The organism is Piscinibacter gummiphilus (assembly GCF_032681285.1).
In the GTDB taxonomy this organism is placed as follows: Bacteria; Pseudomonadota; Gammaproteobacteria; order Burkholderiales; family Burkholderiaceae_C; genus Rhizobacter; species Rhizobacter gummiphilus_A.
The window spans coordinates 5246928-5301919 of record NZ_CP136336.1; the positions used below are offsets into that span (position 1 = coordinate 5246928).

The 54992-nt window shown below is 69.3% G+C and carries 55 protein-coding genes and 1 tRNA gene (2 of these 56 cut by a window edge); 27 read left to right on the forward strand and 29 right to left on the reverse strand.

Features of this window, described 5'->3' with window-relative positions; translation table 11 throughout:
* Positions 1–510 carry the beginning of an IPT/TIG domain-containing protein gene (locus tag RXV79_RS24870; RefSeq protein WP_316700803.1) on the reverse strand. The gene continues 1515 nt to the left of window position 1, outside the view, so the window shows 510 of its 2025 coding nt (coding positions 1–510); it begins with the start codon at positions 508–510; the stop codon falls past the left edge of the window.
* Positions 511–697: 187 nt separating this feature from the next.
* On the opposite strand from RXV79_RS24870, the gene RXV79_RS24875 reads away from it, so the two are divergent.
* Positions 698–1690 (forward strand): hypothetical protein, encoded by a 993-nt coding sequence (locus tag RXV79_RS24875; protein WP_316700805.1) that lies wholly within the window; start codon positions 698–700, stop codon positions 1688–1690.
* The gene (locus RXV79_RS24880) at positions 1687–2352 is read left to right on the forward strand and encodes a lysoplasmalogenase (protein WP_316700806.1); all 666 of its coding nucleotides are present in this window, start codon (positions 1687–1689) and stop codon (positions 2350–2352) included. Before RXV79_RS24875 ends, RXV79_RS24880 begins: the two co-directional genes overlap by 4 nt.
* Before the next feature lie 21 nt (positions 2353–2373).
* On the opposite strand, the gene RXV79_RS24885 is transcribed toward RXV79_RS24880, so the two are convergent.
* The 4 genes from RXV79_RS24885 to ybaL form a co-directional block, all read right to left on the reverse strand.
* A complete protein-coding gene (locus tag RXV79_RS24885; RefSeq protein WP_316700807.1) occupies positions 2374–3006 on the reverse strand; it encodes a response regulator in 633 nt (210 codons plus the stop codon).
* A gap of 158 nt (positions 3007–3164) precedes the next feature.
* The gene (locus RXV79_RS24890) at positions 3165–4628 is read right to left on the reverse strand and encodes a DUF1501 domain-containing protein (protein ID WP_316700808.1); all 1464 of its coding nucleotides are present in this window, start codon (positions 4626–4628) and stop codon (positions 3165–3167) included.
* Between the two features lie 14 nt (positions 4629–4642).
* Positions 4643–6457: a DUF1800 domain-containing protein gene (locus RXV79_RS24895; protein ID WP_316700809.1), complete on the reverse strand. Its 1815-nt coding sequence runs from the start codon at positions 6455–6457 to the stop codon at positions 4643–4645.
* A gap of 96 nt (positions 6458–6553) precedes the next feature.
* Positions 6554–8278: a cation:proton antiporter domain-containing protein gene (gene ybaL / locus RXV79_RS24900; protein ID WP_316700811.1), complete on the reverse strand. Its 1725-nt coding sequence runs from the start codon at positions 8276–8278 to the stop codon at positions 6554–6556.
* Positions 8279–8419: 141 nt separating this feature from the next.
* Between ybaL and RXV79_RS24905 the strand changes: the two genes are divergently transcribed.
* Complete coding sequence (locus tag RXV79_RS24905) at positions 8420–8926, forward strand: pyridoxamine 5'-phosphate oxidase family protein (RefSeq protein ID WP_316700813.1); 507 nt, start codon at positions 8420–8422, stop codon at positions 8924–8926.
* Positions 8927–8942: 16 nt separating this feature from the next.
* Positions 8943–9422, forward strand: coding sequence for a response regulator (locus RXV79_RS24910; protein WP_316700814.1), 480 nt, complete (start codon positions 8943–8945; stop codon positions 9420–9422).
* Between the two features lie 10 nt (positions 9423–9432).
* Here the strand turns inward: RXV79_RS24910 and RXV79_RS24915 are convergent, their stop codons facing one another.
* The 7 genes from RXV79_RS24915 to RXV79_RS24945 all read right to left on the reverse strand — a co-directional run bounded on the left by RXV79_RS24915 (position 9433) and on the right by RXV79_RS24945 (position 16780).
* Positions 9433–10077: a glutathione S-transferase family protein gene (locus RXV79_RS24915; RefSeq protein ID WP_316700815.1), complete on the reverse strand. Its 645-nt coding sequence runs from the start codon at positions 10075–10077 to the stop codon at positions 9433–9435.
* Between the two features lie 166 nt (positions 10078–10243).
* Positions 10244–10319, reverse strand: a tRNA-Phe gene (locus RXV79_RS24920).
* Between the two features lie 37 nt (positions 10320–10356).
* Positions 10357–11064 carry a response regulator gene (locus RXV79_RS24925; protein ID WP_316700817.1) on the reverse strand — a complete coding sequence of 236 codons (708 nt, stop codon included), beginning with the start codon at positions 11062–11064 and terminating at the stop codon, positions 10357–10359.
* A 6-nt stretch (positions 11065–11070) separates the two neighbouring features.
* On the reverse strand, positions 11071–13371 hold the full coding sequence (locus tag RXV79_RS24930; protein ID WP_316700818.1) for a sensor histidine kinase: 2301 nt from the start codon (positions 13369–13371) through the stop codon (positions 11071–11073).
* Positions 13372–13381: 10 nt separating this feature from the next.
* Positions 13382–13957 carry a DUF4390 domain-containing protein gene (locus RXV79_RS24935; RefSeq protein WP_316700819.1) on the reverse strand — a complete coding sequence of 192 codons (576 nt, stop codon included), beginning with the start codon at positions 13955–13957 and terminating at the stop codon, positions 13382–13384.
* A gap of 56 nt (positions 13958–14013) precedes the next feature.
* Entirely contained in the window at positions 14014–15330 is a 1317-nt protein-coding gene (rsmB, locus tag RXV79_RS24940) for a 16S rRNA (cytosine(967)-C(5))-methyltransferase RsmB (protein ID WP_316700820.1), read from the reverse strand.
* 31 nt (positions 15331–15361) lie between these two features.
* Entirely contained in the window at positions 15362–16780 is a 1419-nt protein-coding gene (locus RXV79_RS24945) for an FAD-binding oxidoreductase (protein WP_316700821.1), read from the reverse strand.
* Between the two features lie 121 nt (positions 16781–16901).
* On the opposite strand from RXV79_RS24945, the gene RXV79_RS24950 reads away from it, so the two are divergent.
* From RXV79_RS24950 to RXV79_RS24990, 9 genes are all read left to right on the forward strand, one after another.
* Positions 16902–17636 (forward strand): RDD family protein, encoded by a 735-nt coding sequence (locus tag RXV79_RS24950; RefSeq protein WP_316700822.1) that lies wholly within the window; start codon positions 16902–16904, stop codon positions 17634–17636.
* Positions 17633–18685 carry a stage II sporulation protein M gene (locus RXV79_RS24955; RefSeq protein WP_316700823.1) on the forward strand — a complete coding sequence of 351 codons (1053 nt, stop codon included), beginning with the start codon at positions 17633–17635 and terminating at the stop codon, positions 18683–18685. Before RXV79_RS24950 ends, RXV79_RS24955 begins: the two co-directional genes overlap by 4 nt.
* On the forward strand, positions 18675–19412 hold the full coding sequence (locus tag RXV79_RS24960) for a hypothetical protein (protein ID WP_316700824.1): 738 nt from the start codon (positions 18675–18677) through the stop codon (positions 19410–19412). The genes RXV79_RS24955 and RXV79_RS24960 overlap by 11 nt, the downstream gene beginning before the upstream one ends.
* Positions 19402–20160, forward strand: coding sequence for a DUF4129 domain-containing protein (locus RXV79_RS24965; protein WP_316700825.1), 759 nt, complete (start codon positions 19402–19404; stop codon positions 20158–20160). The genes RXV79_RS24960 and RXV79_RS24965 overlap by 11 nt, the downstream gene beginning before the upstream one ends.
* Positions 20157–21452, forward strand: coding sequence for a DUF4350 domain-containing protein (locus RXV79_RS24970; protein WP_316700827.1), 1296 nt, complete (start codon positions 20157–20159; stop codon positions 21450–21452). The genes RXV79_RS24965 and RXV79_RS24970 overlap by 4 nt, the downstream gene beginning before the upstream one ends.
* 8 nt (positions 21453–21460) lie before the next feature.
* Positions 21461–22462, forward strand: a complete 1002-nt coding sequence (locus tag RXV79_RS24975) for an AAA family ATPase (protein WP_316700828.1) — start codon at positions 21461–21463, stop codon at positions 22460–22462.
* Between the two features lie 5 nt (positions 22463–22467).
* Positions 22468–23835, forward strand: a complete 1368-nt coding sequence (locus RXV79_RS24980) for a DUF58 domain-containing protein (protein ID WP_316700829.1) — start codon at positions 22468–22470, stop codon at positions 23833–23835.
* A gap of 74 nt (positions 23836–23909) precedes the next feature.
* The gene (locus RXV79_RS24985) at positions 23910–24479 is read left to right on the forward strand and encodes a DUF805 domain-containing protein (RefSeq protein WP_316700830.1); all 570 of its coding nucleotides are present in this window, start codon (positions 23910–23912) and stop codon (positions 24477–24479) included.
* 2 nt (positions 24480–24481) lie between these two features.
* Positions 24482–25057: a cob(I)yrinic acid a,c-diamide adenosyltransferase gene (locus tag RXV79_RS24990; protein WP_316700831.1), complete on the forward strand. Its 576-nt coding sequence runs from the start codon at positions 24482–24484 to the stop codon at positions 25055–25057.
* 12 nt (positions 25058–25069) lie between these two features.
* On the opposite strand, the gene RXV79_RS24995 is transcribed toward RXV79_RS24990, so the two are convergent.
* Positions 25070–26188, reverse strand: coding sequence for a 3-deoxy-7-phosphoheptulonate synthase (locus RXV79_RS24995; protein WP_316700834.1), 1119 nt, complete (start codon positions 26186–26188; stop codon positions 25070–25072).
* A 390-nt stretch (positions 26189–26578) separates the two neighbouring features.
* On the opposite strand from RXV79_RS24995, the gene RXV79_RS25000 reads away from it, so the two are divergent.
* Positions 26579–26980, forward strand: a complete 402-nt coding sequence (locus RXV79_RS25000) for a hypothetical protein (RefSeq protein ID WP_316700835.1) — start codon at positions 26579–26581, stop codon at positions 26978–26980.
* Between the two features lie 18 nt (positions 26981–26998).
* On the opposite strand, the gene tldD is transcribed toward RXV79_RS25000, so the two are convergent.
* Complete coding sequence (gene tldD, locus RXV79_RS25005; protein ID WP_316700836.1) at positions 26999–28474, reverse strand: metalloprotease TldD; 1476 nt, start codon at positions 28472–28474, stop codon at positions 26999–27001.
* A 167-nt stretch (positions 28475–28641) separates the two neighbouring features.
* Between tldD and RXV79_RS25010 the strand changes: the two genes are divergently transcribed.
* Positions 28642–28980 (forward strand): hypothetical protein, encoded by a 339-nt coding sequence (locus RXV79_RS25010; protein ID WP_316700838.1) that lies wholly within the window; start codon positions 28642–28644, stop codon positions 28978–28980.
* Positions 28981–29000: 20 nt separating this feature from the next.
* Here the strand turns inward: RXV79_RS25010 and rsmI are convergent, their stop codons facing one another.
* A complete protein-coding gene (gene rsmI / locus RXV79_RS25015) occupies positions 29001–29906 on the reverse strand; it encodes a 16S rRNA (cytidine(1402)-2'-O)-methyltransferase (RefSeq protein ID WP_316700839.1) in 906 nt (301 codons plus the stop codon).
* On the opposite strand from rsmI, the gene RXV79_RS25020 reads away from it, so the two are divergent.
* The 3 genes from RXV79_RS25020 to RXV79_RS25030 all read left to right on the forward strand — a co-directional run bounded on the left by RXV79_RS25020 (position 29905) and on the right by RXV79_RS25030 (position 31583).
* On the forward strand, positions 29905–30285 hold the full coding sequence (locus RXV79_RS25020) for a YraN family protein (RefSeq protein ID WP_316700840.1): 381 nt from the start codon (positions 29905–29907) through the stop codon (positions 30283–30285). The genes rsmI and RXV79_RS25020 overlap by 2 nt on opposite strands.
* A 63-nt stretch (positions 30286–30348) precedes the next feature.
* Entirely contained in the window at positions 30349–30945 is a 597-nt protein-coding gene (locus RXV79_RS25025; protein ID WP_316700841.1) for a phosphoheptose isomerase, read from the forward strand.
* Positions 30942–31583 (forward strand): BON domain-containing protein, encoded by a 642-nt coding sequence (locus RXV79_RS25030; RefSeq protein ID WP_316700842.1) that lies wholly within the window; start codon positions 30942–30944, stop codon positions 31581–31583. The genes RXV79_RS25025 and RXV79_RS25030 overlap by 4 nt, the downstream gene beginning before the upstream one ends.
* 60 nt (positions 31584–31643) lie before the next feature.
* Here the strand turns inward: RXV79_RS25030 and RXV79_RS25035 are convergent, their stop codons facing one another.
* The 4 genes from RXV79_RS25035 to RXV79_RS25050 all read right to left on the reverse strand — a co-directional run bounded on the left by RXV79_RS25035 (position 31644) and on the right by RXV79_RS25050 (position 35496).
* Positions 31644–32537 carry an NAD(P)-dependent oxidoreductase gene (locus RXV79_RS25035; protein ID WP_316700844.1) on the reverse strand — a complete coding sequence of 298 codons (894 nt, stop codon included), beginning with the start codon at positions 32535–32537 and terminating at the stop codon, positions 31644–31646.
* A 63-nt stretch (positions 32538–32600) separates the two neighbouring features.
* Positions 32601–33737 carry a PilT/PilU family type 4a pilus ATPase gene (locus RXV79_RS25040; RefSeq protein WP_316700845.1) on the reverse strand — a complete coding sequence of 379 codons (1137 nt, stop codon included), beginning with the start codon at positions 33735–33737 and terminating at the stop codon, positions 32601–32603.
* A gap of 29 nt (positions 33738–33766) precedes the next feature.
* The gene (locus RXV79_RS25045; protein WP_316700846.1) at positions 33767–34417 is read right to left on the reverse strand and encodes a cyclic nucleotide-binding domain-containing protein; all 651 of its coding nucleotides are present in this window, start codon (positions 34415–34417) and stop codon (positions 33767–33769) included.
* 35 nt (positions 34418–34452) lie between these two features.
* Positions 34453–35496 (reverse strand): type IV pilus twitching motility protein PilT, encoded by a 1044-nt coding sequence (locus tag RXV79_RS25050; protein ID WP_201809207.1) that lies wholly within the window; start codon positions 35494–35496, stop codon positions 34453–34455.
* Positions 35497–35580: 84 nt separating this feature from the next.
* Between RXV79_RS25050 and RXV79_RS25055 the strand changes: the two genes are divergently transcribed.
* Positions 35581–36267, forward strand: a complete 687-nt coding sequence (locus RXV79_RS25055; RefSeq protein ID WP_316700848.1) for a YggS family pyridoxal phosphate-dependent enzyme — start codon at positions 35581–35583, stop codon at positions 36265–36267.
* Between the two features lie 99 nt (positions 36268–36366).
* On the forward strand, positions 36367–39363 hold the full coding sequence (locus RXV79_RS25060) for an L-glutamate gamma-semialdehyde dehydrogenase (RefSeq protein ID WP_316700849.1): 2997 nt from the start codon (positions 36367–36369) through the stop codon (positions 39361–39363).
* On the opposite strand, the gene RXV79_RS25065 is transcribed toward RXV79_RS25060, so the two are convergent.
* On the reverse strand, positions 39360–39848 hold the full coding sequence (locus RXV79_RS25065; RefSeq protein ID WP_316700850.1) for a GFA family protein: 489 nt from the start codon (positions 39846–39848) through the stop codon (positions 39360–39362). The two genes, RXV79_RS25060 and RXV79_RS25065, sit on opposite strands and share 4 nt — an antisense overlap.
* A gap of 65 nt (positions 39849–39913) precedes the next feature.
* On the reverse strand, positions 39914–40306 hold the full coding sequence (locus RXV79_RS25070) for a tautomerase family protein (RefSeq protein WP_316700851.1): 393 nt from the start codon (positions 40304–40306) through the stop codon (positions 39914–39916).
* Between the two features lie 98 nt (positions 40307–40404).
* Between RXV79_RS25070 and RXV79_RS25075 the strand changes: the two genes are divergently transcribed.
* The 3 genes from RXV79_RS25075 to RXV79_RS25085 all read left to right on the forward strand — a co-directional run bounded on the left by RXV79_RS25075 (position 40405) and on the right by RXV79_RS25085 (position 43480).
* The gene (locus RXV79_RS25075) at positions 40405–41241 is read left to right on the forward strand and encodes a LysR family transcriptional regulator (protein WP_316700852.1); all 837 of its coding nucleotides are present in this window, start codon (positions 40405–40407) and stop codon (positions 41239–41241) included.
* A 10-nt stretch (positions 41242–41251) separates the two neighbouring features.
* The gene (gene proC, locus RXV79_RS25080) at positions 41252–42061 is read left to right on the forward strand and encodes a pyrroline-5-carboxylate reductase (protein ID WP_316700853.1); all 810 of its coding nucleotides are present in this window, start codon (positions 41252–41254) and stop codon (positions 42059–42061) included.
* A 147-nt stretch (positions 42062–42208) separates the two neighbouring features.
* On the forward strand, positions 42209–43480 hold the full coding sequence (locus tag RXV79_RS25085; RefSeq protein ID WP_316700854.1) for a Glu/Leu/Phe/Val family dehydrogenase: 1272 nt from the start codon (positions 42209–42211) through the stop codon (positions 43478–43480).
* 4 nt (positions 43481–43484) lie between these two features.
* Here RXV79_RS25085 and RXV79_RS25090 read toward each other — a convergent pair whose 3' ends face one another.
* The 5 genes from RXV79_RS25090 to RXV79_RS25110 all read right to left on the reverse strand — a co-directional run bounded on the left by RXV79_RS25090 (position 43485) and on the right by RXV79_RS25110 (position 48723).
* Positions 43485–44582: a GGDEF domain-containing protein gene (locus tag RXV79_RS25090; RefSeq protein ID WP_316700855.1), complete on the reverse strand. Its 1098-nt coding sequence runs from the start codon at positions 44580–44582 to the stop codon at positions 43485–43487.
* Between the two features lie 59 nt (positions 44583–44641).
* Positions 44642–45517, reverse strand: coding sequence for a 4-hydroxybenzoate octaprenyltransferase (gene ubiA, locus RXV79_RS25095; protein ID WP_316700856.1), 876 nt, complete (start codon positions 45515–45517; stop codon positions 44642–44644).
* A 9-nt stretch (positions 45518–45526) separates the two neighbouring features.
* Positions 45527–46534, reverse strand: coding sequence for a 5'-methylthioadenosine/S-adenosylhomocysteine nucleosidase (locus tag RXV79_RS25100; RefSeq protein WP_316700858.1), 1008 nt, complete (start codon positions 46532–46534; stop codon positions 45527–45529).
* Entirely contained in the window at positions 46534–46986 is a 453-nt protein-coding gene (locus RXV79_RS25105; protein ID WP_316700860.1) for a DUF2214 family protein, read from the reverse strand. Before RXV79_RS25105 ends, RXV79_RS25100 begins: the two co-directional genes overlap by 1 nt.
* Before the next feature lie 111 nt (positions 46987–47097).
* Entirely contained in the window at positions 47098–48723 is a 1626-nt protein-coding gene (locus tag RXV79_RS25110) for a peptide chain release factor 3 (protein WP_316700862.1), read from the reverse strand.
* Positions 48724–48795: 72 nt separating this feature from the next.
* On the opposite strand from RXV79_RS25110, the gene RXV79_RS25115 reads away from it, so the two are divergent.
* From RXV79_RS25115 to RXV79_RS25125, 3 genes are all read left to right on the forward strand, one after another.
* The gene (locus tag RXV79_RS25115) at positions 48796–49692 is read left to right on the forward strand and encodes an Fpg/Nei family DNA glycosylase (RefSeq protein WP_316700863.1); all 897 of its coding nucleotides are present in this window, start codon (positions 48796–48798) and stop codon (positions 49690–49692) included.
* 77 nt (positions 49693–49769) lie between these two features.
* A complete protein-coding gene (locus RXV79_RS25120) occupies positions 49770–51392 on the forward strand; it encodes a BamA/TamA family outer membrane protein (protein WP_316700864.1) in 1623 nt (540 codons plus the stop codon).
* A gap of 37 nt (positions 51393–51429) precedes the next feature.
* Positions 51430–52026 (forward strand): peroxidase-related enzyme, encoded by a 597-nt coding sequence (locus RXV79_RS25125; RefSeq protein WP_316700865.1) that lies wholly within the window; start codon positions 51430–51432, stop codon positions 52024–52026.
* On the opposite strand, the gene RXV79_RS25130 is transcribed toward RXV79_RS25125, so the two are convergent.
* The 3 genes from RXV79_RS25130 to RXV79_RS25140 all read right to left on the reverse strand — a co-directional run bounded on the left by RXV79_RS25130 (position 52023) and on the right by RXV79_RS25140 (position 53947).
* Positions 52023–52793, reverse strand: a complete 771-nt coding sequence (locus RXV79_RS25130) for an HvfC/BufC family peptide modification chaperone (RefSeq protein ID WP_316700866.1) — start codon at positions 52791–52793, stop codon at positions 52023–52025. The two genes, RXV79_RS25125 and RXV79_RS25130, sit on opposite strands and share 4 nt — an antisense overlap.
* Positions 52790–53617, reverse strand: coding sequence for an MNIO family bufferin maturase (locus tag RXV79_RS25135; protein ID WP_316700867.1), 828 nt, complete (start codon positions 53615–53617; stop codon positions 52790–52792). Before RXV79_RS25135 ends, RXV79_RS25130 begins: the two co-directional genes overlap by 4 nt.
* 69 nt (positions 53618–53686) lie before the next feature.
* The gene (locus RXV79_RS25140) at positions 53687–53947 is read right to left on the reverse strand and encodes a BufA2 family periplasmic bufferin-type metallophore (protein WP_316700868.1); all 261 of its coding nucleotides are present in this window, start codon (positions 53945–53947) and stop codon (positions 53687–53689) included.
* A gap of 301 nt (positions 53948–54248) precedes the next feature.
* On the opposite strand from RXV79_RS25140, the gene RXV79_RS25145 reads away from it, so the two are divergent.
* On the forward strand, positions 54249–54992 hold the 5' portion of the coding sequence (locus RXV79_RS25145; protein ID WP_316700869.1) for a diguanylate cyclase domain-containing protein. The gene runs 1008 nt beyond the window's last position; only the first 744 of its 1752 coding nucleotides appear in the window; it begins with the start codon at positions 54249–54251; its stop codon lies beyond the right edge, outside the window.

Sequence of the window (54992 nt, forward strand, 5' to 3'; positions counted from 1 at the left end):
GCTGCGCACCTGGTAGCCGGCATGGTTGAGCCAGGTGCTGAGTTCGTTGACCATGCCCTGGCCGTCGTCGAAGCCGGTGCCGAAGGTGTGCAGCAGGCGCGCCTGCCGGGCGCGCGGCAGGCCGGCCGCGAGCGGCTGCTCGCGCCGCGCGGAGCGTGCAGCCGGCGCCGCCGGGTGGCGGTTGTTGGCCACGATGTGCGTGCGGCCGTCGCGAAAGATGCCCCACGCGCAAAGCGCCTCCTCGTTGTAGCCGGCACGCTCGTAGGCGTCGAGCGTGCGCATGTAGGCGGCCACCGCCTGCACGAAGCCGAGCCGCGTGGTGGTGGTGAGCGAGAGGCGGCGGCTCATGTCTTCGATGTCGGCGATGGCATCGAAGCGCTCGGTGTCGAAGCTGCCGTCGGGCGGCGGGCCGCCATCGCCGGGCGCGCTGCCACCGCCCCCACCGCCACCGCACGCCACGAGCGCCGGCACCGCCGTCGCCACCGCGGCGCCCCCGGCCATCCATTTCACGAAGGCCCTTCTTCTCTCGTTCATCGGTCGGTACGTCACGCCATGCCTCACTGCTGATTCGCGTCGGGTTGAAAGGCGTGGATTCTGGAAATCGGCGGGCCGCGTGACCATGTCCGCCACGCCGCCATTGCTGTCCGCGCGTCCGCCCCCCGCGAACGCGGGCCGCGGGCAGAATCGGCGGCCCGAGATGCCGACACCTCCGCACGACTCCCCGCACGACCGCCCTTCCCTGCAGCGCCGCCTGCTGCGGCCGGCCGACTTCGCCGAGGCCCTGCAACTGCTGCCGCCCTGGCTGGCCCTGAGCGAAGCACAACGCGCCGGCCTGCCCGCGCTGTGGGCGCGCCTGCTGCACCACCCGGGCTTCAACGCCGATGCCATCGAAGACGTGGCGGCCCCTGCCGGCCAGCGGCTGCAGGCGCTCGGCATGTCGATCGCGCTCGACACCGCTTGGCAGCAGCGCCTGCGCGCCGCCCCCACGCCGTGGATCACGCAACAGCTCTACGCCGAGCTGCTCGACGGGCGCACCGCCCCGCCGGGCGAACGCGAGCTGGCGCGCGCCAATGCCTCGGCCGACGAGGACGGCGGCGTGAGCTTCATGGTCCTGCACTACCAGCAGCGCAATGGCGACATGCGCGACCCGCATGCGGTGGCGGTGCTGTCGGCCGGCGTGGTGGCGATGCGCGTGGCGCATGCCGGGCACCGGGTTCGCGAGGTGTTCCAGGAGGCGTTCCAGTCCGAACGCGAGTACATGGCAAGCGTGGGCATGGTCCAGCGCAGCGCGCACAACCAGCCCGCGAGCGGCCAGGGCCTGCCCGAACTCTTCAGCCTCACGCGCCGCGAGGCGCTGCACAAGCTGCCGGGGTTCCAGCTGCGCGAGATCTTCGAGCACACACCGCCGCGCTTCCACTTCCGCGGCGCCGAGCAGCGGCTGCTGCGGCGCGCCCTCTTCGACGAGTCGGACGAGGAGATCGCGGCGCTGCTGGGTGTGTCGATGCACACCCTCAAGAAGCAGTGGCGCGCGATCTACGCGCGGGTGGAGGAGCGCTTTCCGGCGCTGCTGGCCGAGCCTGGCGCGGCGGCCAGCGACGGCGTGCGCGGGCCGGAGAAGCGGCGTACCCTCCTGCGCTACCTGCGCCAGCACCTCGAAGAACTGCGGCCGCACGCCGCGCCCCGCCTATGAACCCCAGCCCCGCCCTGCCGCTGCTCGCGATGGCGAGCGCCGCACTGTGCATCGCCGCCGCCTCCGGTGCGCTGCCACCGTCGCTCGCCTTCGTCTTCAAGCCGCTGACCACGCTGCTCGTGATCGCGTGGGCCTTCACGCGCGGGGCCGAAGTGCCGGTGCAGCGCCGCCGCATCCTCATCGGGCTGTGGCTGTCGCTGGCGGGCGATGTGTTCCTGCTGTGGCCGGGGCAAGGCTTCCTGTCCGGGCTGGTGTCTTTCCTGCTGGCGCACCTGGCCTACATCGCCGCCTTCAGTGTGCCGGTGCGCTTCGGTGCCAAGCCCGTGGTGTTCGCGGTCTACGGCGTGGTGGCGGCGCTGATCCTGAGCCAGCTGTGGAGCGACGTGCCGTCGGCCTTGCGCGTGCCGGTGGTGGGCTACGTGGTGTGCCTGGCCTGCATGGCGGCGCAGGCGGCGGCGTGGTGGCGCAGCGCACCGGCCTCGCCCTTCGCGCGCCGTGCGGCCATCGGCGGCGCGCTCTTCATGGCCTCCGACAGCCTGCTCGCCATCAACAAGTTCGCCAGCCCGCTGCCGCTCTCGGCGCTGTGGATCCTGTCGACCTACTGGGTGGCGCAGCTGTGCATCGCGGCGTCGCTGCCGCCGCGAGGTCGCGCCGGAGCTTGAAGATCGCCACGCAAGCGCGACCTACTGCATGCCACGCAGCAGCGCGATGAAAGGTTCGCGGTCGACCGGCTTGCCCACGAAATGAACCTGCGGCGGCAACTCACCCAGCTCGGCCAGGCGCTTCTCGCCGAAGCTCGAGACCGCCACGATGAGCCGCGGCCGCACCACGCACTGCGTGGAGAGCTGGCGCAGCATCTCGGCGCCGTTCATGTGGGGCATGACGATGTCGGTGACGAAGACGTCGGGCGCGTGCTGCCCGATCGCCACCAGCGCCTGGATGCCGCTGTCGAACACCTTCACCTGCGCCTGGGGCAAGGCCGCGCCGACGAGTTCGCGCAGGATCCCGCTCTCTTCGGCGTTGTCTTCGACGATCACCACCGACAGCGACTCGGCACCGTTGGGCACCGGCTCGATGTCGGCTTCAACTGGAGCCGCCTGCGTCTCGAACAGGCGGTCGGCGCTCGCCGCGTCGATGCGGCGGTGGCCGCCCGGCGTCTTCCAGGCTTTCAGCCGGCCGGCATCGACCCAGCGCTGCACCGTCGGGATGGAGATGCCGAGACGCTGCGCCACGTAGGCGGTGGAATAGGTCCGAGGCGGAGCGCTCGCGGAGCGGGTGGTGGTCTTGTCGTGGGGCGAGCGGGTGGATGGGGGCACGGTCAGGCGAGGAACAGGTGATGCGCACTTGGCCCTGTCCGACACGGCCGCCGCGCCGATGGTTCCGTCATTCGAGACGAGGGCGTACCCCAATCATCGCCGCCTCGATGTTCGTCGAGGGCGTTTGACAGTGCCCGCAGCGCGGGCCCAGAGACGCCTCAGAGAAACGCCAGGCGACGGTTGCTGCCGAAGGCCGCGAGGCCGGGCAGCGCGGTGTCGATCTGCGCATCGCTGGCGCCGAACCACCCGAGCAGCGTGGCCGCGTACTGCGAGACCGCGGTGGTGGGGATCCACCGGCCTTGCAGCTCCCAGTTGTCGACGCCGACATCGTCGGGGCCGCCGAGCACGAGCTGCGGGAAGGTGCCGTAGCTCGCACCACCGTTGACCGCACCGCCCACCACCAGCTGGGTATTGCCCCAGGCGTGGTCGGTGCCCAGGCTGTTGTTGGGCACGAAGGTGCGGCCGAAGTCGCTCTGCGTGAAGGCGGTGACGTCGGGGCCGAGGCCGAGCGTGTGCATCGCGGTGTAGAAGGCACCGAGCGCATCGCCCAGCTCGCGCAGCAGGTTGGCGTGGTTGCCGGTGGTGGGCGCGCCGCCGGCGACTTGGTTGCCGTGGGTGTCGAAACCATCGAGCGAGGCAAAGAACATCTGCTTGTTGCCGCCCACCGTGGCGTTGGCGACGATGAGCTTGGCGATCTGGTACATCTGGCCCGCCAGGCCCGTCGTGAACTCGCCATCGCTGCCGACGAGCGAGGCGAAGGCGGCGTCGATGGCCGCCACCGCACCCGCACCGCCCGGCTCGACCGCCACCAGGCCGCCCAGCCGCTCGGAGACGGCGAAGGCATTGCGCTGCGCGGTGGCGTAGGCCTCGGCGAGGTCGTTGTCCTGCCCGCTGGCGTAGAGCGCATTGAGCGCATCCTTGCGCGCCACGAAGGGCGCGTACTGCTGCGCTTCGGGCGTGAGCACGTAGGCGCCGAACACATCGCCCGGCGTGTCGGGCAGCACCAGCGGCGACACCGATTCGGTGAGGCCGAAGCGTGTGCTGCCGGCCACCGAGATCACCGGGTTGACGGTGCCGAGCGCGGCCGACGCACGGCCGCCCCAGCCGCTGCGGGTGAGCGGGCTGGTGCTGCCGGTTTCCCACTCGATCTGCTGATCGGAGTGCGAGAAGAGGTTGGCCGGCTTGTCGGGCGAACTCTCGGGCAGCGCACGGAACTGCGACTTGGTGAGCGGCCGCGCCAGCGTGCCGACGTTGAAGACGGGCGCAAGGTCGCCGGAAGCCCAGGCGGGCGCGAGGCCGGCGAGTGCCGGGTGCAGGCCGTAGTTGATGCCACTCATCGGCAGCAGGCTCGCCTGCGGGAGGGCGAGGCCACGGCGCACGGCGGCGTACTGGCCGTAGCGTGTGGCGTCGTTGGGCACGACCATGTTGAGACCGTCGTTGCCGCCGTAGAGGAAGACGCACACGAGCGCCTTGTAGTCGCCGGCCCAGGCGCGGCGCGTGCCGAGGGTGAGGTTGGCGAGCGCGCCGACACCGAGCGCGCCCGCGAGTGCGGCGCTGTTGCGCACGAGCCATTGGCGGCGGTTCATCGCCGGCAGTGCTTTGGAAGAGGCTTTGCGGTTCATGTTCGTCGTCGTCCTCAGCGTTGCACGTGGTAGTGGGGCGAGCCGTAGATCAGGAACGCGGCGGTCTTCACGCGGTTCACGCGCCAGTTGGCCGGGTCGCGTGCGGACGTCCACCACTCGGTGGCGCGCACGACCTCGCTGCGCGCCGTGCCGCTCAGCGTGCGGCCGAGCGCGAGGTTCGAGAGGCGATCGACCAGCACGCCTGCGTCGGTGGCATCGGCCGTGTAGGCCGAGAGGTTCACGAGCGTGCCGAGCGGGTTGGCCGCGCCGCTGTTGGCGGCCGGTGTGCCGCCCCAGTCGAGCAGGTAGGTGAGGTAGTTGAGCCGCGCGAGCGCAGTGTTGGCGTTGTGGATGCCGAAGGCCGGGCCCACGAGCGCGGTGCCGGCGACGGGGTAGTCGGGCGGGTAGAAGTTGAAGACCGAGGGCGCGCGGAACATGTGCTGGCGCATCCACTCGCCCCACCACCAGCCCAGCGCGTCGCCGTCGGTGGTGCCGTTGAGCCCTCGCAACACGCCGGTGAACATGAGCACCGGCTCGCGCAACTTGCCGCCGGTGCGGCCGGGCGTGTCGCCGCGCGCTTCGGCGTCGAGCAGCACCGCGGCGACGGTGGCCGCGAGGTCGCCGCGCTGGCCGGTGCCGAAGCTGCCGTGGCGGCCGGTCGCGAAGGCCGTGGCCACACGGCCCACGTAGGCCGGCGAGGGGTTGCTGCTGACCAGGTGCTGGATCAGCTGCTTGCCGATGAAGGGCGCGGTGTTGGGGTGCGTCATCACGCTGTCGAGCACGGTCTCGAGCGCCTGCGGCGCGGTGTGGCCGGCGCTCAGCGAGTAGCCGTTGAGCAGCGTGCGGGCGGCGGTGTCGTGGTAGCGCGCCACGGGCACCATGTCGCCGTCGTTCGCGCCACCGTAGTAGCGGCAGTTGGCGCCGGTGGGATAGCACCCATACGAGGTGGCGCCACCGGCGGGGTAGGTCCAGCCGGTGAGTGCATAGGCGTAGGCGCGCACCTGCTCGTTGGTGTAGGTGGGCGTGCAGGTGCCGCCGCGCAGCGTGCCATCGGCATTGAGCTCGCAGGTGCCGATGGAAAAGAGCTGCAGCAGCTCGCGCGCGAAGTTCTCGTTCGGCGCGTCCTTGTCGTTGTTGGCGTTGTTGAGGAAGTCGCCCATCACCGGCGACTGCGTCACCTTCTTCAGCACCTGGCGGTAGTTGCCAAAGGCCTCGCGGATCAGCACGTTGTGGTAATTGCGAAAGCCGTAGGTGCCCGAGACGTCGAGGTTGTTGACGACAACGATTTGTTGCAACGCATACGCAACACGCTGGCGCAGCTGGTCGGGCTGGCTGAGCGCGTTGCGGTAGAAGTCGGACAGCAGCGGCTCGGTGGAGTACCAGTCGCGCCAGCAGTTGGTGCCGCGGCCGGTGCAGAACTCGCCAGCGCCGGTGTACTGGTGCACGGCACCGTCGCCGCCACTGGAGTAGCGCGAGCTGTTGAGCTGCATCTGCGCAGCGACCCAGGCCGAAGCGCCCTGCGATCGGATGCTCGCGACCAGGGCTTCGGTCGGGCCGAAGGTGGCCTGGTCGGCCAGCCGCACCGCGTCGCGCTGCGAGAGGGTGGCGGGTGGCGACGGCGGCGGCGGCGGTGGTGGGGGCGGTGGCGGCGGCGGGTTCTGCGTGCCGGTGCCGGGCGCCGGTGCCGGGGCACTGCTGCCACCACCGCCGCCACCGCCACCACAACCGGCCAGCACCGCGGCGAAGAGAGCACCCACCACCACACGCTGCCAGCGCTCGGCGCCGCGCGCGGGCGCGCCCGAGGAAGTGGTGCAACGTTGTGCCGGCATGGGCCCCCCTGTGTGATCGAGTGTGGTTCCGCGCCCCACCGCAGCGGGAGCGGACCTGATTGCAGCAGGAAGGGCGCGGGTCGCTGTTACCGGTTGTCAGTGCGCCGAGGGGTGCGCGCCGGGGGGCTGCATGCGCGACAGGACGTGGTGGCCCATCGTCGCGGCCAGGGCGTGCTCGCCGATGAAGACGGTGCCCAGGCCCTCCTGCGCGATAAGGGCGGCCTCGTCGTCGCTCTGCGCGCGCATCACGACTTCGATGCCGGGGTTGAGCGTCCTCGCGGTCTCGATCATCTGGCGTGCACCGAAGGCGTCGGGCGTGGCGATGACGAGCATGCCGGCCTGCGCGATGTGGGCCTGGATCAGCACACCCGGGTCGGTGGCGTCGCCGCTGACCGCGGGCACGTTGCGCGCACGCAGCTCCTCCACACGCTCGCGGTTCTGCTCGGCCACCACGTAGCGCACGCGGTGCGCGTCGAGCTGCTGCGCGATGCGCCGGCCCACGCGACCGTAGCCGACGAGCACGACCTGGCCGCTCAGGAAGGCTGGGTGCACCGAGGTCGGCAGCTCGGCCAGCGGGTCGTCACGCATCTCCAGCCGCCGTGCCAGCGGCGAGCGCTCGCGCAGCCAGTTCTGCACCGGCTCGATGGCACGGAAGAGCACCGCGTTGAGCGCGATCGAGATCAGTGCCCCGGCGAGGATCAGGCTGTGCCCTTCCTGCGGCATCAGCCCGAGCGCCATGCCGAGCCCGGCCAAGATGAACGAGAACTCGCCGATCTGCGCAAGGCTCGCCCCGACGGTGAGCGCGCTGTTCATCGGGTAACGGAAGGCGAGCACGAGCGCGACGGCCGCGAGCGTCTTGCCGACCATGATGATGGCCACGACCACCAGCACGCGCAGCGGCTCGTCGAGCAGCACCTGCGGATTGAAGAGCATGCCCACCGACACGAAGAAGAGCACCGAGAAGGCATCGCGCAAGGGCAGCGATTCGTCGGCCGCGCGGTGGCTGAACTCCGACTCGCGCATCATCATCCCGGCAAAGAAGGCGCCGAGCGCGAACGACACATCGAAGAGCTTGGCCGACGCGAAGGCCACGCCCACCGCGGCGGCCACCACGCACAGGGTGAAGAGCTCGCGCGACCCCGTGCGCGCCACCCACCACAGCAGCTTGGGGAAGACACGGCGGCCCACGACCAGCATCAGCGCGATGAAGGCCGCCACCTTGGCCAAGGTGATGCCCAGCGTCATCCACAGGCTCTGCCCCTCGGGCGCCGCAGGGCCGGCGGCAGCCTGCCCACCCAGCAGCGGCGCGAGCGGCGGCACCAGCACCAGCACCAGCACCATCACCAGGTCTTCGACCACCAGCCAGCCGACCGCGATGCGGCCGTTCATCGACTCGAGCACCCCGCGCGCTTCCAGCGCCCTCAGCAAGACGACCGTGCTGGCCACCGACAGGCAGAGGCCGAACACCAGGCCGCCCCCCAACCCGAAGCCCCAGGCGTAGCCCACCCCGAGGCCCATTGCCGTGGCCACGGCGATCTGCAGCACCGCGCCGGGGATGGCGATGCGGCGCACGGCCATCAGGTCGGCTACCGAGAAATGCAGGCCCACACCCAGCATCAGCAGCATCACGCCGATCTCGGCCAGCTGGCTGGCCAGGCCCACGTCGGCCACGAAACCCGGCGTCGCGGGCCCGATCACGATGCCGGCGAGCAGGTAGCCCACGAGCGGCGGCACCTTCAGCCTGGCGGCGATGAAGCCGAAGATGAGCGCAAGACCAAAACCGGCGGCGATGGTGGAAATTAGGCTGACGTCGTGGGGCATTGGCGCTTTCGGAGCGGAAGACCAGACACCTCCTACACGCGGAGGCGCCCGCGGCTGATCGATTGGAGAAGGGGCGACTGTTTCAATGGTCGCATGGGCCACACGAAAAGTGGCCACCACCCCACACAGCAGGAGCACACCATGGACGACCGAGACACCTCCTCCCGCGAGAAGCTTTGGGACCTGATCAAGGACATCAAGTTCGCGATGTTCACCACGCACCACCGCAACGGCCATCTCCACTCGCGCCCGATGACGACGCAGAACACGAAGGTCGACGAAGACAGCAGCCTGTGGTTCTTCATGTCGGCAAGCGGAGAGCCCGTGGCCGACCTGCGCGCCGACCCCGAGGTCAACGTGGTGTACGCCGACCCGGGCGACGACAGCTACGTGTCGGTGTCGGGCGTGGCCCGCGTGGTCGACAACGCGGCCAAGAAGGAGCAGCTCTGGAACAAGATGAACGAGGCCTGGTTCCCGCAGGGCCCGAACGACCCTGATCTCGCGCTGGTGCAGGTGCAGATCACCCACGCCGACTACTGGGACGTGAAGTCGAGCAAGCTGGTGCAGCTGATCGCGATGGCGAAATCGGCCATCACCGGCCGCCCGCCGCACGACCTGGGCACGCACGGCGAAGTCCGCATGCGCTGAAGACGGAGCCCCACCGATGCACGCCCTCAAAACCTACATCGTCGAAGACAGCCCCGTCATCCGCGAGAGCCTGGTGGCACTTCTCGAAGAGTCCGTGCCGGTGGAGGTGGTGGGCACGGCCGAAGACGAACTCACCGCCCTCGACTGGATCGACCACCGGGGCGCCCACGACGACTGCGATCTGGTGATCGTCGACATCTACCTGAAGGGCGGCTCCGGCCTCGGTGTGCTGAAGGCCGGCGCCGGCGTCTACAAGCCGGCCAAGTGGGTGGTGTTCAGCAACCACGCGACACCCGAGATGCGCAACCGCTGCCTGGAGCTTGGCGCCGATTGCGTGTTCGACAAGTCCAACGAGATCGACGAGTTGCTGCTGTATTGCAACCGGCTGGCGAGCAACGACGAGGTGCCGCTCGAGGCCCCCACCGCCCCGTCGGTGTCCGAGGCCACCGAGACCGCTCCGGGCGCAAGCCCCAGTCCGACGGCCGGGCTGGCCTGACCGCCTCAAGTCAGCGCGGGACGGGCGGCAGCTGGGGCGCGTTCAGGCCCGCAAACGGGTCGGCCCAAGCGGGCATGGACGTGAGGCGCTGATGCCACCGCTCCACGGCCGGGTAGTCGGACAGCGGCAGCCGGGCCACGTCGTTGAAGGGCAGGAAGGCCGCCATGCGGAAGTCTGCGTAGCTGAGGCCACTCGCCAGCAGCCACTCGCGCCCGCGCAATTGCGCATCAAGCACGGCGGCGCTTTCGTGGAACAGCGACAGACCCTGGGCCAACACACCCTCGTCGACCGGGCCGAGGCCGTAGCGCTGCTTGGTGCCGCGCTCGAAGTGCACGATGTCGCAAGCCCGCATGAAGTGATCGCGCGCCCAGCTGATCCAGCGGATCATGTCGGGCAAGTCAGCGCCGCTGCGCCAGAAGTCCGAGCCCTGCATCTGCGAGAGACGGCACGCGATGGCGTCTGCCTCCCACAGCGAACCGGCGCCCTCGGCCAGGATCGGCACGCGCAACGACGGGTTCAGCGCGCGGAACCTGTCGGCCTGCCCAGGTGCGAGCGGCGCGGCCCACTCGAGCTCGACCGGTGCCGCCAGGTACCGGGCCACGGCCACGGCCAGCCGCGGATTCGGGTTGCGTGAGTAGTAGAGCGTGCAGGTCATGGCAGTTTCCAGTGGGTCGGTGACGGGCCCGCCTACGCGCCTGCGCAGGCTCTCCCCCTACGACGATCCACACACCGCCAAATCGACAGGCTCGCATCAGCGCTGCCAAACAAAAAAGCACTTAGCAGAGTGAACCTGCTAAGTGCCTGTCCCCGTTAGGGATGTTTGGTGGCCAAGGGCGGAATCGAACCACCGACACGCGGATTTTCAATCCGCTGCTCTACCAACTGAGCTACTTGGCCGAAATTCTTGTAAGCGAGCCGGCGATTATAGCCAAACTCAGTTGCCCCCGGCACCGCGCTTGTTGCGGCTCAGGTCGACGCCCAGCTGCTTCAACTTGCGATAGAGGTGCGTGCGCTCGAGGCCGGTCTTTTCGGCCACGCGCGTCATGCTGCCGTTTTCCTTGGCCAGGTGAAATTCGAAGTAGCTTTTCTCGAACGCATCGCGCGCCTCGCGCAGGGGGCGGTCGAGCTCGAAGAGCTGCTCGGGTTGTGGGCCCAACACCAGCGGCACCGGCGGCAGCATCGGCGCCACGCCCGACACCGCGCCTTCGATCGCGAGCCCGATCTCCACGCGGGCAGGGGCCAGGGCATTGTGGTGGTTGGCCCCCGCAGCGCGTGCGGCCGGCTTGGCCAGGGCCTGCTCGACGGCACGCAGCAGTTTTTGCAACGTGATGGGCTTTTCGAGGAAGGCGATCGCGCCGACCTTGGTGGCCTCGACGGCGGTGTCGATGGTGCCGTGGCCCGACATCATGATCACCGGCATCGTCAGCAGCGACGACGCCCCCCACTCCTTGAGGAGCGTGATGCCATCGACATCGGGCATCCAGATGTCGAGCAGCACGAGGTCGGGGCGCACCCGCTCGCGGATGGCCCGGGCCTGCGCCGCGTTCTCGGCCAGCTCGACGCTGTGGCCTTCATCGCTCAGGATTTCGGACAGCAGGGCGCGGATGCCCAGTTCGTCGTCGACAACAAGAATGGTGGCCATGAATCCTCAGTGCGCACTGGCCTCGGGAGGTGCTGGAACAGCGGTGGTGCTGTCGGCCGGCGCAAATTTCGAAAATGATAGCGAAACTTGCGCGCCCGCCACCTCGGCGCCGCCCGGGCCCGTGTAGGTGAGGTTGGCCAAGCGGATGCGGGCGCCGTGCTCGTCGGCAATTTTCTTGACCACCGCGAGGCCAAGGCCGGTGCCGCGGGTCTTGGTGGTGACGTAGGGCTCGAAGGCGCGCTTGAGCACCTTCTCCGAGAAACCCGGGCCGTTGTCGAGCACCTGCAGGCGCACGGCGCGCAGCTCGCCCTGCTCGGTGCGGGCGATCTCGGTGCGCAGGCGCACGCAGCCATCGGGACGGTCGGCGATGGCGTCGAGCGCGTTCTGCACGAGGTTGTGGATGACCTGGCGCAGCTGTGAGGCGTCGCCGAGGATCGGAGGCAGCCCGGGGGTCAGCTCAGGCCTGAGCCGCCCGGCTTCCTGCGGGGTGGCGTAGAGGGCGAGCACTTCGGTGACGAGCGCGTTGAGGTCGAGCGCCTGCGGCTTGGAAGCCGGCAGGCGGGCGTAGTCGCGGAACTCGTTGACGAGCTGCTTCATCGCCTGCACCTGGTTGACGATGGTGCCGACCGAGCGCGCGAGCATCGCCTGGTCGAGCCCTTCGAGCTTGGACTCGAGCTTGTGCTGCAGGCGCTCGGCCGATAGCTGGATGGGGGTGAGCGGGTTCTTGATCTCGTGCGCCAGGCGGCGCGCGACTTCGCTCCACGCTTCGGCGCGCTGGGCCGACACCACCTCCGTGATGTCGTCGAACACCATCAGGCGCCCTGCGTGCGGCATGGCGGCGCCGCGCACGAGCAGGGTGATCTTGTCGCCGTCGTTGCCGCCGCTCTTTTCGCTGGCGCGGCGGTCGACCATCTGCAGGTCGAAGGCGTCCTGCCAGTGGTCGCGCTCGCCGGCTTCGGGGCTGTCCTGGTGCTGCTCGAAGCGCTGCCGCACCGCGGCGGCGAACTCCTGCAGGCCGGGCACTTCGTCGAGCGTGCGGCCGCGGTAGGCCGAGACCGGCTGGCGCAGGATGCGCGTGGCGCCGGGGTTCACGGTGTCGATGTGGCCCTCGCGGTCGAACACGATCACACCGGCCGTGAGGTTGTCGAGGATGGTCTGCAGGTTGCTGCGCGCGGCTTCGAGCTGCGCCAGGCTGCGCTGCACCAGCGAGCGCGCTTCGGAAAGTTGCTCGGTCATGTCGGCGAACGATCGTGTGAGGCCGCTCAGCTCGTCTTTCGAGGCGAACACCGGCTTGCGCGTGAGGTCTCCTCGCGCCACCTGGCGCACACCTTCGGCGAGCACGAGCAGCGGGCGCGCGAGCTGGTTGCCGAGCGTCACCGCGAGCAGCAGCGCACCGAACACCGCAAGGATCAGCGTGAGCGTGAGCGTGCCGATGTACATGCGGCGCAGGCCCTCGCGCGCCAGCGCCCGCTGCTGGTATTCGCGGTAGGCCGCCTGCACCGCCAGCGCCTGCGTGACCATCGCGCTCGGCAGCAACTGCGTGACCATGAGAAAGCGGTCTTGTGGCCCGAGCGAGAGGCTGTTGCTCGGCATGTGGGCCAGCGTGCGGATACGCGCACTGCCCGATTGCGCGGCGGCGTCTTCGTCCAGCCCTTCGAGCTGGCCGGTGATGCGCGCACTGCGCGCCTGCCGCAGCAGCAGGGGGCTCGGCCGCTCGGGCGCCAGCGCCCCCGTCAGCCCCCCAGCGGTGACGAGCACCTGCCCATTGGAGCCGAGCAAGGTGACCTCCTGCGCAAAGAGCTGCTCGCGCAGGCGCTCGAGCACCAGCGGCGGCACCGGGTTGGGTGTGTCGGCCAGGCGCTCGGCGGCGAGCCGGGTCTTGGTCGTGAGGTCGTTGAGCTGCGCGTCGAGCGTGCCGCGGCCGAGGCTCAGGCCGGCGTCGAGCGCACCTTCCACCTTCACGTCGAACCAGCTCTCGATGCTGCGCGAGACGAACTGGTAGGACACCACGTAGATCAGGAGGCCCGGCACCACGCCCACCATCGCGAACACCGCCGCCAGCCGCAGCAGCAGGCGGCTGCCGAACTTGCCGCGCCGCACGCGCACCATCAGGCGCACGCCGGCAATGCCGATCACGAGCACGAGCAGCGAGGCCACCACCACGTTGACCCAGAACAGCCACACGTAGTGGCGCTCGTAGAGGCCGCGGCTGTTGGTGGCGAGCGACAGCAGGAAGACGAGCACCAGGCCGGCGCCCGTCACCGCGACCAGGGAGATGATCCAGGCCCAGCGGGTCGCTTTCTTCATGGCGTGGAGACTAGTTCAAGCGCCGGGTGCGCTCGACCTTGAACGACCAGTCGGACTGGCCGCCGATGCCGATCTGCATCGGCCGCGGCAGCTGGGTGGTGTCGAGCTGGTAGCTGAACTCGACATAGTGCTTGCCATCGTCGAGCTGGGAGGCATCGACCAGCTTCCAGTTCACGCTGCGCGTGACGGCGGTCAGCGCGTCGGGCAGGCTGTCGTAGTGCTGGCTCAGGCCGCCATAGGTGACGCGGTACTTGCGCGTCAGCGGCTGGAAGGCGAGGCGCCAGGTGCGCGTGGCCTGCGCCAGGCGCTTGTCGGCCCAGTACCAGCGGTCACGGAACACCTCGGCCTGTGCGACGAAGAAGAGCGGCACGCCTTTTTGCAACGCTTCCTCGATGGGCTTGGAGAGCTCGAAGCGGGCCGCGAAGCTCAGCGCCAAGCCTTCGTCGCTGCGGGTCAGCTCGAAGCTGTCGAGGGTGACGGGCTCGGCCTGGGCACTGCCCACCGCCAGGCTCAGGGCCAGCGCGGCCAGCACCGCGCCGCCCGCATGGCGCACCCAGCCGACGAGCGACCGGATCCAGGCAGGCAACGGCGAAGAAACGGTGCGGGAAGGTCGTGCGCAGAGCAAAAGTCAGGAAGCCTCGGTCAGGAAGCTTTGGCCAGCAGAGCGTAGAAAAAGCCGTCTGGCGATGCACCTGAAGCGGGCGCCGCGCCGTTGCCCGAATTGTCGGGCAGCGGCAGCAGGTGGCCGGGTGCGGTGGGCTGCAGCGAGGCTTCTGCGGGGCCTCGGCGTTGCAAAAAAGCGTCGATCACCTGCTGGCCTTCGGCCTTGAACACCGAGCATGTGCAGTAAAGCAAGCGCCCACTCGGCTTGAGCAGCGGCCACAGCGCGTCGAGCAACTCGCCCTGGGTGCGGGCCAGGGCGGGGATGTCGCTGTCGCGGCGCAGCCAGCGCACGTCGGGGTGGCGGCGCACGATGCCGGACGCGCTGCAGGGGGCATCGAGCAGGATCGCGTCGAAGGGTCGGCCGTCCCACCAGTCGGCGGGGCGGCGGGCGTCGGCGGCGACGCTGCGGGCCTGGAGGCCAAGGCGGCGCAGGGTGTCGTGGACACGCTCCAGGCGCACCGGGTCGGCGTCGAGCGCGAGCACGTCGAGGTCGGCCAACTCCAGCAGGTGCGCCGTCTTGCCGCCGGGGGCCGCACAGGCGTCGAGCACACGCGCGCCGGGCGGCAGTCCGTCGCCAATCAGCAGCGGCGCGGCGAGCTGGGCGGCGGTGTCTTGCACCGACACGTCGCCCTCGGCAAAGCCGGGCAACTGCTGCACCGGCACCGGCGAGGCCAGCACCAGGCCCTGCGCTCCGGCCGGTTGCGACGCGATGCCCGCCTGCCGCAGACGCTCGCGGTAGGCCTCGACCGACCCGCGGCGGGTGTTGACCCGAAGCGCCATCGGCGGGTGGTGGTTGTTGGCGTCGAGCACCGCCTGCCAGTGCTCAGGCCAGTCGGCGCGCAGCCGGTCGATCCACCAGCGCGGGTGGTTGTGGTGGGCCACCGGGTCGGCCTGGGCGGCGGCCACGAGCGTGTCGCGCTCACGCAGGAACCGCCGCAGCACCGCATTGATGAAGGGCGCGCTGGACTGCGAGCGGCGCTTGGCCGCCTCCACCGCCTGGTCGACCACCGTGTGGGGCTCGTAGCGGGCGCCGTCTTGCGCGTCGGGCCACAGGAGCGCGAGCGCGGTCAGCAGCAGCGCATCGACCGGCGGCGAAGGCGTCTTCGGCGCCAGCCGAGCGCGGATCGCCTGCGCCGCACCGAGCCGGCGCAGCACTTCGAACGACAAAGCCTGCACGCCGGGCCGGGCCTCGTGGGGGCAGCGCGCCAAGGCGTCGTTGAGGGAGCGGCCGGCACGCACGGCCTGCACCGCGTCGGCCGTGTGGGAGATGAGCTGGGAGAGTGGGAGGGACTTCACCCGCCGAGTCTACGGGCGGGGTTTGGCTCTGCTAACTGAAGATCTTTCCAGGGTTCATGATGTTCTTCGGGTCGAGTGCGCGCTTCAGCGTCTTCATCATCGAGACAGCGCCCTCGCCCGTTTCCTCGACCAGGAAGCCCATCTTGTGCAGGCCCACGCCGTGCTCGCCGGTGCAGGTGCCACCCACCTTCAGCGCACGCTGCACGAGCTGATGGTTCAGCTGCTCGGCCAGCTCACGTTCCGCCGGCACGTTCGGGTCGACGAGGTAACCCATGTGGAAGTTGCCATCGCCCACGTGGCCGACGAGGAAGTACGACAGGCCGCTCGCGTCGACCTCGGCCACGCTCTCGTTGATGCAATCGGCCAGCCGCGAGATGGGCACGCAGGTGTCGGTGGTGACGGCGCGGCAACCCGGCTTGGTCTGCAAGGCCGAGAGGTAGGCGTGGTGGCGCGCCGCCCACAGCCGTGTGCGCGCCTCCGGCGTCGTGGCCCATTCGAAACCCTGGCCACCCAGCTCGTCGGCAATCGCCTGCACGGTGGCCGACTGCTCGGCGACGCCGGCCTCGCTGCCGTGGAACTCCATCAGCAGCATCGGCGCTTCGGTGAGGCCGAGCTTGTCGCGCAGGTTGACGGCGCGCACCGTGTTCGCATCGAGCAACTCGCAGCGCGCGATGGGCACGCCGAGCTGGATGATCTGGATCGTGGTGCGCACGGCCGCGTCCACGCTCGGGAAGGTGCACACCGCCGCCAGCACCGCCTCGGGCAGCGGGTACAGGCGCAGCGTGATCTCGGTCATCACCCCGAGCGTGCCTTCGCTGCCCACCATCAGCCGCGTGAGGTCGTAGCCGGCGCTCGACTTGCGCGCACGCGTGCCGGCGCGGATCACCTCGCCCTGCGGCGTGACGACGGTCAGGCCCAGCACGTTCTCGCGCATCGTGCCGTAGCGCACGGCGTTGGTGCCGCTGGCGCGTGTGGCGGTCATGCCGCCGAGGCTCGCATCGGCGCCGGGGTCGATGGGGAAGAACAGGCCGCTGTGGCGGATCTCGTTGTTGAGCTGAGTGCGGGTCACGCCCGGCTGCACGGTGACCGTGAGGTCGTCGGGCTCGAGCGACACGATCTTCTGCATGCGCGACAGGTCGATGCTCACCCCGCCTTGCACCGCCAGCAGATGCCCTTCGAGCGAAGAGCCCACGCCGAACGGAATGACCGGCACCGCATGCGCATCGGCCTGCTGCACGACGAAGGCCACGTCTTCCGTGCTCTCGCAATAGACGACGAGGTCGGGCGGCGCCACGTCGAACGGCGACTCGTCGCGGCCGTGCTGCTCGCGCACCGCGAGCGCCGCCGAACAACGCTCGCCGAAACGCGCTTTCAGGGCCTCGTGCATCGCCGCGGGCACCGGACGCCGCTCCATCGGGGGCAGCACATGGGAAGGAAGCGGGGCGTTCACAGGCAGGCTCCAACGGCAGATCGAACACGATCGGATCTGCAATTCTGCGCTTCCGCAGAAAAAGCGACCCCTAGAATCCGCCCGCAAACCAATGCCATGCGCGGGGAGGCGCTGACGCAACGTGGCTGCTGAGCACCAGGCCGTGTCACTCGACACGCTGTACACCGCCGAAACACCCGAGGGCATCGCGCTGTCGCTGCGCCCTGCCGGCGCCGCCGCCCGGGCGCTGGCCTACATGGTCGACCTGGGCGTGCGCTTCGGTCTCTTCATGGTGGTGTCGATCGCCGCCATCCCGCTCGGCGGCATGGGCCAGGGCTTGCTGCTCGTGAGCTACTTCCTGCTGGAGTGGTTCTACCCGGTGTTCTTCGAGCTCACCGGCTCGGGCGCGACGCCGGGCAAGCGCATGTTCGGCCTGCAGGTGGTGATGGACTCGGGCCTGCCCGTCACACCCGCCGCCGCCCTCACGCGCAACCTGCTGCGCGCGGCCGACTTCTTCCCCTTCCTCTACGCGAGCGGCTTGCTCACGATGCTGCTGCGGCGCGACTTCAAGCGCATGGGCGACCTCGCCGCCGGCACGCTGGTGGTCTACGCCGACACCGTGGCCCTGCACGGCCAACTGCCCGATGCCGCCGCCACCGCCCCGACCCGCGCCCTGGCCCCGCGCGAGCAGGCCGCCATCGTGGCCTGGGCCGGGCGCGCCAAGCGGCTGACCCCGGCCCGGCTCGACGAGCTGGCGCAACTCGCGCGCTCGGTCACACCCGGCCAGGGCGGCGACGCCACCGGCCGGCTGCTGGGCGTGGCGCAGTGGCTGGTCGGCAACCGCCACGACCCGCGCCGCACCGGAGAGCGCCCATGACCCCCCGCCTCTTCGAAGCGCAGAACGGCCCGCTGTGGGACGAGCTCGAGCAAGCGCTCGACCGCGCCGAAAAGCGCCCTCGCGACAAGAGCCAGGACAAGGAGAAGAAGGCCGCCAAGCCCGCCGGCAAACCCAAGCCGCTCGACGGCGCGCGCCTGGCCGAGTTGTACCGCCGCGCGTGCGAGCACCTGGCGCTGTCGCAGGCGCGCGCCTACCCGATCCACCTCACGCAGCGGCTGGAGTCGCTCACGCAGCGCGCGCACCGCCTCATCTACCGCCGCCACGACTACGGCGTGGCGCGCCTGCGCCAGCTGGTGTTGATCGACTTCCCGCAGGCCGTGCGGCAGCAGCGCTGGTACCTGCTCGCCGCCACCCTGCTCTTCGTGGTGCCGGCGATCGCGATGGGGCTGGCCTGCTACTTCGACCCGGGTTTCATCCTGCACATCGCCAGCGCCGAGCAGGCGCAGGAGTTCGACCAGATGTACAGCGGCAGCGAGCGCGCCCTCGGCCGCACCCGCACCGCGTCGACCGACTGGCAGATGTTCGGCTACTACGTGATGCACAACATCGGCATCGGCTTCCAGTGTTTTGCGGGCGGACTCTTCCTCGGCATCGGCAGCGTGTTCTTCATCCTCTTCAACGGGGTCTTCCTCGGCGCGGTGGCCGGCTACCTCACCGGGCGCGGGCACGTCGAGAACTTCTGGTCCTTCGTCGTCACGCACGGCGCGTTCGAACTCACCGCCATCGTGCTCGCGGGGGCCGCCGGCCTGCAACTCGGCCACGCGCTGCTCGCACCCGGCCGCCACACGCGGCTGCAGGCGCTGCGCCGGGCGGCGTCGGAGGCCATCGTGATCGTCTACGGCGTGATCGGCATGCTGGTCATCGCGGCGGCGATCGAGGCCTTCTGGTCGTCGGCCCGCTGGGTGCTGCCCGAGGTGAAGTACGGCGTGGGTGGGGCGTGCTGGCTCTTCGTCTTCGCGTACCTCGGCTGGCAAGGCCGCCCGGCACGCGTGTCGCCGTCGCCCGCGAGGAGCGTGCATGCGGGTTGACGCGATCGCGGTCGAGCTGCGGCCGCGCCCCATGTGGGAAGCGACCGACCTCGGCGTGCGCCTGGTGCAGGCGAACGCCCGCTCCATCTGGCGCACCTGGGCGCCGGTGTACGCCGTCTTCGCAATCCTCGCGCTGGCGACGGTGGAGATCTCGCCCTGGCTGCCCAGCTTCCTCATCTTCTGGTTCAAGCCCTGGATGGACCGCAGCATCCTCTTCGTGCTGTCGCGCGCGGTCTTCGGGCAGCCGACGCGTTTCGCCGACCTGTGGGCCGAGCGGCGCAGCGTGTGGGGCGGGCAGCTCCTCACCACGCTGCTGTGGCGCCGCTTCTCGCCGTGGCGCGCCTTCACGCAGCCGATCTACCAACTCGAAGGCCAGCGCGGCAAGGCACGGCGCCAGCGCCGCAAGCAGCTGCTGCGGCAGCAGCAGGGGGCGGCCGGCGGCATGCACTTCGCCTTCGCCAACATCGAAGCCTCGCTCACCTTCGGCGCCCTCGCGCTGGCGCTCTGGTTCGCGCCCGAGCAGATGCGTGGCGACATCTTCGACTGGCTCGTCGGCCGCGGCGAAGGCAGCGAGGTGCTGGCCTCGCTGTGCACCGCGAGCGTCTACGCCGGCATCGTCTTGCTGCTGGAGCCGTTCTACGTGGGGGCGGGCTTCGCGATGTACCTGAACCGGCGTGTGCAGCTCGAAGCGTGGGACATCGAGCAGGAGTTCCGCCGTGCGTTCTGAGGCCGCTACCCTGCTCGTGAGCCTCGCGCTGCTGGCTGGCCCGGCGCAGGCCGCCGCCGAGGCCGCGTCCGCCCCGGCCCAGCCCGTCACCCGCGAGCAGGTGAACCGCGAGGTCGAGGCGCTGCGGCAAGACCCGAACCTCGCGGGCAAGCGCAAGGAAAAAACCCTGCGCTTCAAGGACCGCGGCGACGCGAAGAAGAAGCCACCCGACGCGAAGAACGACGGCACCTGGGCCTGGCTGCGTGACTTCGCCCGCTGGCTGACCGAAGCCGGCCGGGTGGCGGTGTGGGTGGTGGCGGCGGTGCTGGTGGCGCTCTTGCTGGTCGGCCTGCGGCACTGGATGCGGGTGCGCGCCGGGGCGGTGAAGGGCAGCACCGCCGGGCCCTTGCCCAGCCATGTGCGCGACCTCGACATCCGCCCCGAGAGCTTGCCCGAGCGCATCGGCGAGGCCGCGGCCGCGTTGTGGCAGAAGGGTGAACACCGCGCCGCGCTCTCGCTGCTGTACCGCGGCGCCTTGTCGCGGCTGGTGCACCAGCACCAGGTGCCGATCCGCGCCGCCAGCACCGAGGGCGAATGCCTGGCGCTGGCCGCACGCCGGCTCCCGCCGGAGCGCAGTGCGTATTTCGGCCGCCTGGTGCAGGCCTGGCAGGTTGCCGTCTATGGCGCGCGGCTGCCGGAGGACGCGAGCGTGATCGCGCTGTGCCGCGAGTTCGACGAGCAGCTGCGCCGCACGGGGGCGCCGGCATGACCGAGAACCAGCGCACCTGGGTTTTGCGTGGCCTGATGGCGGCCATGCTGCTGGGGCTCGTCGCCTGGCTGGCCTCGTGCACCGAGTGGGCCGAGGTCGAAGTGCCCACACCACCGCGCGGCGAGGCAGCGCGCAACCGCCACTACGCCGCGCAGGAGCTGCTGCGCCGTGTGGGCGCCACGGTGGCGAAGCCGGCGAACCTGTCGCAACTGCCGCCCGCAGGCGCCACGCTGCTGTTGACCTCGTGGCACTGGGACATCTTCCCCGAGCGTGCGCAGCGCCTGCGGCAGTGGGTGGAAGCGGGCGGGCACCTCGTGATCTTCAGCGACAACCTCCAGCAGAAACAGCTCAAGGGCTGGCTGCCGGTGAAGCCGCTGGAGCCGCCGCGGCGCAAGAAGCGGGACGAAGACGCACAAGACGATGCGGACGCTGACGCCCCGGACGACGACGATGACCGCGACGACAGCGAAGAAGAGACCGCCGAGCCGATCCAGAAGGCGGTGCTGCAGCGGCTCAAGATGCCCTGCCACGACACCGCGGAGCCGGCCTCCGTCGCACCCCACTACCCCGGCAGCGCACGCCACTACAAGCTCTGCGGCTTCGTCTACTCGGGCTGGAAGTTGGAGCCGGCGGGGCCGGCGCTGTGGTCCATCGACGGGCGCGACGGCCCGCTGCTGCTGCGCGTGGCCAAGGGCCGCGGCACGGTGACCGTCATCAAGCCGATGGGCCTGCTCGACAACGAACGGGTGCTGCAATCCGACAACGGCCTGGCCACCGTGGCCACGCTGCAGGCGCGGCCCGGCGCGGTGGTGTGGTTCGTCACCGAAGAAGCGCGCCCGTCGCTGCTGGCCTGGCTGTGGCAGGAGGCGGCCGCGGTGCTGCTCTTCGCCGCGGCAGCGCTCGTCTTCGCCCTCTGGCGTGGCGCCCGCCGCTTCGGCCCGCTGGCCGCCATCGCCGCCCACAGCCGCCGCTCGATGGCCGAGCAGATCTCGGGCACCGCGCAATTCCTGCGCAAGCAAGGGCCCGACGCGCTGCTCGCGGCGCAGATCCGTGCGCTCGATGCCGCCGCGCGCAACCACATCCGCCTCTACGACACGCTCGACCGCGGCCAGCGCGCCGCCGCCATTGCGAAGCACACCGGCCAGGACGCCGCCGCGCTCACCTCGGCGCTCGACAAGAGCCTCGCCCGCAAGCGCCACGACCTGCCCGCCACGCTCGAACTGCTCGAAACCGCACGCCGCCTGCTCGTGCAGAAGAAGACTCCCGTTCCACGCTCATCGAAGAAAGACTGAGGACCTCCATGCAACTCAAACCCACGGACCTCGAACGCGCCGCCGGCCTGCTCAACGAACTGCGCAACGAGGTGGGCAAGGCGGTGGTCGGGCAGTCGCAGGCGGTCGGGCAGATCCTGGTCGCACTGGTCGCCTCGGGCCACGTGCTGATCGAAGGCGTGCCCGGCCTGGGCAAGACGCTGCTGGTGCGCTCGCTGGCGAAGGCGATGTCGCTGCAGTACGCGCGGGTGCAGTTCACGCCCGACCTGATGCCGTCCGACATCACCGGCCATGCGGTGCTCGACGCACGCGGCGGGGATGTCAACTCGGCCAACTCGCTCGGCACGCTGCGCGTGCACCGCGGGCCGGTGTTCACCAACCTGCTGCTGGCCGACGAGATCAACCGCGCGCCGGCCAAGACGCAGGCCTCGCTGCTCGAGGTGATGCAGGAGTACCAGGTCACGCTCGAAGGGCAGACACATGCGCTGCCGCGGCCCTTCATGGTGCTCGCGACGCAGAACCCCATCGACACCGAAGGCACCTACCCGCTGCCCGAGGCGCAGCTCGACCGCTTCCTCTTCAAGATCGACATCGGCTACCCGCCGCACGACGAAGAGACCGCCATCGTCAAACGCACCACCGAGCAGCAGACGGGCGACCAGTTCCCGCTCGAAGGCGTGGCCGCGCGCGTCGACGAACGATCGGTGCTCACGCTGCAGCGCATGGTCTCGTTCATCCGCGCCGACGACAAGGTGATCGACTACGCGGTGCGCCTCGTGCGCGCCACGCGCAGCTGGCCCGGCCTGGCCACCGGCGCCGGCCCGCGCGCGGCCATCGCGCTGGTGCGCGCAGCGCGTGCCACGGCGCTGATGCAGAGCCGCGACTTCGTGACGCCCGACGACATCAAGCTGCACGCCCTGCCGGCCCTGCGCCACCGGGTGCTGCTGGCTCCGGACGCGCAGCTCGAAGGGCGCAGCGTGGGCGAGTTGCTGGAAGGTGTGCTCGACAGCGTCGAGGCGCCTCGGCTCTGAGCTCCATGCTCGCCCTGATCCCCAGCCGCGCGTCGGTGCTGGCCCTGGCCGGCGCCGCGATCGTGGGCGCGGCGGCCTTGCTGCTCGGCGCCCCGCTCGCGGCGGTGAGCCTCGCCTGCGGCGCGCTCGCGCTGGCGGCGGTGCTGTGGGTCGCAGCCGACCTTGCGCTCACGCTGCGCGCCTGGCGGCGCACGCCATTGCGCACGGCGCGAGCGCTGCCCGACGCGCTCGCACTCGGCGTGCCGCGCGTGCTCAAGCTCACGCTGGTGAATGACAGCGCGCTGCGCTGGAAGGTGGCGGTGTTCGACGAAGTCGACCCGCAGCTGAGCTTCGATGGCCTGCCGCAGCAGGTGAGCCTGCCGGCGAAGAAAAAACTCGAGCTGCAGTACAGCGTGACACCGCAGCGGCGCGGCCCGGTGCACCTGGGCGCCACCCAGCTGCGGCTGCGCTCGCGCGGCGGCAGCTTCGAGCTGCTGCGCACCGTGGGCGAAGCGCAGCGCCTGCACGTCTACCCCAACTTCGCCGCCGTGGCGCGCTACGCCTGGCTGGCCGGCGACCGGCGCCTGGCGAGCATCGGCATCAAGACCTACCCCAAGCGCGGCATGGGGACGGACTTCAAGCAGCTGGCCGACTACCGCCCCGGCGACCCGATCCGCCACATCGACTGGAAAGCCACCATGAGGCACGGCAAGCCCATCGTGCGCGAGTTCCAGGACGAACGCGACCAGCGTGTGATCTTCCTGCTCGACTGCGGCCGGCGCATGCGTGCCGACGAAGGCGCGTCGCTTGAGCACCGCAGCCGCGACGGCAGCCACTTCGACCAGGCGCTCAACGCGCTGATGCTGCTGAGCTACGTGGCCCTGAAGGAAGGCGACGAGGTGGGCGCCATCACCTTCGGCCATGCGCCGGGCCAGGGCCGCCGCTTCGCGCCGCGCAAGGGCAGCGCCACGCTCAACGCGCTGATGGCACGCCTCTACGACGTAGAGCCGAGCGCCACCCACTCCGACTACCTCGCGGCAGCCGAAGAGCTGCTCAAGGTGCAGCCCAAGCGGGCCCTGGTCATCATGCTCACCAACTTCCGCGACGAAGACGCCGCCGAGCTGACGCCTGCGCTCAAGCTGCTGCGCAGCCGCCACCTCGTGCTGGTGGCCAGCCTGCGCGAGCGGGTGTTGCGCAAGCTGGCCACCCAGCCCATCGTGGCCGACCAGCACGCCATCGAGGTGGCCACCGCGCACCTCTTCACCCAGGCGCGCGGCGATGCGTTTGCGCGCACGACCGGGCACGATGCGCTGTCGGTCGACGTGGAGCCCGATGCGCTGGCGGTGGCGCTCGTCAACCGTTACCACGCGGTCAAACGCGCCGGGTTGCTGTAGCCACGCGCGCTGGCTACGATGCGCCGGCACCGCCCTCGCGGTGCATCCAATCACACATCAAGGAGGGAGAGCCCATGTCAGCCGTCAACCCATTCAACCCGCCGCTCGCCGAGGTCGCCGACGTCGCCCCGGCCACCACCGGGTATTCCACCCCCAAGGCCTGGTCGGCCAGCGGCCGCCTGGGGCGGTTGCGCTACCTCGCCTACATCAGCGTGGCGACCCTGGTGCTCTACGCCGCGCTCGGCGTGATGGGCCTCCTGATCGCCACCGGCTCGATGGTCGCGGGGGTCGTGCTCGCCGTGGTGGCCTACGTCGCCTACATCGTGCTGACCGTGCTGCTGCTCATCCAGCGCTCGCACGACATGGACTGGAGCGGCTGGAGCGTGCTGCTGGCGTTCATTCCGCTGGCGGCGCTGATCTGGCTCTTCAAGGCCGGCAGCCCCGGCGCCAACCGCTTCGGCAACCCGCCGCCGCCCAACCCGACGAGCGTGAAGGTGCTGGGCCTCGGTTTCCCGGTGATCGGCATCGTGGTCGGCATCCTCGCGGCCATCGCCATGCCGGCTTACCAGGACTACACCGAGCGCGCGAAGGCCGCCCAGCAGCAGATGCAGCAACAGGCCGCACCGGCCGGCCAGCAGCAGTAAGCATGGCCAACCGCCTCTCGCAGATCGCCACCCGCACCGGCGACGACGGCACCACCGGCCTCGGCGACGGCACGCGGGTGCCCAAGAGCCACGGGCGCATCGCCGCACTCGGCGACGTCGACGAGCTCAACTCGCACATCGGCGTGCTGCTGGCGGAGCCGCTGCCCGACGACGTGCGCGAGCTGCTGGTGGTGATTCAGCACGAGCTCTTCAACCTGGGCGGCGAGATGTCGATCCCAGGCTACGAGCTTTTGAAAGCCGAGGCGGTGCTGCGGCTCGACGAGGCGCTGGCGCACTACAACGCGACGCTGCCGCGCCTGAAGGAGTTCATCCTCCCGGCCGGCACGCGCAGCGCGGCCATCGCGCATGTGTGCCGCACGGTGGCGCGGCGCGCCGAGCGCTCGGTGGTCACGTTGGCGGCGAGCGAGACGGTGCGCCCCGAGCCGCGCCAGTACCTCAATCGTTTGAGCGACCTGCTCTTCGTGCTCGCCCGTGTGCTCAACCGCGCCAACCTCGATGGGTTGGGCGGGGACGACGTCTACTGGAAGAGCGAGCGCTTGGCTCGCGATTCCGAGTAGACGCTGTCTTTCTCAGCCCCGGCGCGCTTTCACCGCGCTGCTGAGCACGTTCAGCACTTCGAGCGAATCGTCCCAGCCGATGCATGCATCGGTGATGCTCTGGCCGTAGGCGAGCTTGGACGGATCGTCCTTGCCCGCGCTGAACTTCTGCGCGCCGGCCTTGAGGTGGCTCTCGACCATCACGCCGAAGATGCGGCGTGAGCCGTGCGCGATCTGCGAGGCGATGTCTTTCGCCACGTCGATCTGGCGCTCGTGCTGCTTGCTGCTGTTGGCGTGCGAGCAGTCGACCATCAGCGTGCCGGGCAGCTTGGCCGCTTCGAGGTCCTTGCAGGCGGCCTCGACGCTCGCCGCGTCGTAGTTGGGCGCCTTGCCGCCACGCAGGATCACGTGGCAGTCCTTGTTGCCCTTGGTCTCGACGATGGCGACCTGTCCGTTCTTGTGCACCGACAGGAAGTGGTGCGGGCGGGCGGCGGCCTGGATGGCGTCTGTTGCGATGCGGATGTTGCCGTCGGTGCCGTTCTTGAAGCCGATGGGCGCCGAGATGCCCGAGGCCAGCTCGCGGTGCACCTGGCTCTCGGTGGTGCGGGCGCCGATGGCGCCCCAGCTGATGAGGTCGCCGATGTACTGCGGCGAGATCACGTCGAGGAACTCGCTGCCAGCCGGCACGCCCAGGCGGTTGATCTCGGTCAGCAACTGGCGCGCGATGCGCAGGCCTTCATCGATGCGGTAGCTCTCGTCGAGGTACGGGTCGTTGATCAAGCCCTTCCAGCCAACAGTGGTGCGCGGCTTCTCGAAGTAGACGCGCATCACGACTTCCAGCGTGTCGGCGTACTTCTCACGCTGCTCCTTCAGGCGGCGGGCGTAGTCGACGGCGGCGGCCGGGTCGTGGATGGAGCAGGGGCCGATGATGACGAGCAGGCGGTCGTCCTGGCCCGACATGATGTTGCGCACGCGCTGGCGCGTCTCGGCGATCAGCGATTCGGCGGCCGTGCCACGGATGGGGAAGAAGCGCACCAGGTGCTCGGGGGGCGGAAGGGGCATCACGTCCTTGATCCTTTCATCGTCGGTCTGGCCGGTCTTGTCGACGGGCGCATACCAACCCTCCGCGGCGCTGCTGGACTTGGCGTTCATTCGAGTTCTCCTCGTTCGTGGTGGCTGTGTGGCAGGGGCAAAAAAAAACCGCCGGAGTCTCCGGCGGTTTGGTGAGCGGTTGCGTTTGGTTTTGACCTACGCGCTTGCCTCTCCTCCGCCGGTGCGGTGCGAGAACCAAAAGTAGGCAAAGAAAAAGCTGGCGAAACGCATGGGCCGCAATGTAGCACGGGGCTCACTGGATCCGTCAAGCGCGCAGTTTTCGACGACTTGCGCTGCGTCATGCAGGTGAGCGAGCAGTAACGAATTGTGAACCGTGCGCTAGTTCCTATCCCGTGAACCAGGGGGTCCATAGCATGGTTTCACCTGATGGCGCACCCGATGGTGCCGCCGCCCGGCCACAACAGCTCTACCCAACACGAGGGAACCGACATGAACCGCACCGCCTTCTTCCGCCGTTTCAGCATGGCCCTGGCAACGCTCACCATCGCCTCCGCCAGCATCGCGAGCGAAGACGCTCAGCTGACCTCCGCCCGCGAAGCCGCCGCCTCTGATGCCCAAGTCGCCGTGCAACTGCAGAACTGGCTCGACCAGCGCGACATCGCCCTCACCGCCCAGGCCGATGGCCTGATCACCAACGACATGCGCGCCGCGGCAGCCGAGTACGCGGTGACCCAATTGGTCGAGGCCGATGGCCTCGTCAGCGCCCAGCTGCAGGAATCGGTGGCGGCACAACTCGCCGCCGCCGACGGCCTGGTGGTCGACCACGCCGAATTCGCGGTCAACCTGCCGGCCGCACGCCCTGCCCCGATCGTGGTGGCCGGCGGTCGCTGACTGCCCTGGGGCGGGGCTTTACTCGGTCCCGCCCACCGTCAGCCGGTCGATGCGCAGCGTCGGCTGGCCGACGCCCACCGGCACGCTCTGCCCTTCCTTGCCGCAGACGCCCACGCCGGTGTCGAGCTTCATGTCGTTGCCGATGGCGCTGACGCGGGTGAGCGCGTCGGGTCCGTTGCCGATGATGGTCGCGCCCTTCACCGGGTACTGGATCTTGCCGTTCTCGACCCAGAAGGCTTCCGACGCCGAGAACACGAACTTCCCGCTCGTGATGTCGACCTGACCACCGCCGAAGTTGGTGGCATAGAGGCCGCGCTTGAGGCCGGCGATGATTTCTTCCTTCGTCTTGTCGCCACCCAGCATGTAGGTGTTGGTCATGCGCGGCATCGGGACAGCGGCGTAGCTCTCGCGCCGGCCGTTGCCCGTGGGCGCGACTCCCATGAGCCGCGCGTTCATCGAGTCCTGGATGTAGCCCTTCAGGATGCCGTCTTCGATCAGCACGTTGCGCTGGCTCGGGTTGCCTTCGTCGTCGACGTTGAGCGAGCCACGGCGGTCGGGAATGGTGCCGTCGTCCAGCACCGTCACACCCTTGGCGGCCACCCGCTGGCCGATGCGGCCGCTGAAGGCGCTCGAGCCCTTGCGGTTGAAGTCGCCCTCCAGCCCGTGGCCCACCGCTTCGTGCAAGAGCACGCCGGGCCAGCCGGGCCCGAGCACCACGCTCATCTCGCCCGCCTTGGCCGGGCGGGCTTCGAGGTTGGTGAGCGCGGCCTTGACGGCTTCGTTCACATAACTTTCGATGATGCTGTCGTGGAAGTAGCCGAGGCCGAAGCGCCCGCCACCGCCACCGCTGCCGACTTCGCGCCGCACCTTGCCGTCGATGGTCTGCTCGGCGATCACAGTGACCGACAGGCGCACCAGCGGGCGCACGTCGGCGGCGAGCGTGCCGTCGGCGCGTGCAACCAGCACCACGTCGTATTCGGCAGCCACGCCGGCCATCACCTGCTTGATGCGCGGGTCCTTGGCGCGGGCCAGCTTTTCCACCTTCTCCAGCAGCGCGACCTTTTGCGTGCTGTCGAGCGTGGCGATCGGGTCCATCGGCGCGTAGAGCTTGCGGCTCTCGGCGATGCGGTGGTGGCCGGTGATCTTCACCGTCTTGCTCTGCCCGGCCGCGGCGATGGTGCGCACGGTCTGCGCGGCGTCGAGCAGCGCGGCTTCGGAGATGTCATCGGAGTAGGCGAAGGCGGTCTTCTCGCCCGCCACCGCCCGCACGCCCACGCCCTGGTCGATGCCGAAGCTGCCGGATTTGACGATGCCCTCTTCCAGGCTCCAGCCTTCGCTGCGCGTGTACTGGAAGTAGAGGTCGGCGTCGTCGATGCGGTGCCTGGCGATCGTCGCGAGCGCCTTCGACAGCGTTGCATCGGTGAGCCCGAAGGGTTCCAGCAACAAGGACCTGGCCGTGGCCAGGCGCTCCAGGGTGGGTTCGCGCGAGATCATGAACTCATTGTAGGAGTCGCCCCTCGCTACGGTGTTGGGCAAAGACCCTGTCTCGTCCTCGTCGTTTCACAGTTCTTTACCTGATCGCTTGTCGGCCGCGCCGGGTGGGCGCCCGTTGTGAGCCACGTGCCGCACAACTTCCTTCAACAACCCTTCAGGAGTTCCCCATGATCAAGTTCAAGCCCGCGGCGCTGGCCGCTGCCCTCGCCATCACCAGCCTCGGTGCCTTCGCCCAAGGCGCCTCGGCTCCCGCCACCCCGCGCGTCGACAAGCGCGAAGCGAACCAGGACACCCGCATCCAGAACGGCGTGGCCTCGGGCCAGCTCAATGCGAAGGAAACCTATCGCCTGGAGCAGCAGCAAGCCCGAATCAACACCGCCGAGTCGAATGCGAAGGCCGACGGCAAGGTGACGAAGGCGGAGCGCGCCAAGCTGCACCGCATGCAGGACCGCGCCAGCGCCAACATCGCCAAGCAAAAGCACGACGGCCAAACGGCCAAGCCGTGACATGCGGGCGCGGCGGCGCCTCAGCCGCCCGCCTGCGCCTTCAGCGCCAGCGCACGCGCGTAGAGCGCGTTGCGCGGGGCGCCGGTGAGTTCGGCCGCCAGGGCCACGGCCTGCTTGAGTGGCAGGTCGGCCATCAGCACGCGCAAGGTCTTGTCGTGCTGCGCTTCGTCGGCGCTTTCGTGGCTCGGTGCGAGCGCGTGCAGCACCAGCACGAATTCGCCGCGTGAGCGGTTCGCATCCTCCGCCAGCCAGGCTGGCAGTTCGGCCGCCGAGCGCGTGTCGACCGCTTCGAACTGCTTCGTGAGTTCGCGGCACACCGTGACACGCCGCCCGGGGCATTGCATCGCCAGCCCTTGCAACAGGGCCTCGATGCGATGCGGCGCCTCGAAGAGCACCTGCGTGTCGGCCCGCGCCGCCACCGCCTCCAGCGCCTGCGCGCGCTCGCCGCCCTTGGCCGGCAGGAAGCCGACGAAGACGAACCCCTGCCCCAGCACGTCACCGGCCACGCACACCGCCGCCAGCGCACTGCTCGCGCCCGGCAGCGGAATGCAACGCCGGCCCGCCGCGCTCACCGCGGCCACCAACGCCGCCCCCGGGTCGCTCACGGCCGGCGTGCCGGCATCGCTCACATACGCCACACGCTCGCCACGCTCCAGCCGCACCAGCACCTCGCCCGCGGCTTCACGCTCGTTGTGCTCGTGCACGGCGAGCAAGGGCTTGTCGATGCCCAGGTGGCGCAACAAGGCGGCGCTGTGGCGGGTGTCTTCACAGGCCACCGCGTCGACGAGCGACAGCACATGGATGGCACGCAGGCTCATGTCGGCCAGGTTGCCGATCGGCGTGGCCACGACGTACAGCGCCCCTGCGGGATACTGCTGCGCGCCTGCCGCGGCCTGGGCCGCCTGCAGCATCAAAGAGGGAGCCATGGTCACGGTGGAGAAGAGCAGGAAGGGCGTGGGGGACGACGCCGAAGCGCGTGCGCTGCAACACCTGTTGCGGCAAGGGCTGCGGCTGGTTGAGCGCAATTATCGAGTGGCCGCCGGCCCACGGGCGCGCGGCGGCGAGGTGGACCTCATCATGCTCGATCGCGACGGCACGCTGGTGTTCGTGGAAGTGCGCGCCCGGAGCAGCCGAAGCCACGGCGGCGCCGCCGCCAGCGTGACCCACGGCAAGCAGCGTCGTGTCATCTACGCCGCGCAGCACTACCTGCAACGGCGCGCCACACCGCCGCCCTGCCGCTTCGACGTGGTGGCCCTCGACGGCGACACCCTCGAATGGTTGCGCGGCGCGTTCTTCGCCGAGTGATCGCACGGCACGCACACCTTTTGGAACCGGGCGTGCAAAACCCGTGTCATATCATCGGTGACCATGCTGGAACAACGCATCCAACAGCAATTCTTCGACAGCGCCGACCTCAAGTACGCGGCGGCCGAGATCCTGTCGCGCCCGATCGCCGATGCGGTCAACGCGGTCGTCGGCTGCATCACCGCCGGCGGCAAGGTGCTCGCCTGCGGCAACGGCGGCTCGGCGAGCGACGCCCAGCACTTCGCCGCCGAGTTCATCGGCCGCTTCGAGCGTGAACGGCCCGGCCTTGCGGCCATCGCGCTCACCACCGACAGCTCCATCCTCACCGCCGTCGGCAACGACTACAGCTTCACCGACATCTTCTCCAAGCAGGTGCAGGCGCTCGGCGCGCCCGGCGACGTGCTGCTCGCCATCACCACCAGCGGCAACTCGGCCAACGTGCTGGCGGCGGTGGAAGCGGCGCATGCGAAGGAGATGACGGTGGTGGCGCTCACCGGCCGCGGCGGCGGCAAGATGAACGAGCTGCTGACCGAAACCGATGTCCACATCTGCGTGCCGCACGACCGCACTGCGCGCGTCCAGGAAGTGCACATCCTCGCGCTGCATTGCCTGTGCGATGCGGTAGACCTGCAATTGCTCGGAGAACAGGAAAACACATGATCCGTCAGCCCATCCGGACCACCCTCGTCGTCAGCCTGCTGGCCGCCACCACCGCCCTCTCGGGCTGCGCCGCGCTGCTGGTGGGAGGGGCCGTCGTCGGCGGCTCGCTGCTGGCCACCGACCGCCGCAGCTCGGGCACGCAGCTCGACGACCAGGCCATCGAGTTCAAGGCCAACAGCCGCATCCGCGACCTGCTGGGCGACAAAGGCCACGTCAACGCGACGAGCTACAACCGCCTGCTGCTCCTGACCGGCGAAGTGCCCACCGAAGCCGATCGCACCAACCTCGAACAGGCGCTCTCGCGCATCGACAACGTGAAGTCGGTGGTCAACGAACTCGCGCCGATGTTTGCGAGCTCGCTGAGCCAGCGCTCCAACGACGCGCTCGTCACGAGCAAGGTCAAGGCCACGCTGGTGGACGCCGGCGACATCAGCTCCAACGCCTTCAAGGTGGTCACCGAGCGCGGGGTCGTCTACCTGATGGGCCGCGTGACCGAGCGCGAAGCCGATCGCGCCGTCGACCTCACCCGCAGCATCAGCGGCGTGCAGAAGGTGGTGAAGGTGCTCGAGGTCGTGTCGGAGGCCGAGCTCGCGGAGATCGACCCCAAGGCGGTCCCGAAGTCCGCCGCGGCCAAATAAGGCCCCCCCAAGTCGCTTCGCTCCTGCCCCCGAGGGGCGTGAGCATCGCGTTGCTCGCTGTCAGGTCAGGCGCTTGATGAGGCTGGAGGTGTCCCAGCGCTGGCCGCCCTGCGCCTGAACATCCGCATAGAACTGATCGACCAGTGCCGTGACCGGAAGCCGGGCGCCGTTGCGCTTGGCCTCGTCGAGCACCAGCCCCAGGTCCTTGCGCATCCAGTCGACGGCGAAGCCGAAGTCGAACTTGCCCTCGATCATCGTCGGGCCGCGGTTGTCCATCTGCCAGCTCTGCGCGGCGCCCTTGCCGATCACGCCGAGCACAACCTTCATGTCGAGGCCGGCCTTCTGGCCGAAGGCAATCGCCTCCGCCAGGCCTTGCACCAGGCCGGCGATGCAGATCTGGTTGACCATCTTCGCAAGCTGACCTGACCCGCTCTCACCCAGCAGCGTGACCGCCTTCGAGAATGCCATCGCCACGGGCTGGATGGTGGCGAAGGCCTTGGCATCGCCACCGCACATCACCGTGAGCGCGCCGTTGATGGCGCCGAGGTTGCCGCCCGACACGGGCGCATCGATGAACTGCAGGCCGCGCGATTTCGCTTCGGCACTCAGCTCGCGTGCGACCTCGGCCGACGCCGTGGTGTGGTCGACGAAGATCGCGCCTTCCTTCATGCCGCCGAAGGCACCCCGCTCGCCCACCGTCACGGCACGCAGGTCGTCATCGTTGCCCACGCAGGCGAACACGATGTCGGCACCCTTGGCGGCCGCTTCGGGTGTCGAATCGCTCGCGCCGCCGTACTCGCCCACCCACTGCGAGGCTTTCGCCGCGGTGCGGTTGTAGACCACCACGTCATGGCCGGCGCGCTTCAGGTGACCCGCCATCGGGTAGCCCATCACACCCAGGCCGAGGAATGCCACCTTCTGCGGCTTGATGGGGTCGTAGCTTCTTGTGCTCATGGGTCGGTCCTTCAAACGAAAACGGCCTCGAAGTATCGAGGCCGTTGGATGCGGGAAGCAAGGTCAAACAATGGTCAGGTGTTCGGTGCCGGCCGACAGATCGGAGCTGCGCGCCCGGTTGCTGTGCAGCTTGATCTGCAGGCGCAGGTCGTTCACCGAGTCGGCGTTGCGCAGTGCGTCTTCGTAGGTCACGAGGTGGTTCTCGTAGAGGTCGAAGAGCGCCTGGTCGAAGGTCTGCATGCCGAGCTCGCGGCTCTTCTTCATGATTTCCTTGATCTCGGCCACCTCGCCCTTGAAGATCAGGTCGCTGATCAACGGCGTGTTGAGCAGGATCTCGACCGCGGCAATGCGGCCTCGCCCTTCCTGGCGCGGCAAGAGGCGCTGCGAGATCAGGCCCTTCAGGTTGAGCGACAGGTCCATCAGCAGCTGGGCGCGGCGCTCTTCGGGGAAGAAGTTGATGATGCGGTCGAGCGCCTGGTTGGCGCTGTTGGCGTGCAGCGTGGCCATGCACAGGTGGCCGGTTTCGGCGAAGGCCACTGCGTGCTCCATGGTCTCGCGGTCGCGGATTTCACCCATCAGGATCACGTCGGGCGCCTGGCGCAGGGTGTTCTTCAGGGCCGAGAACCAGTCTTCGGTGTCGAGGCCGACCTCGCGCTGCGTCACGATGCAGTTCTTGTGCGGGTGCACGAACTCCACCGGGTCTTCGATGGTGATGATGTGGCCGTAGGAGTTCTCGTTGCGGTAGTCGATCATGGCCGCGAGCGAGGTGCTCTTGCCGGAGCCGGTGGCACCCACGAAGATAACCAGCCCGCGCTTGGTCATCGTCACGTCTTTCAGGATCTGCGGCAGGTTGAGGCTGTCGATGGTGGGGAGCGTCTGCGGAATCGTCCGCAGCACGAGGCCCACATGGCCCTGCTGCACGAAGGCGTTGACGCGGAAGCGGCCGATGCCCTGCGGCGAGATCGCGAAGTTGCATTCCTTCGTCTTCTCGAACTCGGCGGCCTGCTTGTCGTTCATCACCGAGCGGGTGAGGGCCAGCGTGTGCTGGCTCGTCAGCGGCTGCGGCGACACCTTGGTGATCTTGCCGTCGACCTTGATGGCCGGCGGGAAGTCGGCCGTGAGGAAGAGGTCGGAGCCGTTGCGGGAGATCATCAGCCGCAGCAGGTCGTTGACGAATTTCGATGCCTGGTCTCTTTCCATGGTGTCTCTTCCTCTCTTACTGCTAGCGGTCAGTTGCTCGACAACAGAGCACTCAGGCGGGCACTCACCTGCCGCAGGCGCAGCGACAGGCGCCGCGACAGCGAGGCCAGCAGGGCCAGGCCGAGCCGCGGCTCGAACATGATCATCTCATCCAGACGCTGCGCGTCGACCACCGCCAGCGTGCACGGCGTGAGCGTGGTGCAGGCGGAAAAGCGGGTGCCGGCGTCGAGCAGCGACATCTCGCCGAGCATGTCACCGGCGCGCGCTTCCGCCAAGCGGGCACGCCCGCCCCAGGGTTGCACGCGGTCGACCGCCAACGTGCCTTCGAGCACGATCAGCATGTAATCACCCTGCTCGTCTTGCCCGATCACCTCCTGGTTGACCGGCACGGTCACGAACTGGAGGTAGTGGCTCATGCGCAGCAGCTCGTCGGCGCTCAGCGCGGCGACATAACGGTCGGCTCCCCACAGCTTGGCGAAGAGCGGCTCGGCCTGCTTGCGATCGAGCGGCTGCGCGCCCACCTGCTTGGCGCGCTCGGCCCAGGTGGCGAGCTGCACGTCGTCGCCACGGTCGTTGAACTGGGTGGAGAAGTAGCCGTCGTCGGTGGCCGGCCCTTCGTCGGACAGGCGCGCCGAGGCGGCGCCACTGCTTCGCTTGAGTCGATCCAGGAGTTTCTTCAAGGCTCGCTCGCGTGGAAAGACAGGGCCGGGTCCGATCAGCCGGGGAAGTTTTCGGGGAACTTGGCCTTGTTGCGCGCTTCGGCCGGCGCAATGATGTTGCGGCGGACGAGGTCGGACAGGTTCTGGTCGAGCGTCTGCATGCCCACCGTGTTGCCGGTCTGGATCGACGAGTACATCTGTGCGATCTTGTTTTCGCGGATGAGATTTCGGATGGCCGCAGTGCCCAACATGATCTCGTGCGCGGCGACACGGCCGCTGCCGTCCTTCAGCTTGCACAGGGTCTGCGAGATCACGGCGACGAGCGACTCGGAGAGCATCGCGCGCACCATTTCCTTTTCTGCCGCCGGGAACACGTCGACCACGCGGTCGATGGTCTTGGCAGCGGAGCTCGTGTGCAGCGTGCCGAACACCAGGTGGCCCGTTTCAGCGGCGGTCAGCGCGAGGCGGATGGTCTCCAGGTCGCGCATTTCGCCGACCAGGATGGCGTCGGGGTCTTCGCGCAGCGCGGAGCGCAGCGCGTTCGAGAAGCTCAGGGTGTGCGGGCCGACCTCACGCTGGTTGACCAGGCACTTCTTCGACTCGTGCACGAACTCGATCGGGTCTTCGACCGTCAGCACGTGACCGTATTCGTTTTCGTTCAGGTGGTTGACCATCGCGGCGAGCGTGGTCGACTTGCCCGAGCCCGTCGGCCCCGTCACGAGCACCAGGCCGCGTGGCTTGAGTGCGAGTTCGGCGAATACCTTGGGCGTGTTGAGCTGCTCGAGCGTGAGGATCTTCGAGGGAATCGTCCGGAACACGGCGCCCGCGCCGCGGTTCTGGTTGAAGGCGTTGACGCGGAAACGCGCGAGGCCCTGGATCTCGAACGAGAAGTCGCACTCGAGCGTTTCTTCATACGCCTTGCGCTGCGAGTCGTTCATGATGTCGTAGACCATCTCGTGCACCTGCTTGTGCTCGAGCGGGTCGACGTTGATGCGCCGCACGTCGCCGTGCACACGGATCATCGGAGGCAGGCCGGCAGAGAGGTGCAAGTCGGACGCTTTGTTCTTGACCGAGAACGCCAACAGTTGGGTGATGTCCATGTGTCTTCGACTTGGGGGTTGAAGCCCTGTGGTGCTGACGGCCAAGGCCGTGGGGCTGCGCCTCTGCGATAGGCTCGCGGGATTATGGCGACGATTGCAGCGAACATACAACAAGTGCGCGAGCGCATCGCGAGGGCCTGTGCGGCTGCGCAACGCCCCGTGCAAAGTGTCACGCTGCTAACCGTAAGCAAAACTTTCGGTGCCGATGAAGTGCGCGAGGCCGCGGCGGCCGGCGAGCGCCGCTTCGGCGAGAACTACGTGCAGGAAGCGATCGAGAAGATCGAGGTGCTGGCCGACCTGCGCGCGCAGATCGAGTGGCACTTGATCGGGCCCTTGCAAAGCAACAAGACGCGCGTGGCCGCGAAGTACTTCGATTGGGTGCACAGCGTCGACCGCTTGAAGATCGCTGAGCGGCTGAGCGAGCAACGCGGCCCCGAGCAGCCCCCGCTCAACCTGTGCCTGCAGGTGAACGTGAGCGGCGAAGCGAGCAAGAGCGGTGTCGCGCCCGATGACCTGCCGGCACTTGCACACGCGGTGGCCGCGCTGCCCCGCGTCCGGCTGCGCGGCCTGATGTCGATTCCCGAGCCGAGCGATGACCCCGCTCAGCAGGCCGCGCCCCATCGCCAGTTGCGCCAGCTCTTCCATCGGCTGCAGCAGGAAGGGCTCGACCTCGACACCCTCTCGATGGGCATGAGCGCCGATCTGGAAGCAGCCATCGCCGAGGGTTCGACGATGGTTCGTGTGGGCACCGCAATCTTCGGTCGGCGCTGAGACAGCCGGATTTCATCCAGTCGACAGCTTGCGGTTTGGATAAATATCCGGCCGCTTGATGGGTATCTTGGCGACATCCTCACCTCTCGTGTCGCCACCATGCCGCCCGACTTCCCGCCTCCCCCCACCTTCGAGCCGCGCCTGCCAACCCCTTTCCGGCGTGAGGCCGAGCTGCTGTCGGGCCTGCTGCCCACGCTCGCCCGTTCGCTCGACTGGCCCCGTGTGATCGACACCGCATCGCCCTGGGTGCAGGCGGTACGCGACAAGCCGGCGCCCTTCTGGGCGATGGAGTCGCTGCTGCGCGAGTACCCGATCTCCAGTGCCGAAGGCCTTGCGCTGATGCGGCTGGCCGAAGCGCTGCTGCGGGTGCCCGACACCGAGACCGCCATCGCCCTCACCGCCGACCAGCTCGGCCGCGCCGCATTCGACTCGCAGGCCGAGGGCCCGCACAAGATGCTGGCCACGCTGTCGGCCAGCGCGATCGGCTTGTCGAAGAAATTCCTGCCCGATGGCCACGGCGAGCATGGCCTCATCAAACGCCTGGGCGCGCAGACGGTGGTCGCGGCCACCGTGCGCGCCATCCAGCTGCTGGGCCGCCAGTTCGTGCTCGGCCGCTCGATCCGCGAAGCGATGAACGAAGCCGCGCAGGCGCGCGAGCACCAGCCCGGCCTGCGCTTCAGTTACGACATGCTGGGCGAAGGCGCGCGCACCGAGGCCGATGCACGGCGTTACCTCGCCGCCTACCTGAACGCGCTCGACGCGATCGCCGCCCAGCGTGCCACCGGCGACCCCACCACCGCCGATGGCATCTCCATCAAGCTTTCGGCCCTCTTCTCGCGCTACGAAGAACTGCAGCGCGAGCGTGTCTTCGCCGAACTTCTGCCGCGCGTGTGGCAGCTGGTGGAGCGCGCGGCCCGGGCGAACCTCAACCTGACCATCGATGCCGAAGAGAGCGAGCGCCTCGAACTCTCGCTCGACGTGCTCGACAGCCTCGCCGCACGCATCGCCGGCACCCACCCGCAATGGCGCGGCTTCGGCCTCGCGGTGCAGGCCTACCAGACACGCGCGCTCGACACGGTCAACGAAGTCGCCCGCATCGCGCGCCGGCACGGCCTCCGGTTCATGGTGCGGCTGGTGAAGGGCGCGTACTGGGACGGCGAGGTCAAGCGTGCGCAGGAGCTGGGCCTGCCCGGCTACCCGGTCTTCACGCACAAACACCACACCGACATCTCCTACCTCGCCTGCGCGCAGGCGCTGCTGTCGCATGCCGACGTGGTCTACCCACAGTTCGCCACGCACAACGCCGGCACCATCGCCGCCATCCTGCAGATGGCGCGCAAGGCCAACGCACCCTTCGAGATGCAGCGCCTGCACGGCATGGGCGAAGGCATCTACCGCGAGGTGATGAAGGACCCGTCGGTGGCCGTGCGGGTCTACGCGCCGGTCGGCGAGCACCGCGACCTGCTCGCCTACCTCGTGCGCCGCCTGCTGGAGAACGGCGCGAATTCGTCCTTCGTGCACCAGCTGGCCGACGACGAGGTTCACCCCGACGAGCTGCTCGCCTCGCCGCTCGTGCCCTCGGCCTCCCCCGGCCTGCCGCTGCCGGCAAACCTCTACGGCGCGCAGCGGCCCAATTCGAAAGGCGCCGACCCGACCCACCGCGACGAACGCGCGAGCTTCGAAGCCGCGCTCGCCTCGGCCCGCCCGCAGCCGATCGCGCTCGCGAACGTGGCCGACATCGCCCCCACGATGGCCCGCCTGCAACACGGCCAGCACCCGTGGACGCGCACGCCACTCTCGGCCCGCGCCAACACCCTGCGGCGCGCCGCCGACATGCTCGAAGCGCGCCTGCCCGAGTTCTGCGGCCTGCTGGTGCGTGAGGCGCACAAGACGCTGGGCGATGCGATCGCCGAAGTGCGCGAAGCGGTGGACTTCTGCCGCTACTACGCCGAGCAGGCCGAGGAGCGGCTCGCACCCCAATCGCTGCCGGGGCCGACCGGCGAGAGCAACGAACTTTCCTTGCACGGCCGCGGCGTCTTCGTCTGCATCAGCCCGTGGAACTTCCCGCTCGCGATCTTCACCGGCCAGGTGGTGGCCGCCCTCGTCGCCGGCAACTGCGTGGCCGCCAAGCCGGCCGAGCAGACACCGGCCGTCGCGCAGCGCATGGTCGCGCTGCTGCACGACGCGGGCGTGCCGCGCGACACCCTCGCGCTGCTGCACGGCCCCGGTGAGACCATCGGTGCCGGCCTGGTCGCCGACGAACGCACCGCCGGCGTCTGCTTCACCGGGTCCACCGCCGTCGCCAAAGCCATCAACCGCGCGCTTGCCGCCAAAGACGGCCCCATCGTGCCGCTGATCGCCGAGACCGGCGGCATCAACGCGATGGTGGTCGACAGCACCGCCCTGCCCGAGCAGGTGATCGACGCCGTCGTGCAGAGCGCCTTCCGCTCGGCCGGACAGCGCTGCTCGGCGCTGCGGCTGCTGTGCGTGCACGAGAGCGTGGCCGACCCGGTGATCGAGATGCTGCGCGGCGCAATGGCCGAATTGACGCTCGGCGACCCGGCCCGACTCGAGACCGACGTCGGCCCCGTCATCGACGACGAAGCCTTCGAGACCCTGCAACGCCACATCGCCCGCCTGCGCCGCGAGGCGATGCTGATCGGCGAGACGCCGTTGCACAGCACGCTGCCCCGCCTCGTCGCCCCCATCGCCTTCGAACTGCCGCGCATCGCCGACGTGAAGCAGGAAATCTTCGGCCCGGTACTGCACGTGGTGCGCTGGCGCGGCGCGCCCGAGGCGGTGATCGCCGAGGTCAACGCGCTCGGCTACGGCCTCACGCTGGGCCTGCAGACGCGCATCGACGGCCGTGCCCACCAGCTCGCCGACGCGGCGCACATCGGCAACGTCTACGTCAACCGCAACATGATCGGCGCGGTGGTCGGCGTGCAGCCCTTCGGGGGCGAAGGCCTGTCGGGCACCGGCCCGAAGGCCGGGGGCCCCCACTACCTCTACCGCTTCTGCGCCGAACGCACGCTGACGATCAACACCGCAGCGGCCGGCGGCAACGCCGCGCTGCTCGCGGGCTTGCGCAACTAGACGCTCTCGACACCGTGCCGCTGGTGCCATTCGCGCAGCGATTCGCTCGGCCAGGTCTGGCAATGCACATGGCCCCGCCCCTTGGGCACGTCGACCCAGGGCGCGACCCACTGCAGCGCCGCCTCGACCACCTCCTTCGGTTTGGGCAGCGGCGTGTCGATGGCCGACGCATGCGGGTGCACGAGCTCGGGCCAGCGCGGGTCCCACAACCACAACGCGCTGCCGCACAGCTTGCAGAAATGGCGGCCGGCTTTCGAACGGGTCGCGCGTTTGCCCGGTTCGCGCATGACCGCGTGGTAGATGGAGACGTTCCTCTGCCCCGACACGCGCAGCGTGGTGGCATCGCCGCCGATGTTGATCGCATACCCGCCACCGCCCGCCGTCTTGCGGCAGATCGAGCAGTGGCAGTGCATGAACGGCTGCGGGCTGTGCGATTCGAGGCTGAAGCGCACGGCGCCGCAATGGCAGGAACCTTCCAGGTGCATGGGCGTCTCCGGCTGTGTGGCTGCCGCATGGTGCGGCAGGCGGCTTGCCGAGACGGCAACAGGGTTCAACCGTGCTGGTAGCGGTGTTCCTGCGTGCGCCCGGCGAAGCCATAGGCGCTGCCACGCAGGTCGGCCACGTGCGCATACGAATGCTCCGCCGCACCGCCCAGCAGCTCGTCCATCGCCTGGTGCACGGCAGCGAGGTAGTCGGCCTTCTCGCGCTTGGTGTTGGTCTCGTCGGTGATGCTCACCATCCAGTGGTAGCTGCGCTTCGGCGCTCCCACGAGCGGCCGGCCGGCGATGAACCAGCGCGAAGGCGCGATGAAGTCGACCACCACCGCCGTGTGCTCGCGGTTCTTGCCGAGCAGCTTCGAGGTGAGTGCGGTGCCCGTCTCGGCCACACGCTGGGCCAGGGTGTCGTCTTGCGGGCCGGAGATCTGGATGTGCAGGTAAGGCATGTGTCGCTCCTGGGTTGTTGAACTTGACAGCTTCACTCTAGGAGCCGAGCATTCATCCGAGAAGCAGTTTGATTTTGTGATATTCATCAGAATCTCAGATGAACGACCTGGACCCACTCTGGCTGCGCAGCTTCATCGCCGTGGCCGACACCGGCTCGGTGACCCGCGCTGCGCAGCAGGTGCACCGCACGCAGTCGGCCGTGAGCACGCATCTGCAGCAGCTCGAAGCCTCGCTCGGCGTGCGCCTGGCCGAGCGCAGCACGCGTGCGCTCGCGCTCACGGCCGAGGGCGAACGTTTCCTGCCGCACGCCCGCCGCCTGCTCGACTGGCAGGCCGACGCCCGCGCGGCGGTGCAGCCCGCGGCCGACGAAGAAGTGCGCCGCATCGGCATCAGCGAGTACTTCATGCCGGCCCGCCTCGGCGAGCTGCTGGCACTCTTGCACGACAGCACGCCCGGCGTGCGCTTCGAGCTGCTGTGGGCGAGCTCCGCGTCGCTGCAGCAGCTGTGGCAGGCCGGCACGATGGACCTGGCCGTGGTCACGAGCGACGAGCCGCTGCCCGGTGCCAAGCTCATCAAGCGCGAGCCGCTCGCCTGGGTGCACGCCGAGCGCTACGCCGTGCCCAGCGCCGGCCCCGCGCCGCTCGTGCTGCTCGGGCCCGAGTGCCCGGTGCGTCGCATGGCGCTCGAGGCCCTGGCCCGCGCCGGCCGGGCGCACCACCTCCGCCTGAGCTGCACCGGCGCCCACGGTGCGATGGCCGCGCTGCGCGCCGGCTGGGGCATCGGCTGCCTGAACCACTCGGCGATTCCTGCCGACCTGGTCTCCCTCTCGGCTTCGCAGCGCTGGCCCGCGCCAGGCCGACTATCCTTCTATTCCCTCACCCGCCCCGCGCTGCAGGCCACCGAACGTGAGCTGCGGCGCTGGGCCCAAGCTTGAAGAACACCACATGACCACCATTGCATTCATCGGCGGCGGCAACATGGCCAGCGCCATCATCGGCGGCCTGCTCAAGAGCGGCCGTGCGCCCGGCGACATCCTCGTGCTGGAGCCCAACGCCGACCAGCGCTCCCGCCTGCAGCGCGAGCTGCAGGTGATCACGCTCGAAGCCCCGGGCTCGGTGCTGCAGCGCGCCGCCACCGTGGTGTGGGCGATCAAACCGCAGAACTTCAAGGCCGCGGCCGAGGCGAGCCTGCCGCACATCGACAAGGCCCTGCAGTTCAGCGTGATGGCGGGCATCCGCAGCGACGACATGGCCCGCGCGCTCGGCACCGAGCGCATCGTGCGTTCCATGCCCAACACGCCGGCCTTGATCGGCCAGGGCATCGCCGGTCTCTACGCACGCCCGGCCGTGACGGCCCTCGAACGCAAGGAGGTCGAGCGCATGCTCGCCCCCACCGGCCGCACGCTGTGGGTGAACGCCGAGCACGACCTCGATGCGGTCACCGCGCTGTCGGGTTCGGGCCCGGCCTACGTCTTCTACTTCGTCGAAGCCATGATGGACGCGGCGGTGGAGATGGGCCTGAGCGCAGAGCAAGGCAAGACGCTGGCGCTCGCGACCTTCCAGGGCGCCAGCGCGCTCGCGCAAGCCTCGCCGGAAACGCCCGCCGTGCTGCGCGAGCGTGTCACCTCCAAGGGCGGCACCACCTACGCGGCACTCACCTCGATGGAAGGCAGCGGCGTCAAACCCGCCATCGTGAAGGCGCTGAAGGCGGCGCAGCGCCGCGCCGCCGAGCTGGGCGACGAATTCGGCCGCTGAGACCACTTGTGCACGGCCGCGCTATGCCCGTGCTCATGCAAAGGCAGCATGGCCTAACAGGGGCAGCAGGCCTACAGTCGCCGTCAGCCGGCCGGGCGCATCACGAGTGCGCCGGAACCGTGCACCACATCAACACGGAGACCCGTCATGAGCTACCTCTCGTATGTCAGCCCCAGTGCCACCAGCCCCTGGCACACCTACCTCGAGCAGGTCGACCGCGTGCTGCCCTACCTGGGGCACCTGGCCCATTGGGGTGAAACGCTCAAGCGCCCCAAGCGGGCGTTGATCGTCGACGTGCCGATCGAGATGGACGACGGCAGCGTGGCCCACTTCGAGGGCTACCGCGTGCAGCACAACCTGTCGCGTGGCCCGGGCAAGGGCGGCGTGCGCTACCACCCTGACGTGACGCTCGAAGAGGTGATGGCGCTGTCGGCCTGGATGACGGTGAAGTGCGCCGCGGTGAACCTGCCCTACGGCGGCGCCAAGGGCGGCATCCGTGTCGACCCGAAGAAGCTGTCGAAGAAGGAGCTGGAGCGCATGACGCGCCGCTACACCAGCGAGATCGGCATCATCATCGGCCCGCAGCGCGACATCCCCGCGCCCGACGTGAACACCAACGCGCAGATCATGGCGTGGATGATGGACACGTATTCCATGAACACCGGCACCTCCGCCACCGGCGTGGTGACCGGCAAGCCGCTGCACCTGGGCGGCTCGCTCGGCCGGGTGAAGGCCACGGGCCGCGGCGTCTTCGTGACCGGGCGCGAAGCGGCGCGCCGCCTGGGCATGAAGCTCGATGGCGCACGCGTGGCGGTGCAGGGCTTCGGCAACGTGGGCAGTGCGGCGGCGGAGCTTTTCGTCGGTGCGGGTGCAACCGTCGTTGCCATCCAGGACCACACCGGCACGCTCGTCAACCCCAAGGGCTTCGACATGCACACCGCGATGCAGGTGCTCAAGCGCGACGGCGGCATCGGCCAGTACCCCGAAGCCGAGCGCATCGACAACGAGAGCTTCTGGGACGTCGACTGCGACATCCTCATCCCCGCGGCCCTCGAAGGCCAGATCACGGTGGAGCGCGCGAACCGCATCAAGGCCAAGCTCGTGCTCGAAGGCGCCAATGGCCCCACGCTGCCCGAAGCCGACGATGCCCTGCGCGAGCGCGGCGTGCTGGTCGTGCCCGACGTCATCTGCAACGCCGGCGGCGTGACGGTCAGCTACTTCGAGTGGGTGCAGGACTTCTCCAGCTTCTTCTGGAGCGAAGACGAGATCAACGTGCGGCTCGACAAGATCATGGTCGACGCCCTGCGTGCCATCTGGGACACCGCCGACCGCCACAAGATCACGCTGCGCACCGCGACCTTTGCGGTGGCCTGCGAGCGCATCCTGTCGGCACGCGAGGAGCGCGGGCTGTACCCCTGATCGCTCAGTACTCGAGCGCCAGCTCGCGCTGCGTGGCGGGCGTGTCGTCGGGGGCGTCACCCACGCAGCGGTTGCGGCCCTCGACCTTGCCGCGGTACATGGCCCCGTCGGCGCGCGCGATGGCCTGCGACAGCGACTCCATCGTGTGCAGCGTGCTCACGCCGAGGGTGATGGTCACGCCCAGCGTCTCGCCGCCGTGCGGCACCTGGGCGCGCTGCACCGCCGCTCGCACACGCTCGGCGACCTGCAACGCTTCGGCCGGGCCGGTGTCGGGCAGCACGATCAGGAACTCCTCGCCGCCCCAGCGGCACACCGTGTCGGCCTCGCGCGTGGCGACCTGCATCGCCTGCGCCACCGCGATCAGCACCTGGTCGCCCACCTCGTGGCCGTGGCGGTCGTTGACCGACTTGAAGTGGTCCACGTCGCCGAGGATCAGGCTCATCGGCGCGCCATCGCGGCGCCGGCGCGCGAGGTGCAGGTCGGCCACGTCGAGCGCGCGGCGTCGGTTGGCCAGGCCGGTGAGCGGGTCGGTCGTCGCCAGGTCGTGCAGGCGGGTCTCGGCGCGCATCACCGCGCGCAGGTAGAAGTTGGCCAGGTGGGCCAGCAGCGCCAGCGTGGCGACGATGTTGACGGTGCGCACGGCGTCGAGCGCCCCCGGGGTGAGCACCACCAGCGGCGCGTGGTGATGGGCCAGCAGGTCGAGGCCGAGGTAGAAGGCGGCGAGCGCAACGCCCAGCAGCACCTTGCTGCGCGCACGGCGCACCGGGCTCATGAACACCATCGGCATCATCAGCAGCACGTAGTAGTGGAAGCCGCTCTCCCACCCGAGCGCGCGTGTGGCCACCAGCGCATGCACCAGCAGCTCGGCCCACACCAGCACCAGGGCGGCGCGGTTCCTGCGCTGGCGCAGCAGCGTGTAGGCCGCGCCGTACAGCGCGACGCTGGCGACGTTCACCCAGCCCATCAGCGGGGCCGACAGCGCGAAGAAGAGGCCGGCGAACGCCGTATGCACCAGCGCGGCGGCCACGACGGCCCGCACCAGCACCTGCCAGTACGAACGGCCGGTGTGGCCGGTGCGCCGGGCAGCAGACGAATCAGGCATCCGCCGATTTTCGGGCGCGATCGGTGCTTGCGCGCGCGGCAACACGCCGCGGCTGCGCACTAGCGCACGGCGAAGTCGATCATCACGCCGACGAAGACCACGAACCCCAGCCAGTGGTTGAGACGGAAGGCCTTGAAGCAGCCGTCGCGGGTGCGCGTGCGGATGAGGGTGTAGTGCCAGCCGGCCAGACCGGCGGCGACCACGAGGCCGGCGAAGTAGGCCGGGCCCATGCCGAGCCCGAGGCCGATCGCCGCCCAGATGGCCACGAACGCCGCATAGAACAGCATCACCCCCGCCACGTCGAAGCGGCCGAGGGTGATCGCCGAGGTGCGGATGCCGATCTTCAGGTCGTCGTCGCGGTCGACCATCGCGTATTCGGTGTCATAGGCCAGCACCCAGAAAAGGTTGCCCAGGAGCAGCGCCCACGCCACCGCAGGCACGGCACCCTGCACCGCCGAGAACGCCATCGGGATGCCGAAGCTGAAGGCCACGCCCAGCACCGCCTGCGGCATCGAGAAGAAGCGCTTGGTGAAGGGGTAGAAGATGCTCACGGCCAGCGCCGCGAAACTCCAGGCGATGGTGGGCGCATTGGTGGTGAGCACGAGGCCGAAGGCCAGGAGCGCGAGCGCCGCGCCGAAGATGAGCGCTTGCCTGACGCCGATCGCCCCGCTTGTGACGGGGCGCTGCGCGGTGCGTTTCACATGCCGGTCGAAATCGCGGTCGGCCACGTCGTTGACGGCGCAGCCGGCACTGCGCATGAGGAAGGTGCCGAGCACGAACACCGCCAGCAGGTGCCAGCCCGGAAAGCCCTCTGCGGCAATCCACAGCGCCGACAGCGTGGGCCACAGCAGCAGGTAGGTGCCCGCCGGGCGGTCCCAGCGGATGAGGTCGAGGTAGAGCGAGAGGCGGGAAGGCGTGGGCGCGGTGGTAGCCATCCGCGAAGTCTAGGGCCGCTTCTTCTTCGGGCGGGCCGCCCAGGCCTCGAGGAAGGCGAGCGTCACCGCCGCTTCGTTGGCCTCGGCCAGGCCGCTCATGAAGAGCGCGCCCACGTCGGCGTTGAACTCGGTCGCCCCCGCGAGGTCGCTGATGCTGCGAAAGGCGATGTAGGGCACGCCGTTGGCACGGGCCACATGGGCGAGCGCGGCGGTCTCCATCTCGAAGGTGTCGGCCTTCAACGTGTCGAAGAGGTACTGGCGGTAGGCCGCGTTGGCGAGGAAGACCGGGGCCGACACGCCCAGGCCGCCCACTCGCAGCGTCGGTTGCTCGCGCACGCATTGCTTCGCATCGAGTTCACCGGAAGGCAGGCGGGCCTTCGGGCCGCAGCGTTCGAGCCGCGGTGCGATGGTGCGGGCCACCGCCAGCATGTCGGCATCGACCGGGTAGTCGAAGCGGAACTCGCCGTGCGGCGCGTTGGCCGCGCTCAGCACATGGGTCTCGCGCATGAAGAGGCCGGGCGCATAGGGCGGCAGCGGCTGGCCGTCGGCGCCTGTCGCGAGCTTCAGGCCGAGGCAGCCCACGTCGGCCGACTTGCCACAAGGCGCGGGCACCTGCGTGTCGGCGTTCCAGTAGACCTCCATCGGCATCGCCCAACGCTCGGGCACGGTCACGTCGCCGACGTGCTGCGCAGGGTTCAGGCCACCGGCGATGCCGCTCATGATGAGCCGCTCGATGTGGAAGTGGTCGAGCATCTGCTGCGTGACCATCGCCGAATTGACCATGCTCACGCCGCTCAGCACGATCACCACCCGCAGGCCGCGCAGGGTGCCGGTGGTGTAGCGCTTGCCGGCGAGCGTCCAGGTGCGCTTGCGGGTCGTCTCGGCGATCAACAGGTCGGCTTCGGCGCCGAAGGCCGAGACGATGCCGATGCGTGGCGTGCACTCGCTGAGACAGCGGGGGGCCGCTTGAACGCTGGCGCTGAGCGCCAGCAAGATCAAAGCCCAGAGCGCGCGCATCAGAAGCGCAGGCCCTTGGCCATCAGCGAGGCGCTCAGCAGCAGCGGCACCAGCAGCAGCATCTGCAGGCCGAGCAGCCGCGAGATGCGCTGGTACTGCGCTTCGGGGATCTGCGGCGCTTGCCCGGCCTTGAGCGACGACTTCCAGCGGGCGAAGCTGATCGTCGGGTAGATCGACAGCAGGCCGATCGCGACGAAGAGCGTGAGCTTCAGGTGGAAGAAGGGCATGGCCTTGTAGAACTCCCAGCCCTTCTCGAAATAGAAGACCCGCAGAAGGCCCACCGCGAGCAGGCCACCGGCAAACGCGCCGTACCAGCGGTCGGCTGCCGCCAGTTGCTGCGCCTCACGCAAGGTGGGCGTGCGGCTGAAGGTGAACCACTCGAAGAACAGCGTGGCGACGATGCCGAACGCGAAGACGAAATGCAGGAAGGCGATGAACGAGCTGGCGAGCATGGGCGTGGCGCGTCGTGGACAAGGCCCCGACTGTGCCGCGCCCGCCTGCCGCGCTGCAAGCCCATGCGACGAAACGGTGAATTCCGGCGGTGAGTCGCCGGCTGCGCGCCGTCAGCCGTCGAGCTGCTTCTGGAAGACGAGACCCGCGTGCTCGCGCAGCGCGTGGAACTTGATCTTGGGCCAGTTCTCCTGCATCGCCCGCAGCTCGCCCGCGTATTCGAGCAGCACGCAGGCAGCGTCGACCGCATCGAGCGCCACGCGGTGGTCGTTGGCGTCGATGAAGCGCTTGAGCTCCTTCTCGCCGCCATCGGCCTCGTCGCAGGTCACCCAGCGCGCGACGTTGTAGCGGGCCGGCATCACGCGCGCCTTCACGCCGTACTCATGCTCCAGCCGGTGCGCGACGACTTCGAACTGCAGTTGCCCCACCGCGCCGAGCAGCAGCACGCTGCCCGCCACCGGGCGGAACACCTGGATCGCGCCTTCTTCGCCCAGCTGCGTGAGGCCGGCGCGCAGCTGCTTGGTCTTGAGCGGGTCGGCCACTTCGACGCTTCTGAACATTTCCGGCGCGAAGAAGGGCAGGCCGGTGTACTGCAAGGCCTCGCCTTCGGTGATCGTGTCGCCCAGCTGCAGCACGCCGTGGTTGGGGATGCCGATGATGTCGCCGGCAAACGCCTCGTCGAGCAGCTCGCGCTTCTGGCTCATGAAGGTGACCACGGTGTTGGGTCGCAAGGTCTTGCCCGAGCGCACCACCTTGAGGTTCATGCCGCGCTCGAAGCGGCCCGAGGCCACACGCACGAAGGCGATGCGGTCGCGGTGCGCCGGGTCCATGTTGGCCTGGATCTTGAACACGACGCCGGTGAACTTCTTCTCGTCGGGGTGCACCACGCGCTGGATGGCGGCGCGCTCGCTCGGCGGCGGCGCGAGGTCGACCAGCGCGTCGAGCACTTCGCGCACGCCGAAGTTGTTGACCGCCGAGCCGAAGAACATCGGCGTCTGGTGGCCGGCGAGGAACTGCGCTTCGTCGAACGAGGGCGCCGCCTCCTGCACGAGTTCGATCTCGCCGCGCGCGTTTTCGTACTGCATGCCGAAGCGCTCGGCATAGGCGGGGTTGTCGAGGCCGGGCAGGATCTCGTCGTCGGCGCCCTTGCGGTCTTCGCCGGGGCTGAAGACACGCATCTGCTTCTCGCGCAGGTCCATCACGCCGTGGAACTGCTTGCCCATGCCCACCGGCCAGGTGAAGGGCACGACGCTCATGCCCAGCTCGCGCTCGATCTCGTCCATCAGCGTGAGTGGCTCCTGCACCTCCCGGTCCATCTTGTTGACGAAGGTGAGGATGGGCGTGTTGCGGGCGCGGCAGACCTGCAGCAGGCGGCGGGTCTGCGGCTCCACGCCGTTGGCCGCGTCGATCACCATCAGGGCGGCGTCGACCGCGGTGAGCACGCGGTAGGTGTCTTCCGAGAAGTCCTGGTGGCCCGGGGTGTCGAGCAGGTTGATGACGCAGTCGCGGTATTCCATCTGCATCACGCTGGACGCCACCGAGATGCCGCGCTGCTTTTCGATTTCCATCCAGTCGGACGTGGCGTGGCGCGTGGCCTTGCGCGCCTTCACGCTGCCGGCGATCTGGATCGCGCCCGAGAACAGCAGCAGCTTCTCGGTGAGCGTCGTCTTGCCCGCGTCGGGGTGGGAAATGATGGCGAAGGTGCGGCGGCGGCGCACCTGGGGGGTGAGGTCTGACATGGGGTTGCGGCGCGGGGACTGAAGGTGCGCCGCCTCGTGGAAACCCGTGATTATCGGGGCCGGCGGATTTCCGTGACACTCGATCCCATGCCGGAGCTGCCCGATATCACGGTCTACGTCGACCGCCTGGCCGACAAGGTCCAGGGCCGGGTGCTTCGGCGCGTGAAAGTGCTCAACCCCTTCCTGCTGCGCACCGCACTGCCGCCACTCGGCGAGGCCGAAGGCCGCACCGTCACCGGCGTGGAGCGCCTGGGCAAGCGCGTGGTGCTGGCACTCGACAGCGGGCTCTTCCTCGTCATCCACCTGATGATCGCCGGCCGCTTGCGCTGGCTGCTGCCGGGCGGCAAGCCGCCGGGCAAGATCTCGCTGGCGGTGTTCGAGTTCGACCACGGCGGCGTGGTGCTGACCGAAGCCGGCAGCAAGCGCCGCGCCTCGCTCCATGTGCTGGCCGACCGCGCCGCCCTCGACGCGATGGACCCGGGCGGCATCGACGTGATGAGCGCTTCGCTCGACGATTTCAGCGAACGCCTCACGCGCGAGAACCACACGCTGAAACGCGTGCTGACCGACCCGCGGCTCTTCAGCGGCATCGGCAACGCGTACTCCGACGAGATCCTCTTCCGCGCACAGCTGTCGCCGATCCAGCTGTCGCAGAAGCTCGCGCCCGAGCAGATCGAGCGGCTGTACCACGCGACGCAAACGGTGCTGGCGGAATGGATCGCGCGCCTCGACAAAGAAGCGGGCGACTGGCCGGAAAAGGTCACCGCCTTCCACCCGCAGATGGCGGTGCACGGCAAGTACGACCAGCCCTGCCCGGTGTGCGGCACGCCGGTGCAGCGCATCGTCTATGCCGACAACGAGACCAACTACTGCGCGCGCTGCCAGACCGGCGGCAAGCTGCTGGCCGACCGGGCACTCTCCACACTGCTGCACAGGAGCTGGCCGAAGAACATCGATGAGCTTCCCTAGCGTTTCTTGACCCAACTCAGCAAGCCTTAAGACAGAGGCCGCACAGTGGCCCCATGCTGCTGAGGAGACGCCCATCCATGCGCCCGATCCTGCTGGCCCTGGGGGTGTCGGCAGCCGGCATCGCGGGCGCACAGGCGCCGCAGACCCCGCCCCCACCACCCGAGTGCCAGCGCATCGGCGAAGTGCACATCGTGCGCACCGACGTGTTCGACACGCGCATCCCGCAGGAGGACCGGGCGCTCTTCCGCTTGGCCAACACGCTGCACCTCGACACGCGCGAATCGACGGTGAAGCAGCTGCTGCTCGTCAAGCCCGGCGACCCCTACGAGCCGCGGCTGCTGCGCGAAAGCGAGCGCCTGATGCGCGCCACCGGCTACCTGCACGACGCCACCATCCGCGTGCTGGGCTGCGCCGATGGCAACGCCGACCTCGAAGTGGCCGTGCAGGACGTGTGGACGCTCAAGCCCTCGCTGTCGCTGGGCCGCAAGGGCGGCGCCAACAGCTCGGCCTTCGGCATCGAGGAAAGCAACCTCTTCGGGCTGGGCACCCAGCTCGGACTGGACTTCCGCTCGGGCGTCGACCGCAGCTCGCGCATGCTGTCGTACCACGACCCGCTGCTGGGCGGTCGCCGCCTCGACCTCACGGCGAGCTATGCCGACAACAGCGACGGCACGCAGACGCGCCTCGGCCTCGACCGGCCCTTCTACAGCCTCGACACGCCCTGGGCCGCCGGGGTGTCGAGCCGGCGTGAGACCCGCATCGACTCGGTCTACGAGCTCGGCCAGGTGGTCGGCCAGTATCAGGTGAGCGAGCGCCACGCCACCGCCTATGCCGGGCGATCGAGCGGCTGGCGCGACGGCTGGGTCACCCGCTGGACGGCCGGCTGGACGCAGGACGAGCACCTGGCCCGCCCGACCTCGGCGCCCGGCATCCCGGCGGCCGGCGTGTCGGCTGACCGGCGGCTCAACCGCCCCTGGGTCGGTGTCGAATGGCTGCAGGACGACTTCCGCGAGACCCGCAACTTCGACCAGATCGGCAAGACCGAAGACCTGGCGCTCGGCTGGCAGATGAGCCTGCAACTGGGCCTGGCGCGGCAGGCCTTCGGCGCCGACCGCAATGCCACCGTGTTCTCGTTCAAGGTCAACAAGGGCTGGCAACCGGCGCGAGCGCACACGCTGCTCGTCGAAGGCAGCGCCGAAGGCCGCTACGAGTCGCAAAGCCTCGCCGGCACGCTCTTCAGCGGCAGCGTGCGTTATCACCTGCGGCAGTCCGACCGGCGCAGCTTCTTCGTCGGCCTGAGCGCCGACCGCAGCGTCCACCCCGACCCCGACCAGCAGGTGCTGATCGGCGGCGACTCGGGCCTGCGCGGCTACCCCATGCGCTACCAGAGTGGCAAGGGGCGCTGGCTGGCCACCGCCGAGCAGCGCTGGTTCACCGACTGGTACCCGTGGCGGGTCTTCAACGTGGGCGGCGCCGTCTTCTACGACATGGGCCGCACCTGGGACCAGACCGCCACGACCAGCACCGCCGGCACCCCGCCACGCCTGGGTCTGCTGCGCGACTGGGGCTTCGGCCTGCGCTTGGGCAACAGCCGTTCGGCCATCGGCAGCGTGGTGCACATCGACTTCGCCTTCCCCCTCGATGGGGACCCGTCCATCAAGAAGGTGCAGTTTCTCGTGGAAGCCAAGCGCAGCTTCTGAACATCGGGTCATGATGCGGCCTGCAAGGAGCCCGACCATGACCACCTCCATCAGTCGCTACCCCGTGCCCGAGATCGCCGACCTGCCCGAGGACATCCGCACCCGCATCCTCGACGTGCAGCAGAAGACGGGCTTCATCCCCAACGTCTTCCTCGGCTTCGCGCACCGGCCCGACGAGGCGCGCGCCTTCTTCGCGTACCACGATGCGCTGCTGCTGAAGGAAGGCGGGAACCTCACCAAGGGCGAACGCGAGATGATCATCGTCGCCACCTCGGGCGCAAACCGCTGCCTCTACTGCGTGGTGGCGCACGGCGCGATCCTGCGCATCTACGCGAAGAAGCCGCTCATCGCCGATCAGGTGGCGGTCAACCACCGCAAGGCCGACATCACCGAGCGCCAGAAGGCGATGCTCGATTTCGCGCTCAAGGTGAGCCACGCGGCCGACGAGATCGTCGAGGCCGACTTCGAGGCGCTGCGCGCCCACGGCTTCGACGACGAGGACATCTGGGACATCGGTGCGATCACGGCGCTCTTCGGGCTGTCGAACCGCATGGCCAACCTGATGAGCCTGCGGCCGAACGACGAGTTCTACCTGCTCGGGCGTGTGCCGCGCGAGAAGAAGCCGAGCGCTTAAGCCGCCAGCAGCCCTTCGTCCACCCACTGCTGCAGCAAGCCCACCACCTGCGGCACTGCGGCGGCGTCGCCCACCGCACTGGCCGCGCGCTCGCACAGCACGCTGAAGGGCTCGCCCTGTTGCACGGCCTCGAGCAGCACCGCCTCCAAGGCGCTGCCCGCCGAGCGCCAGCGGGTGTCGAGCCGCGGTCGCCACACGATCAGCGCATGCGGAAGGGCTTGCGGCTCGGGCAGGTCGGGGTCGTCGGCCGCTTCGTCCTGCAGGGCCTTCCACGCGGGCTCCACCGCCCAGTCCATCTGCAGCCGCTGCACCGACGGGTGCAAACGCAGCCGCAGGCCGGGCCAGTCGTCGGGCGGCAAGGCGGCCAAGGTGTCGCGCGACAGCAGCGGCGCATCGGCCGCATCGAAGGCACCTCGCAAGGCCCACTCCATGCGCGCAAGGTCGATGAAGGCGGGGTGCGGCACGAGCTCGTCGTGCTCCTGCATGAAGTCGGCCAGCCGGTCGCCGAACCAGCGGATCGACGGGTGGCGCGACGGGTGTGCGTCGAGGTAGGCCGACGCGAGCGCATCGAAGGCCTCGTCGCCCATCGCGCGTGGCAGCGTGCCGAAGTTGTCACGCAGCGCGGCGAGGAGGCGAGCGCGGTAGGCATGCCGGTAGACCCGCAGCAGCGAGCCACCGGCCCGCGCGCGCAGCAGGCCCTTGGCCGCGTCGGGCTCGCCGACGATCGCCCGGCGCAGCTGGTGCTGGAGCTCGATCAGCGCCGTCATCGCGCGAGCACCTCATGCTGGATGGCCCGCGCCCGGTCCAGCTCGGCCAGCAGGTCGGCCAGCGGCGGGATGTGGTCGTCGCGCTCGATCATGGTGGGCACGGCCCCAAGGCGCCCCACGGTGTAGGCGTACAGCTCCCACACCGCTTCGCACACCGGGTGGTCGTGCGTATCGATCAGATGGTCGCCGTGGTCTTCATGGCCCGCGAGGTGGATCTGGCGCACCCGCTCGCGCGGCATCGCATCGATGAAGCGGCGCGCGTCGAAACCATGGTTGCGGCTGCTGACGTAGACGTTGTTGACGTCGAGCAGCAGCTCGCAGTCGGCGCGGCGGGCGAGTTCGGCGATGAACTCCCACTCGCTCATCTCGTCGCCGTCGAAGCTCACATAGCTCGACACGTTTTCGAGCAGCAGCCGTCGGCCAAGTGCCTCCTGCACCTGCAGCACCCGCTCGCTCACGTGGCGCAGCGCTTCTTCGGTGCAGGGCAGCGGCAGCAGGTCGTGCAGGTGGTGGTGGTCCACACCCGTCCAGCAGAGGTGGTCCGACACCCACGCCGGCTCGATGCGGCGCGTGAGCGCCTTCAGCTCGCGCAGGTAGTGGCGGTCGAGCGGGTCGGTGCTGCCGATGGAAAGCGACACGCCGTGCATGGCCATCGGGTACTCGGCGCGGATGCGCTCCAGGTGCGCGAGCGGCTTGCCGCCGGGCACGAGGTAGTTCTCGGAGATGACTTCGAGCCAGTCCACGGCCGGACGGCCGTCGAGGAAATCGGCGTAGTGCTCGACCCGCAGGCCGAGGCCGAAGCCGCTGAGAGGTGGGGGACTCATGTGTCAAAAAAACCGGCGTGAGGCGATGAGCACCGTCACGCCGGAATCCTGGTCGCTACAGGAGGAGACTCACTTGAGGACGGTGCCGCCTTCCTTGGTGCACTCGGCCGCGCTCTTCTTGCTGACCCAGCCCTGGCCCTTGCAGCCGTTCTGGCCCTTGCATTCGCTCTTGGCGGTCTTGCACTCCGAGGTGCCCTTGCAGCTGTTGACGCCCGAACACTTGACGCTCATCTCGCCGCCGGCGTGGCTGGCCGCCAGCACGGGGGCGGTCATGGTGGAGAACAGCGCAGCAGCGGTGGTGGCCATGGCGAGGCCGGATTTGATGTTCATGTCGATTTCCTTCCGAGGTGTTGACGAGGGGTGCAGCGCACCGGACCGGCCGGGCCGCAACGGCGCGCTTGCCGGGCTCTGTCGGGGCGGTCTGCGGCTTCTTACACACCGGCGTGCAACGGGCAGGAACGACGATCGGCGTGCAAACGAGCAGTTCTGCCTGCTTGCGCGTCACTGAGGTGCCACCCCTAGCGCCACCGAGCCAGGACAATCCTGGGTTGGCCTGCACCGCATGCCTTTTTCCATCTTGCCGACGCCCCTGCCGTCTTCGGGAATGCGCCTGCCTCTGTTTCCGTTTCACATGGCCTGCCGCTTGTGCCTGCTGGCCCTCGCCTGGCTGCTGCTGCACACGAGCGCCACCGCCGCGCCCTTGCGCCTCGACGAAGGCCAGCGGGTGGTCGACGCCTGGCCGGCGGTGACGCTGCTGGCCGACCCCGGCCGCGAGCTCTCGCTGGAACAGGTGCTCGCGCAGCGCGAGCGCTTCGCGCCACCGCCCTCGCCGCACGCCACGCTGGGCGTGCGCGACGAGGTGGTGTGGCTGCGCATCCCGGTCGAGTCTTCTGCGCGGGCCACACCGCGTTGGGTGCTCGACATCGACTACCCCGCCCTGCACCGCGTCGACGCCTACGTGCTGGTGCAAGGCCGCGTGGTGCGCCAGGCCGTGCTCGGCAGCCACCAGCCGTATTCGCAGCGGCCGCTGGCGAGCCGCTCGCACGCACTGCCGGTGGAGCTGGCCCCGGGCAGCACGGGCGAAGTGCTGCTGCGGGTGCAGACGGGCGGGGCGATGATCCTGCCGATCACCTTCAACACGCCGCAGGCCTTCCATGAGCGGGCGCTGGCCGAGCAGACGCTGCAGGGCGCGCTCGGGGGCCTGGGCATCGCGCTGCTGGTCTACAGCCTGGGGCGCTTCTTCACGCTGCGCGAGACGCTCTCGCTCAAGTACGCGCTGCTGGCGGCCGGCAGCATCTTCTTCTCGCTGTTCCAGTTCGGCATCGGCGCGCAGTACCTCTGGCGCGACTGGATGTGGTTGGAGCAGCACGCGGGT

Bases quoted from the DNA above. Each gene is read 5' to 3' on its own strand.
- RXV79_RS24910 (WP_316700814.1), top strand. From the start codon at position 8,943: ATGCACGCCCTCAAAACCTACATCGTCGAAGACAGCCCCGTCATCCGC.
- RXV79_RS25060 (WP_316700849.1), top strand. From the start codon at position 36,367: ATGCCGCCCGACTTCCCGCCTCCCCCCACCTTCGAGCCGCGCCTGCCA.
- RXV79_RS25010 (WP_316700838.1), top strand. From the start codon at position 28,642: ATGATCAAGTTCAAGCCCGCGGCGCTGGCCGCTGCCCTCGCCATCACC.
- RXV79_RS25020 (WP_316700840.1), top strand. From the start codon at position 29,905: ATGGTCACGGTGGAGAAGAGCAGGAAGGGCGTGGGGGACGACGCCGAA.
- RXV79_RS24955 (WP_316700823.1), top strand. From the start codon at position 17,633: ATGACCCCCCGCCTCTTCGAAGCGCAGAACGGCCCGCTGTGGGACGAG.
- RXV79_RS25125 (WP_316700865.1), top strand. From the start codon at position 51,430: ATGACCACCTCCATCAGTCGCTACCCCGTGCCCGAGATCGCCGACCTG.
- RXV79_RS24975 (WP_316700828.1), top strand. From the start codon at position 21,461: ATGCAACTCAAACCCACGGACCTCGAACGCGCCGCCGGCCTGCTCAAC.
- RXV79_RS25100 (WP_316700858.1), bottom strand. From the start codon at position 46,534: ATGCGCGCGCTCTGGGCTTTGATCTTGCTGGCGCTCAGCGCCAGCGTT.
- RXV79_RS25085 (WP_316700854.1), top strand. From the start codon at position 42,209: ATGAGCTACCTCTCGTATGTCAGCCCCAGTGCCACCAGCCCCTGGCAC.
- RXV79_RS25025 (WP_316700841.1), top strand. From the start codon at position 30,349: ATGCTGGAACAACGCATCCAACAGCAATTCTTCGACAGCGCCGACCTC.
- RXV79_RS25070 (WP_316700851.1), bottom strand. From the start codon at position 40,306: ATGCCTTACCTGCACATCCAGATCTCCGGCCCGCAAGACGACACCCTG.
- rsmI (WP_316700839.1), bottom strand. From the start codon at position 29,906: ATGGCTCCCTCTTTGATGCTGCAGGCGGCCCAGGCCGCGGCAGGCGCG.
- RXV79_RS24895 (WP_316700809.1), bottom strand. From the start codon at position 6,457: ATGCCGGCACAACGTTGCACCACTTCCTCGGGCGCGCCCGCGCGCGGC.
- RXV79_RS25135 (WP_316700867.1), bottom strand. From the start codon at position 53,617: ATGAGTCCCCCACCTCTCAGCGGCTTCGGCCTCGGCCTGCGGGTCGAG.
- RXV79_RS25000 (WP_316700835.1), top strand. From the start codon at position 26,579: ATGAACCGCACCGCCTTCTTCCGCCGTTTCAGCATGGCCCTGGCAACG.
- RXV79_RS25035 (WP_316700844.1), bottom strand. From the start codon at position 32,537: ATGAGCACAAGAAGCTACGACCCCATCAAGCCGCAGAAGGTGGCATTC.
- tldD (WP_316700836.1), bottom strand. From the start codon at position 28,474: ATGATCTCGCGCGAACCCACCCTGGAGCGCCTGGCCACGGCCAGGTCC.
- RXV79_RS24890 (WP_316700808.1), bottom strand. From the start codon at position 4,628: ATGAACCGCAAAGCCTCTTCCAAAGCACTGCCGGCGATGAACCGCCGC.
- RXV79_RS25040 (WP_316700845.1), bottom strand. From the start codon at position 33,737: ATGGAAAGAGACCAGGCATCGAAATTCGTCAACGACCTGCTGCGGCTG.
- RXV79_RS24880 (WP_316700806.1), top strand. From the start codon at position 1,687: ATGAACCCCAGCCCCGCCCTGCCGCTGCTCGCGATGGCGAGCGCCGCA.
- RXV79_RS24980 (WP_316700829.1), top strand. From the start codon at position 22,468: ATGCTCGCCCTGATCCCCAGCCGCGCGTCGGTGCTGGCCCTGGCCGGC.
- RXV79_RS24990 (WP_316700831.1), top strand. From the start codon at position 24,482: ATGGCCAACCGCCTCTCGCAGATCGCCACCCGCACCGGCGACGACGGC.
- RXV79_RS25055 (WP_316700848.1), top strand. From the start codon at position 35,581: ATGGCGACGATTGCAGCGAACATACAACAAGTGCGCGAGCGCATCGCG.
- RXV79_RS24925 (WP_316700817.1), bottom strand. From the start codon at position 11,064: ATGGCCACCATTCTTGTTGTCGACGACGAACTGGGCATCCGCGCCCTG.
- RXV79_RS24970 (WP_316700827.1), top strand. From the start codon at position 20,157: ATGACCGAGAACCAGCGCACCTGGGTTTTGCGTGGCCTGATGGCGGCC.
- RXV79_RS25110 (WP_316700862.1), bottom strand. From the start codon at position 48,723: ATGTCAGACCTCACCCCCCAGGTGCGCCGCCGCCGCACCTTCGCCATC.
- RXV79_RS25140 (WP_316700868.1), bottom strand. From the start codon at position 53,947: ATGAACATCAAATCCGGCCTCGCCATGGCCACCACCGCTGCTGCGCTG.
- proC (WP_316700853.1), top strand. From the start codon at position 41,252: ATGACCACCATTGCATTCATCGGCGGCGGCAACATGGCCAGCGCCATC.
- RXV79_RS25090 (WP_316700855.1), bottom strand. From the start codon at position 44,582: ATGCCTGATTCGTCTGCTGCCCGGCGCACCGGCCACACCGGCCGTTCG.
- RXV79_RS25105 (WP_316700860.1), bottom strand. From the start codon at position 46,986: ATGCTCGCCAGCTCGTTCATCGCCTTCCTGCATTTCGTCTTCGCGTTC.
- ybaL (WP_316700811.1), bottom strand. From the start codon at position 8,278: ATGCCCCACGACGTCAGCCTAATTTCCACCATCGCCGCCGGTTTTGGT.
- RXV79_RS24985 (WP_316700830.1), top strand. From the start codon at position 23,910: ATGTCAGCCGTCAACCCATTCAACCCGCCGCTCGCCGAGGTCGCCGAC.
- RXV79_RS25120 (WP_316700864.1), top strand. From the start codon at position 49,770: ATGCGCCCGATCCTGCTGGCCCTGGGGGTGTCGGCAGCCGGCATCGCG.
- ubiA (WP_316700856.1), bottom strand. From the start codon at position 45,517: ATGGCTACCACCGCGCCCACGCCTTCCCGCCTCTCGCTCTACCTCGAC.
- RXV79_RS25130 (WP_316700866.1), bottom strand. From the start codon at position 52,793: ATGACGGCGCTGATCGAGCTCCAGCACCAGCTGCGCCGGGCGATCGTC.
- RXV79_RS24915 (WP_316700815.1), bottom strand. From the start codon at position 10,077: ATGACCTGCACGCTCTACTACTCACGCAACCCGAATCCGCGGCTGGCC.
- RXV79_RS24960 (WP_316700824.1), top strand. From the start codon at position 18,675: ATGCGGGTTGACGCGATCGCGGTCGAGCTGCGGCCGCGCCCCATGTGG.
- RXV79_RS24875 (WP_316700805.1), top strand. From the start codon at position 698: ATGCCGACACCTCCGCACGACTCCCCGCACGACCGCCCTTCCCTGCAG.
- RXV79_RS25075 (WP_316700852.1), top strand. From the start codon at position 40,405: ATGAACGACCTGGACCCACTCTGGCTGCGCAGCTTCATCGCCGTGGCC.
- RXV79_RS24930 (WP_316700818.1), bottom strand. From the start codon at position 13,371: ATGAAGAAAGCGACCCGCTGGGCCTGGATCATCTCCCTGGTCGCGGTG.
- RXV79_RS25050 (WP_201809207.1), bottom strand. From the start codon at position 35,496: ATGGACATCACCCAACTGTTGGCGTTCTCGGTCAAGAACAAAGCGTCC.
- RXV79_RS25030 (WP_316700842.1), top strand. From the start codon at position 30,942: ATGATCCGTCAGCCCATCCGGACCACCCTCGTCGTCAGCCTGCTGGCC.
- RXV79_RS25065 (WP_316700850.1), bottom strand. From the start codon at position 39,848: ATGCACCTGGAAGGTTCCTGCCATTGCGGCGCCGTGCGCTTCAGCCTC.
- RXV79_RS24995 (WP_316700834.1), bottom strand. From the start codon at position 26,188: ATGAACGCCAAGTCCAGCAGCGCCGCGGAGGGTTGGTATGCGCCCGTC.
- RXV79_RS24905 (WP_316700813.1), top strand. From the start codon at position 8,420: ATGGACGACCGAGACACCTCCTCCCGCGAGAAGCTTTGGGACCTGATC.